Raw genomic sequence first — 53,762 nt, 5'->3', positions numbered from 1 at the left:
ATGCCGTGCTCGGCGTTGTAGGCGAGCTGCTTCTGGCGGCGGCGCTCGGTCTCGGCCATCGCCCGCTCCATCGAGCCGGTGACGCGGTCGGCGTAGAGGATGCAGCGGGCATCCGCGTTGCGCGCCGCGCGTCCGATGGTCTGCACCAGCGACGTTTCCGAGCGCAGGAAGCCCTCCTTGTCGGCGTCGAGGATGGCGACGAGCGCGCATTCCGGGATGTCGAGGCCTTCCCGCAGAAGGTTGATGCCGATCAGGACGTCGAAGGCACCCAAACGCAGATCGCGAATAATCTCGATGCGCTCCAGGGTGTCGATGTCGGAGTGCATGTAGCGCACGCGGATGCTGTTCTCGTGCAGGTACTCGGTGAGGTCCTCGGCCATGCGCTTGGTCAGCGTCGTCACCAGCGTCCGGTAGCCGGCCAACGCCACCGCGCGGACCTCGCCGAGCAGGTCGTCGACCTGCGCGCGGGCCGGGCGGATCTCGATCACCGGATCGACGAGGCCGGTGGGGCGGATCACCTGCTCGGCGAAGACGCCGCCGGTCTGCTCCATCTCCCACTTGCCGGGCGTCGCCGAGACATTGACCGTCTGCGGGCGCATCGCGTCCCACTCCTCGAAGCGGAGCGGGCGGTTGTCGAGGCAGGAGGGCAGGCGGAAGCCGTACTCGGCCAGCGTCGCCTTGCGCCGGAAGTCGCCCCGGTACATCCCGCCGATCTGCGGCACGGTGACGTGGCTCTCGTCGGTGAAGACCAGCGCGTTGTCGGGCAGGTACTCGAACAGCGTCGGTGGCGGCTCGCCGGGCTTGCGCCCGGTGAGGTAGCGCGAATAGTTCTCGATGCCGTTGCAGGCGCCGGTCGCCTCGATCATCTCGATGTCGAAGGTGCAGCGCTGCTCGATCCGCTGCGCCTCGATCAGCCGGCCCATCTTCGTCAACTCCTCGACGCGGCCGTTGAGCTCGTTCTTGATGCCGCGGATCGCCTGCTGGAGGGTCGGACGCGGCGTGACGTAGTGCGAGTTGGCGTAGACTTTCACGAACTTCAGTTCGTTGATCTTCTTGCCGGTGAGCGGATCGAACTCGACGATGGATTCGACCTCGTCGCCGAACAGGCCGATGCGCCAGCCGCGGTCTTCCAGGTGGGCCGGCCACAGCTCGATCACGTCGCCGCGCACCCGGAAGGTGCCCCGGGCGAAGTCCGACTGGATGCGCTTGTACTGAAGCGCCACGAGGTCGGCGACGAGCTGGCGCTGCTCGATGCGCTCGCTGAGCGTCACGGTGAACGACATCGCCGTGTAGGTCTCGACCGAGCCGATGCCGTAGATGCACGACACCGAGGCGACGATGATCACGTCGTCCCGCTCCAGCAGGGAGCGGGTGGCCGCGTGGCGCATCCGGTCGATCTGCTCGTTGATCGAGGATTCCTTCTCGATGAAGGTGTCGGAGCGCGGGACGTAGGCCTCAGGCTGATAGTAGTCGTAGTACGAGACGAAGTACTCGACCGCGTTGTCGGGAAAGAAGCTCTTGAACTCGCCGTAGAGCTGGGCGGCCAAGGTCTTGTTCGGCGCCAGGATCAGGGCGGGGCGCTGCGTCTCCTCGATGATCTTGGCCATCGTGAAGGTCTTGCCGGAGCCGGTGACGCCGAGCAGCACCTGGTCGCGCTCCGCGGCGCGCACGCCCTTCACGAGTTCGGCGATGGCGGTCGGCTGGTCGCCGGCCGGCGTGAACTCCGATTCGAGGCGGAACGGTACGCCGCCCTCGGACTTCGCTGGCCGCTCCGGCCGGTGCGGCACCCAGGTCTGCCCGTCCTTGAACAGCGGGTTGCCCTCGGTGAGCAGGCGCTGCAGGGCATCGACAGTGGCGGAGACGCCGTCGGCGGCGAGCGAGGCCTGATCCGCCTCGCCCTCCGGCGCCGGCCCATCCTCGGGTGGGATCAGCCCGAGCGCCTGGGCGAGGCGCGGGTCGACCTCGGCGCCGGGCGCGTGGGTGAAGCCGCGCTGCGGCGCCTCGCCGAAGCCGGACGCGTCGTGCCCTTCCGGAGGTCTGGCCTTGTTGCCAAGGTTCTCGGCAGGTTTCCTGCCCGGCTTGCGCTGCCCGGGCCGCGGCAGTTCCGCGGGCCGCTCGACCTGGACCGGCCGGGCGCGCGCGAGCGCCGGACTCAGGAGTTGCGCGAGGAATGGATCGAGGGGCTGTACGTCGGGCCGGTCGGCCTTTCCGGATGCGGGCCGGGGCTTCTTGGGTGTCGCCATGCCTGGATTATGGCGCCTGCGCCTGTCCGGCGGAAGGGCCATCCGGGCGGCGCAGCGTCCCTGCGGGACGTACGAAGAGGACCGTCCCGAGAAAAGCGTCTCAGCCGGCGTCGCCCTGCAGCCCGGCGGCGATGTTGTGGTTGATCGCGATCAGCGCGTCGAGCTTCTCGGGCGTCGGCGCGATCATCGTGTCGATGCAGGCGCGCAGGACGAACACGCCCAGGCGGCCGACGTTCTGCTTGACCGTCTCCGGCAACGGGCTCGTCTCGGCGGTGGCCTCGGTGGAGAGCAGCGACCAGACCTTCTGGTTGAAGCTGAGCGCCTCGTTCAGGCCTCGGATCTGTTCCGGCCACGCGCTGCGCGCGCTACGCAGGCGGTTGGCCGCCTTGATCAGGACCGCCGCCTCCGCCTCCCGCGGCGACAGCGCCGTGTGGGACGCACGGGCGTAAGCACTGGCACCATAACTCATCGCGACGCACTTCCCGGCAACGCGTTCGCCTTCGGCAGCGAACTCCGGCGCACGGTCTCGCACGCGGGCATTAAGATGCGGTGAGCGGGCCATCCGCCCCAATGCCGCCGGGTTGAACGGCGACATGCACGGCACGGTCCCTGCTCCGCGGCCGGTCCGCTGGAACGCTTGAGGATGATGAACTTCGTTCTGGGGACGGTGGCCGGCGGGTTGATCGCCGGCATCGCGACGATCGCGGCGGCCCGTCATCCCGAGGTGCAGAGCCGGCTAGGTCTGGTTCCCGCGGTCCCGTCGACCCTGATGGCCGCGTCGCCGCGTCCGGAGCCGCCCTGCCCGCCGCCAGTGGCGTCGGCGCCGAGCGTGGGCACCCAGGAGATGCTGTTCTCGAAGCGGCGCTTCTGGTCGGTGGCGCCTTAGAGCGACTTCGGTTCGCTCATGGTCCAGACCTTCGTCAACTCGCAGGGTCTTCCGTCTACTCGCAGGGTCTTCACCCGGACCGCGGGCACGCTGCTTGAAACGGCTCGCGCTGCCGGAGCAGATATCCGTTCATCCGCGTCCGAGACGCGATGGAAGACCGAGGGTCTTGGTCAGACGCTGCTCAGCAGGAACATCAGCATGGTGGTGGCCACCGTCGTGCTGAGGAAGCCGCACAGGGCCGCGGCGAAGGACGGACCGGTCGGTGCGGCGGCGATGGTCTGGGACTCGGAGGTCATGGCGATGGGCCCTGTCGGCGATCATGCGTCGCGTCGGTGATGGAACGTGCCGGAGAAGCGGGAATGTGCCTGTGCGGAGCCGCACCCGAAGGGATCGATAGGCCCCGTGAAGTGGACTTGGTCAGTCGCAGCGGTTGACGCGCTTGGCGATGCGGAGGTTCCGAAGTTGACTGCGCAGATCGATCGCGATGACGCCGGCCGCGCAATCCTCGAACGCGTCGCGGGCATCGCCGTACCGGTCGCCGACTTCATCGAGGATGTCGCAGACGCGGTCGTGGTTGCCGAGACGAAGCTCCTGCCTGGCCTGGTCGCGCAGCGCGGTTGCCTCATCGACCTTGCTCTGCGCCTCGAGGCAGGATGGCGCCGCGGATGCGGAACCGGTGGAAAGGAACAGCCCGAGCAGCGCCAACGTCGTCGGATGCGTCTTGGTCATGGGACACCGGGAAGACGATCACGCACGCACTAGGGGTGAAGAGAACAAGTATTCGATGGACGTCCATCGTCACCCGTCCATACCCCAGGAACGGCCGAGCTACGCCGATGGTTCCGCCGGCGCCTTCGCCTTCCGCCCCTTACGCGACGCGAGGAGTGCGGAGAGCGTCACCGGCGCGAAGCCCTGCGCGTCGACCCCGACATCGTACTGCCTGGGCGCCGGACGCAATTGACCGTGCGAGTGTCCGTGCAGGTTGAGCGCACCACGGCCGATGCCGTTCCAGGTGCGGAAGGCGTAGTGGCAGAGCACCAGCGCGCGATCCTCGACCCTGATCTCCGCGTAATGGGCGATCGAGGCCCAGTCCGGCGCATCCAGCGTGCCGGGTCCGTCGTTGTTGCCGACGATGAGGTGCTTGGTGCCGTGGAGCGCGGCGAGGATGGCATGGACCCGCGCCCGGTCCGGGCCGAGGGCGAAGTCGCCCAGATGCCAGACCACGTCCCCGGATCGGACGATGCCGTTCCAGTTCGCGATCAGGGCCGCATCGTGGGCTGCGAGATCGCGGAACGGTCGCCGGTCGAGGCGCAGGATGCGCGGATCGCCGAAATGCGTATCGCTGATGAAGTAGACCGTCATCGGCCGTCCCGGGGGCGCCAACATCCGCCGCGGCCGCTTCTCTCCGATCGAGCAGCCGAACGGCAAGGAGATTCCGTTCCGGCCGCTCTCCACCGGCGCGGTCACACTGCGCCGGCCTCTCGTCCGGGGCGAGGGCGCCCGGCCTCCAGCCACGCGCGCAGCTTGGACCAGCGGCGCTTCTGCCGACCGCTCCGCACCGCCATGCCGAGCGCCCTGCGCTCTCCGATCAGCACGACGAGCTGCTTGCCGCGGGTGACGCCGGTGTAGAGCAGGTTGCGCGCCAGCATGGCGACGTGCTGCGTCGTGATCGGAATGACGACGGCGGGATACTCGGAGCCTTGGGCTTTGTGGATCGTCGTCGCGAAGGCGGGCACCAGCGTGTCGAGTTCGCCGTAGGGGTAGACCACCGCGCGCCCGTCGAAAACGACGGTCACCGCCTCGTCCTCAGCGTCGATGCGGGTCACCATGCCGAGGTCGCCGTTGAAGACGTCGCGGTCGTAGTCGTTGCGCGTCTCCATCACCCGGTCGCCCGGCGCGAAGCGCCAGCCGAAGCGCTCGACCTGCGCGGGTGGATTCGGGTTCAGCACCCGCTGAAGCTCGTGGTTGAGGTTCCGGCTGCCGAGCGAGCCGCGCAGCATCGGGGTCAGCACCTGTACGTCCTTGATCGGGTCGAGGCCGAACGAGCGCGGGATGCGCCGCGTCACGACCTCGATCAGCTTGGCGACGCCGATATCCGGATCGTCGATCTCGACGAGGTAGAAGTCGGCCCTCTCGCCCGGCCTCGATCGCTCCGGCATCTGCCCGGCGTTGATGCGGTGCGCGTTGACGACGATCCGGCTCGCCGCCGCCTGCCGGAACACCTCGGTCAGCCGCGCCACCGGCACCGCGCCGGACGCGATCACGTCGGTAAGCACCTGCCCCGGCCCGACGGAGGGAAGCTGGTCCACGTCGCCGACCAGCAGCAGGCCGGCGCGCTCCGGCACGGCCTTCAGCAGCGCGTGCATCAGCGGCACGTCGATCATCGACGCTTCATCGAGCACGAGCAGGTCGCAATCGAGCGGAGTGTCCGCGTTGCGCGCGAAGCCGCCGTGGCGCGGATCGATCTCCAGCAGGCGGTGGATGGTCCTCGCCGCAACCCCGGTCTGCTCGGTCATGCGCTTGGCCGCCCGCCCCGTCGGGGCCGCGAGCAGGACGCGCACACCCTTGGCGGTGAGGATGCGCAGGAGCGCGTCGAGCGTGCTGGTCTTGCCGACGCCGGGGCCGCCGGTGACGACGGACAGCTTCGAGGCCAGCACCAGGCGGATGGCCGATCCCTGCGAGGGCGAGAGCGTCCTCTCCGTCCTGCCCTCGACCCAGGACAACGCCTTGTCGAGGTCGATCACGGGCCAGGGCGGCGCGCCAGCCGCCCGCTCGATCAGGCACGCGGCGATGGTGCGCTCGGCCCCGTGCAGCCCCTTGAGGAAGATGCAGGTCTCAGGCCCCACCGTGTCGGCGACCACGTCCTCGCCGCGCAGCTCCAGGGCGACGGCGACGCGGATCAGGTCGGCCTCGACCTCGAGCAGCTTGCCCGCGAGCGCCACGAGGCGCTCGGTCGGCAGGCCGCAATGGCCCTCGTCCATCGCCGCCTGGAGGGCGAACGACACGCCGGCGCGGAGCCGCTGCGGCGCCTGCCTGTCCAGCCCCAGCCGCATCGCGATGGCGTCGGCCGTGCGGAAGCCGATGCCGCGGACGTCGCGCGCCAGCCGGTAGGGGTCCTCGGTCATCACTCCGATCGCGTCGTGGCCGTAGGTCCTGAAGATGCGCACGGCGCGCGCCGTGCCGACGCCGTGGGCGTGCAGGAAGATCATGATCTCCCGCACGGCCTTCTGCTCGGCCCAGCCGCGCACGATGCGCGCGGCCCGCCCGGGCCCGATGCCCGCGACGTGCTCGAGCCGGTCAGGGTCCGCTTCGATGATCTCGAAGGTGGCCTCGCCGAACCGGGCGACGATGCGCTTGGCCATCGCCGGCCCGATGCCGCGCATGGCGCCGGACGCGAGGTAGCGCTCGATGCCCGCGCGGCCCGTCGGCGGCGTCACCTTGAGGGTGTCGGCCTTGAACTGAAGGCCGTGCCGGCGGTCGCTGAACCAGGTCCCCGTCGCCGTGATCCACTCGCCGGCACCGATCGCGGGCGCGTGCCCGATCACCGTGACGAGGTCGCGCCGACCGCGTGCGTGGACCTTGAGCACGCCGAAGCCGGTCTCGGCGTTGTGGAACGTCACCCGCTCGATCGTGCCGGCAAGCGTCTCCGTCGTCGGGGCACCGACGTCGCCGGGTCGCACCATCCGGTTCATCGGCGCGGCCCGGGCGCCCGCGTCAGGCCGCGCGTCGGCCGGCCTTCTTCGGAGGCCAGCCGAGCGCGACGAGGCGGGCCTTGGCGTAGTCGCGCACCTCGTCGCGCGTCCCGGGGGGCATCTGGCCCAGGGTCCGCTGGGTCTCGGTGTCGAGCATCAGGTCGGTGACCGCGTTGATGCTGCCCAGCGCGTCGATGCGGCGCTTCAGGTCGGCCTCGGCCTCCGTCACCGCGTCGAAGGTCTCGGGATCGCCGAAGTCGTCGTCGACCGCGTGCACGGCGGCCGGATGTCCCTGGCGGAACTCGTCCGCCTCCTCCTCGGAATAGACCAGGCCGTGCAGCTCGATCAGCTTGAGGATCACTCGGTCCTTGGCCCGCTTCTCGGCCATGGCGTAGACGTAGGCCGCCTGCTTGCCGGAGACGCGGTAGTTCACGTTGACCAGCGCCTCGCCGATCGACCACTCGACGCGCTCCGTCCCCGGCTTGGCGCCGGGCAGGCGTCCCGTTACGAGGATCACCGCCTCGTCCCGCTCCGAGCGGACGAGGGTCGGCGCATCGAAGTGGATGCCGGCCTGCGCGGCGATGCGCTCCAGCGTCCTGTGGAAGATGACGGCCGTTCCCTGAACCCGCCAGACGTTGCCCCCGAAGGGCTCGCCGTAGCGGACCAGGATGTCGGCGATCTGCTTGTCGGCTGTTCGCATGGCGGCCCCGGCGCCGCACACGGAATGGCGGCGATGTTCCTGATTCGTTCCGTTCAACGATAGATGGTTTCAGGGGCGCAGTGGTACAAGGGATCAGCGGCCTGCGCAGCCCTCAGTGTCGCGCAAGCCGGCCAAGGTCACGGGAGCCGAGCGCGACGCCGATCATGCGCGGCAGGCCGCCGCCACGATCCTGACGGGGCCGATCAAGCCCGTCCTCAGCGATCGCAGCCGATGCAGATGTCGCCGATCGCGCGATTTCTCGTCGATCCGGTGTGCTGGTTCGGCAAGGTGCCGGCGAGCGAGCGATCCGGAGGCCGTGCGGGAGGCGCCGGCCATCGCCGGAGCGAGGGGTCCGGCGCGGGTGCGATGGCCGGCGCGCCGGGACGGGTCAGGGCCATGTACTGGGCCCGGCACGGGTCGGAGGCACCGATCAGCCAGGGCAGGCAAACGGCGATCAGGATCGGTGTGCGCATCGAGACCTCCCTCGTCGAGGCAACGCGAGAGACTTTGTCGCGGGAACAACCGCCGGAGAGCAGAACAGCTCCCACGTTCGACATCGATCGTCGGGTCGCACGGCCACGCCGTCGAGTTGTTCCAACCCCATCGCAGCTCAGGTCGCCTCTGTCGTGCGCCGCAGCCACCTCGCAGACCGAACGGAAGGATCGGCCGGAGCCGCACAGGTCCATCGGAACAACACCGATTCGGGGCGCCGAGGAGCGTGCGGGAGAAATTGGAGACTTGCCTCGTCACCGTTCTCAAAAATGCCGGATAGCTCCGTCATGGGCCTTCTCTCCGGGTGACGCTGGCGTCGCTTACGCAGGCCCTGTCGCGACTGGCACGGACACGATGCTCAGACGATCCCTCCTCGCCCTTCTCGGCGGTGCCGCCGCCGTGCCCGTCGTGCCTGCCGCGGCCGCACCCTCGCAGGGCGCGTCACCAGCGCAACGCTGGTTCATTCAGGTTTGGTTCGAAGGCGAGTTCCCGATCGAGGCCGACCCCTCCAACGATCCGGGCCGGGTCGAGGTCTCGATGGCGGGAGACTTCGTCGCCTGTGCCTGGGCTCCGGTGTACCGCTCCCGGCAGAGGCAGTTCTTCCTGGTTCCGCTGACCGTCGGCGCGACGGCCAGCGGGCGGAAGGAGGACATCAAGGTCGAGGTCTACGGCGAGTTGAAGCGCCTGACGCGGCCGGCCATCAAGATTTCGGCGATGACCGCCTGACCGGCCGCCGACGCCGAGCCGGCGCCGTTCCGCCGACGGCCCTGTCGATCCTCGAAGCGCCCTGGTCTCGGACGCGGTCCGCCGCGCCGCGGTCGGCTCGGACAGGAAGGCCCGTATCCCACGTCGGGGATCAGCGCCGTCCGCCCCGCACCCGGCGGGGCGGGTTCCCTCGCATCATCGGCCGGCTACGTCTCACCCGATGACGAAATGAACCAGGACCAGTGCCACGGAGGCGCCCGCGAGCGCCAAGCAAAGCAGAACGATGCTGCTGACCTGATCGACGCCGTCGATGTCCTGGCCGATCCGATGCTCGACGCTGTTGGCGCCTTCGCCGGGTTCGCTCGGGTAGATGCGTGGTGCCATGATCGTCTCCTCAAGCGTCAGGGATGAACGCCGTACCGGCTCGTTCCGCGCGCGCAGTCCTCTGAACGCCGCGCTCGATCCAGACCATCGTGTTGATGCGCCGGGCCGGAAAGCCGCACCGTGCGTCCCCGCGTCGTCCGCGGGGACCCGGATCGGATCGATCAGCTATCCGCCTTCGCGCCGGCGGTCGCACGCTGGATGTAGGTCTTCGTCACGGTCTCGATGATGTCGGACAGGGCCTTGGCGCCCGCCTCCTCCTCCGCAATCGTCGTCTTGAAGTCCGGAACCTGGGCCGACTGCCCGGCAGCCTCAGCGATCACGACGAGGGAGCGGTACGCTGCGATCTGATCGTGCTGGTAGGCGTAGGCTGCGTAGAGGTTCTTCAGGGTCTCATCGCCGGCAACGGCGTGCGCGGCGCCGGCGACCAAGCCGACGGTGCTCGTCACGGCGTCCTTGATCGTCGACGACGTCTCGCCGATCGCCTTCAGCGCGGCGTCCAGGCGCACGATCTGCCCGTGGGTCGTATCGAGGTGCTGGCGCGTCACGCGCTCGTACGCAGGGTAGTTCTCCAGCCCCTTCAGGACCGTCGTCATGGTGTGTACGCCCTGAAGCTCGGCGCCGCGCGTGTTGCGCAACGCGGTCGCGTAGATGTCCTTGATGCTGGTGCTCATCGGGTGATCCCATGTCACGGTGCCGTGCAGGTTCCGGCGCCCTCGATGCGTTAAACAGGCCGCCGTTGAGGACGTTTCCGCGTCCGATTCGCACAGAGCATCAGGCGTCACGGGCGAGCCCGCAAGCGCTTGAACCTGGAAAGCCCCGGGCGCTTCGCCGACGCTAACGTCCGCGCACGCGAGGAGGCTCACGCATCGATCCATCGATGTTCAGGACGCTCCGCAGCCGGCGGCGTCCGGTGGGCCGCCGCGAGGGACCTCGCCGCGGCGAGGCCGTACGGAACCGCGGGACCACCCGCGCGCGAACGGCGCGAACGCGGGTTCCTTCGGATCAGTCCGGTGCCACGGGCGCCAGCAGACGGGCTGCGTAGTGCTTGGCCGCCGCCTCGATCGCTGACGAGAAGGGGCCGATCATCCACGGCAGCGTTGCCTCGAGCGACACGCTGTCCTCGGCAACGGTGACGCCGCCCTGTACGTCCTGGCCGAGCGCCCGCGCGGTGAACCTGCGCTCGTTCTGCGACCAGTCCGAGATGGCGACTTGAATGTTTCCCTGCTCCAGCCGCCGCTTGGCCCAGTCCGTCTGCATGTCGAGCCGGCGGCACACCTCGTCGGCTCCGAGGTCGTGGGGGATCGCGATCGTGAGATGCTTCGACATGGCCTGCCTCGAGCCGGGAAAGCAGCGAGGCTAAGGCGCGTATGCTTAACGGACGTTGACCAAGATCGGAGGATCTCGATCGACCCGGGCGGCCGAACGCGGGCAGCGGTCGGCGGCTCACCTTCGAACGATCGGAGGCGGCCCGATCGTTCGCCGCGGGTCCCCGTCAGGGGGCGTTCCCGGTACGCTCGTCTTCCGTGGCGCGGGATCATGCGCTCAGGGGGAGCGCCGGTTTCAGGTCTTGCAAGGCCGAGCCGACATCGGCATTCGCGCAGCCTGTCCCCCGCGTGCCGGCGCGATGACGCTTGGCGCCGCCGCCGCCGGACAGAGCGACCCGTGCCGGACCGCCCGCCGCCCCGCGGCAGGTCCACCGACATCGCGCGGCGTCGTGCGCATGCGCGGCGCGTGAACCGGGGGGCAGCGCTCGACCGAGGGGCGACGCCTGACCAGGAGGATGACGGCTGGGCCATCGCTGCGCGTTCGGCACACCATCGTGAACGGAAACGCCTTACGGAATTTAGTCCTGCATCATCAAGCAGGATACTGACACCGGCCGCGCAATGTCGCTCTGGTATATTGCATGCCTGACGAAACGATGCATGATGCAGCGCGTGGCCAGAGAGTCGCCGAGCAGAGGATACAGGGATGGAACGCGGGGACGGGTCGTCGGCGAAGTGGTGGCAGCTCGGCTTCGGCGTGCTGTGCATGGCAATGATCGCCAACCTGCAGTACGGCTGGACATTGTTCGTCGATCCGATCGACGCGCAGAATCACTGGGGCCGGGCGGCGATCCAACTGGCGTTCACGGTGTTCGTCGCCACGGAGACGTGGCTGGTTCCCGTCGAGGCGTGGTTCGTCGACCGCTACGGTCCGCGGGTTGTGGTCTGCTTCGGCGGCGTCATGATCGCGCTGGCCTGGGTGACGAACGCTTATGCCGGCTCCCTGACGATGCTCTACCTCGGGGCGGTGATCGGCGGGATCGGGGCCGGCTCGATCTACGGCACCTGCGTGGGCAACGCGCTGAAGTGGTTTCCCGACCGGCGCGGACTCGCCGCCGGCGCGACGGCGGCGGGCTTCGGGGCGGGCGCTGCGATCACGGTGGTTCCGATCGCCAAGATGATCGCGGCCAGCGGCTACCAGACCGCGTTCCTGACCTTCGGACTGATCCAGGGCGGCGTGGTGGTGGTGCTGTCGTTCTTCCTGCGCAAGCCGACGATCGCCGTCCCGGTTCAGCGCAAGCGCCTAAACCTGCCCCAGACCAGCATCGACCGGACTCCGGGCGAAGCCGTGCGCACGCCGGTGTTCTGGACGATGTACGCGATGTTCGTGATGGTGGCGGCCGGCGGCCTGATGGCGGCCGCCCAGATCGCGCCGATCGCCCGTGACTTCCGCGTCGCCGACGTGCCGGTGAGCCTGCTCGGGCTGAGCATGGCCACGCTCACCCTCGCGATCTCGCTCGACCGGATCTTCGACGGCTTCGGGCGCCCGTTCTTCGGCTGGATCTCGGACCAGATCGGACGCGAGACGACGATGTTCATCGCGTTCACCACCGCCGCGGTCGCGGTGCTGCTGCTGCTGAACTACGGCACCACGCCGTGGGTGTTCGTGCTCGCCACGGCCTTGTACTTCGGGGTGTTCGGCGAGATCTACTCGCTGTTCCCCGCCACCTGCGGCGACACGTTCGGTGCGAAGTTCGCCGCCAGCAACGCCGGCCTGCTCTACACCGCCAAGGGTACCGCCTCGCTGCTGGTGCCCCTGGGCAGCTTGGTCGCGGCCGCCTACGGCTGGTACGCCGTCTTCAGCCTGATCATCGCCCTCAACCTCACCGCCGCGATCCTGGCGCTGTTCCTTCTCAGGCCCATGCGTGCACGCTACCTCGCCGACGAGGACACGCAGCCCGCGCTCCAGGCGAAGCCCATGAGCACCTCGTGACCGGCGGCAGCGAGGACTTGGAGCATTGTCCATGATCCCCGGATCAGGAAAAATGCTCTCTCTCCTTGCATGGACGCATTGTCTTCACGCGAGCCGGCAATCCCCTCGCTTGAGACATGCTCCGGTCGCCTGATCAAGACCATCGAACCCTAGGCAAGATTCATCGGGAGGAGGACGGCATGTCCGCACTAGCGCAGATCATCGATAGCTACACGGGCGACGTGAACACGGCCGAGGCCGACGCGCCGCAGGAAATGACCGACGGATTTCATCTCGTCATCGACGCGCTCAAGCTCAACGGCCTGACCACGATCTACGGCGTGCCCGGCATCCCGATCACCGATCTCGGTCGCATCGCCCAGGCCGAAGGGATGCGCGTGATCTCGTTCCGGCACGAGCAGCACGCGGGTAACGCGGCCGCGATCGCCGGCTTCCTGACGAAGAAGCCCGGCATCTGCCTCACCGTGTCGGCTCCGGGCTTCCTCAACGGCCTCACGGCGCTGGCCAACGCCACCACCAACTGCTTCCCGATGATCCTGATCAGCGGATCGTCCGAGCGCGAGATCGTCGACCTGCAGCAGGGCGACTACGAGGAGATGGACCAGCTCGCCATCGCCAAGCCGCTGTGCAAGGCGGCCTTCCGCGTGCTGCACGCCGCCGACATTGGCATCGGCGTCGCGCGCGCGATCCGCGCGGCCGTGTCCGGCCGTCCGGGCGGCGTCTACCTCGACCTGCCGGCCAAGCTGTTCTCGCAGGTCATCGACGCCGGCCTCGGAGCCAAGTCGCTCGTCAAGGTCATCGATGCGGCCCCGGCCCAGCTCCCCGCGCCGGCCGCCGTCAAGCGCGCCCTCGACGTCCTGCGGAGCGCCAAGCGCCCGCTGATCATCCTCGGCAAGGGCGCGGCCTACGCGCAGGCCGACGACGCGATCCGCGATCTCGTCGAGACGAGCGGCATCCCCTACGTACCGATGAGCATGGCCAAGGGGCTCCTGCCGGACACGCATCCGCAATCGGCCGGCGCCGCGCGCTCGACCGTGCTGAAGGAGGCCGACGTGGTGCTGCTGGTCGGCGCCCGCCTCAACTGGCTGCTGTCGCACGGCAAGGGCAAGACCTGGGGTGCGCCGGGATCGAAGAAGTTCATCCAGATCGACATCGAGCCGCGTGAGATGGATTCGAACGTCGAGATCGTCGCGCCGGTGGTGGGCGACATCGGCTCCTGCGTCGCGGCGCTCCTCGACGGCATGGGCGGCGCGTGGCCGGCCCCGCCGGCCGCGTGGACCGAGACGATCAAGGCGAAGAAGGAGGCCAACATCGCCAAGATGGGCCAGCGGCTCCTCAAGAACTCGACGCCGATGGACTTCCACGGCGCGCTCGGTGCCCTGCGCACCATCATCAAGGAGCGGCCCGACGCCATCCTCGTCAACGAGGGCGCCAACACCCTCGATCTCGCCCGCGGCGTCATCGACATGTACAAGCCGCGCAAGCGCCTCGACGTCGGCACCTGGGGCATCATGGGCATCGGCATGGGCTTTGCCGTCGCGGCGGCGGTCGAGACCGGCCACCCCGTGCTCGCGGTGGAGGGCGACAGCGCCTTCGGCTTCTCGGGGATGGAGGTGGAGACGATCTGCCGCTACGACCTGCCGGTCTGCATCGTCGTCTTCAACAACAACGGCATCTATCGCGGGACCGACGTCAATCCCACGGGCGAATCCGACGTCGCGCCGACCGTCTTCGTCAAGGATGCGCGCTACGACAAGATGATGGAGGCCTTCGGTGGCGTCGGCGTCAACGTCACCACCCCCGACGCGCTGAGCCGTGCCGTGAACGAGGCCATGGATTCCGGCAGGCCGACCCTCATCAACGCGGTGATCGACCCGGCGGCCGGCACGGAGAGCGGCAACATCGGCAGCCTCAACCCGCAGAGTTCCGTTCGGAAGAAGTAGCGCCGTCCCGACGCGCCATCCCGCCGCCGACGGGATGGCGCGTCGGTGAGGAGAATACTCAATCCTGGAGGTGTGGGTCCGGCGGCAAAGAAGCTCGCCGGGACCGCACTTTCGTTCGTCGTAGCCGTCGCGGTTCCGGCAATCGCTTCGACAGCGCTCGCCGTGCTTGAGACGATCATGAGGGTGCTGCCATGATCGACCCCCGCCTCGCGGGCCGGCTGAGCTTCGCGCATCGGTTGCCGACCAAGGCGCCCCTGCCCATGGGTCGGAACGCGCTCGGGCTCTTCGCGGAGCGCGACCCGATCCTCTTCGTTCCGGACGGCCTCGACGCGCGCAGGCCGACGCCGCTGATGGTGCTGTTCCACGGCGGCGGCGGCAGTGCGGCGAGGATTCTGCCGATGTTCGAGGCGCACGCGGCGGCGAACGGCTTCCTGCTGCTGGCGCCGCAATCCCTGTTCCCGACCTGGGACATCGTCATCGCCGGCCATGGCCCGGATCGCGAGCGGCTCGACGCCGCGCTCGCCGAGGTCGCCTCGCGCTTCCTGCTCGATCCCGGCCACCTCGCCCTTGCCGGACATTCCGACGGCGGCAGCTACGCCCTGTCGCTCGGCCTCACCAACGGCTGCGTCGTCACGCACCTGATCGTCTCGTCGGCCGGCTTCATGTCCGTGCTCGTGCAAGCGGGCGCGCCGCGCATCTTCCTCTCGCACGGCACCCGGGACGAGCAGATCCCGATCGATCGCAGCGCCCGCGCCCATGCCGCCCGGCTGCGGGATGCGGGCTACGACGTGACCTACGTCGAGTACGACGGTCCCCACGCCTACGAGCCCGGCGTCGTGGCGCGCGCCGTGACGTTCTTCCTGGCGGACCCCTCGACGCTCGCGCCCTGACGGGCCGTTTCAGAGCGCTCTCCGACGAAATGGACGCCTGTTCTTCGTCGGAAGAGCGCGACACAACAAGGACTAAGAGACGTGATCCGATCCAATGTGATCGGGCACTGCTGCGCGACGCGCTCGCTCCGGATCGCGCGTCGGAATGGCGACGCTCGTGCCCGCGTGCCCCTCGCGGCCAGCGGGCGGCGGGCAAACGCAAGCGGCGCGCCGGAGGGCGCGCCGCTTCGTCGTCAACGCGAACGCTTCGGGCTCAGACGGCCTTTTCCTGATGCAGCATCTCGATCTGCTGCTCGCTGTAGCCGAGGCTGGCCAGCACCTCGTCGGTATGCTCGCCCAGCAGCGGGGAGGACTTGATGTCGACCTTCATGTCCGAGAACTTGATCGGGCTGCCGACCGTCAGGTACGTGCCGAGCTTCGGGTGCTGCACCTCGACGACGGTGCCGCTCGCCCGCAGCGACGGGTCGGCGGCGATCTCCTTCATGGAGAGCACCGGCGAGCACGGGATGTCGAACTTCCGCAGGATGTCGACCGCCTCGAACTTGGTCTTGTCCGCCAGCCACACCTCGATCGTGCCGAAGATGTCCATGATCTTGTCCTGGCGCGCCCGGGCGGTGTTGTAGGCCGGATCGTTGATCCACGCCTCCTTGCCGATCGCCTTGCAGATCGGGGCCCAGGCATGACCCTGGATCGTGAAGTAGATGTAGGCGTTCGGGTCGGTCTCCCAGCCCTTGCACTTCAGCACCCAGCCCGGCTGGCCGCCGCCGCCGGCATTGCCGCCGCGGGGCACGACATCGCTGAACTCGCCGTGCGGATATTGCGGGTACTCTTCGAGGTAGCCCAGGGCATCGAGGCGCTGCTGGTCGCGCAGCTTCACGCGGCAGAGGTTGAGCACCGAATCCTGCATGGAGACGGCGACCTTCTGGCCCTTGCCGGTCTTGTTGCGCTGGTGCAGGGCGGTCAGGATGCCGATCGCGAGGTGCATGCCGGTGTTGGAGTCACCGAGCGCGGCGGCGCTGACGGTCGGGGGACCGTCCCAGAAGCCGGTCGTCGAGGCAGCCCCGCCCGCGCACTGCGCGACGTTCTCGTAGACCTTCAGGTCCTCGTAGTGGTGGCCGTCGCTGAACCCCTTCACCGAGGCGACGATCATGCCGGGGTTGAGTTCGTTGATCCGCGGCCAGGAGAAGCCCATGCGGTCGAGGGCGCCGGGGCCGAAGTTCTCGACCAGCACGTCGGAGTCCTTGATGAGCTTCTCGAGGACTTCCTTGCCCTGCGCGGTCTTCGTGTCCAGCGTCAGCGAGCGCTTGTTGCTGTTGAGCATGGTGAAGTACAGGGCATCGGCATCCTCGACGTGGCGAAGCTGCGAGCGCGTAACGTCGCCGGATCCCGGGCGTTCGACCTTGATCACGTCGGCGCCGAACCACGCCAGCAACTGGGTGCAGGCGGGACCGGCCTGAACGTGGGTGAAATCGATGATCTTGATGCCTTCAAGTGGTTGGCTCATCCTGGCTTTTCCTCTCACGTGTTCTGATCATAGGTGGCTGAAAACCGATCAGCCGTCGTCCGACACTCGAAAGCCCGGTCTTCTTCCGAACCTTCACCCCTGGCGCGTATCCCGCAGAGCTTCCAGTTCCCTGAGCCGCGCGCGCAGTTGCCGTTCCTCGTTCCACCGGCTCGTCTCGTCGCGGATCACCGCCGTGATGCCGGTCACGGTCCGCGCATCGTCGAAGAGGAGCCCGACCGTGAACGCGATCGACAAGGTGTGGCCGTCCTTGTGCACCGCCGGAACCCGCAGCACGTCGCTGCCGTAGCGCGTGACGCCGGTCTGCACGGTCGTGTGGTAGCCGTCCCAGTGGCGCCGACGGTGACGATCCGGCGTAATCAGGTCCAGCGTTCGACCGAGAGCCTCTTCCTCCGTAAACCCGAAGATCCGCTCGGCGGCCGAATTCCAAACCACGATTGATCCGTGCGCATCCGAGACCACGACGGCGTCGCCGACGTTGGACACGAGTTGCTCGAAATCGACGACTTGCGACATGACAACGCGAATCCGTGCCCCGAAGCTTGCATGTCCAACCGGCCGGAAACTCAATCCGGTTTGGCCCCACGCGCGTTCGGAAAGGTCCTGACTTTTCTCGATGTATCCTCGGAGATGAGACGCGAAGCGTCGGCGATGACGATGTCCGCACGGCCATGAGCGATGTCGCGCTGATCTCCTTCCCGCATCAGGCCCGGCCTTCAGTCCGCACGCGCGACGCGCGATCGGACCGTTCCGACGCATTTTTCATGGTATCTGGTATGCCAAGCGCGCTCGCGCGTCAACAGTTCGGGTCCGGGATCGCCGCGGATTCGGGCCGCGCGGTCGTTTCGGTTCCGTGAGGTCCGGCGTCTTGCGGCGCGCGGATCGGAGCAGCAATCTTCGGCCTGGAACGGCGAGGATTATCGGGCGATGACGCCGGGGGAAGGTAGCGCGATGACGTCCGGACCGACGATCAGGATCAAGCAGGTTGAAAATTACGTGTTCACGGTCGATTTCGGCGGGAGCCTTCCCGATCTCGTCACGGACGAGGCGGAACCGATCGGCGGCGGACACGGTCCGTTTCCCGAACAACTGATCGCGGCCGGCGTCGCCAACTGCCTGTGCGCCAGCTTGGTCTTCGCGCTCGGGAAGTTCCGGCAGGACGGGCAGGGCGTCGAGGCCGAGGCCACCTGCCGGGTGGAGCGCAACGGAGAGGGGCGGCTCAGGATCTTCGGCATCGACGTGCAGATCAAGCTAGGCGCGGGAATGGCCGAACTGCCGCGCATCGACCGGGTGCTCGCCCAGTTCGAGCGGTTCTGCACGGTCTCCGAGAGCGTCAAGCTCGGCATACCCGTCGCCGTCGCGGTTCGGGACGGCAACGGCACGCTGTTGACGTAGATCGTTCCAGGTCCGGTTCGCGCGCACGAACGACACGGTTTCGAAGAGCAGCCTCACGAGGGGATTTCGATGCAGAAGGACGACGGTGAACGGGCAATGGCCCCCGAGGCGCTCGCCCACCTGTTTAATCGGCGGGCGAACGCGGGCGATGTCGAGGGCCTCGTCGCCCTCTACGAGCCGGATGCGGTGCTCGCCGCCGGCAGGATTGTGGCCACGGGCCATGCCGAGATCCGGTCCTTCTACGCCGACCTCCTGGCGCGGCGGTCCGAATTCCCGATGGCGGACGAACTCCCGGCGATTCGCAACGGCGGGCTCGCCATGACCTTCGCTCGGCTGCCGAACGGCACCATCTCGGTGGAGACCGCCCGCGAGCAGGCGGACGGATCGTGGCTGTGGATCATCGATCAGTTGAAGATCAAGCCGGCAGCGGAGCGCGCGTAGACGGAAAGCTCGCACCGCGCCTCTCCACCGCCCGAGGGTTTCACCGCGGATCGACGGCCTCCGTCAGGCCCGATAATAGTCCCGGTACCAGCGCACGAAGCGCGCGACGCCGGCCTCGATCGATGTCGCAGGCGCGAAGCCGACGGCGGCCGCGAGGGCGTCGACATCGGCGTAGGTCGCGGGCACGTCGCCGGCCTGCATCGGCAGCATCTCCTTGATCGCCTTCCGCCCGAGGCTTTCCTCCAGCACCGCGATCAGCCGCAGAAGTTGCACGGGCTGATTGTTGCCGATGTTGTAGAGGCGGTAGGGCGCCGTGCTGGTGCCGGGGTCGGGATGCGCTCCGCTCCAGGCCGGGTTCGGCTCGGGGTGATGATCGCCGATGCGGACGACGCCGTCGGCGACGTCGTCGATGTAGGTGAAGTCGCGCTGCATCAGCCCGTGGTTGAACACCTTGATCGGCTCGCCCGCGAGGATCGCCTTCGTGAACAGGAACAGCGCCATGTCCGGCCGGTACCACGGGCCGTAGACCGTGAAGAAGCGCAGGCCCGTGGTCGGCAACCCGTAGAGGTGGCTGTAGGAATGGGCGAACAGCTCGTTCGACTTCTTGGTGGCCGCGTAGAGGCTGACGGGATGGTCGACGTTGTCGTGGACCGAGAACGGCATCTTGGTGAGCGCGCCGTAGACCGAGCTCGACGAGGCGTAGACGAGGTGCTCGCAGCCGCCGTGGCGGCAACCTTCCAGGACGTTGAGGAACCCGTCGACGTTGCTGCGGGCGTAGGCCCGTGGGTTCGTGAGCGAGTAGCGCACGCCGGCCTGCGCGGCGAGGTGGATCACGAGCCGGAACCGGTGCTCCGCGAAGAGCGCGGCCACCGCTGCGTCGTCGGCGATGTCCATCCGCACGAAGCGGAAGCCCGGATGCGCCGTGAGGCGGTCGAGGCGCGCCTGCTTGAGCGCGACGTCGTAGTAGTCGTTCAGGTTGTCGATGCCGATCACCGTCCGCCCGGCCGCGAGGTACCGCTCGGCGACGTGCAGGCCGATGAACCCGGCGGCCCCCGTGATCAGTACCGGATCCATCCTCGTCCGCCCCTCTCGCGGCGCCCCCGCCGGGTGCCGGCCCCGCGCTCCCTGCGGGCTCGATGCACGGATGTTCGCACCCCCGCCACCGGCGCAGGGCCGGATCGAGCCGGTCCGCCGCTGGCGCGTACCTGACCACAGGCGACGGCATCGTCAACGGAAGCGCGAGCCCGCGCCGCTCCTTGCCGCCGATCGGCCGGAGCACACCCCGACAAGGGGAGCCCGGTTCGCCGACCCATCGGCACGCGCCTCATGATCCTCACGGCAAAGCGATCGTTCAACGTCGGCTAATTAAGGATCGGGTAACCACGGCGAACGAAAACGGGCCTCGGCGGGAGGCGGCGCTTGCCTCACGTTCGATCGTTCGCACGCGGTGAAACCGAGATGGCCCCCGGTTACCTGATCGCCCTCTGCCTCGACGCCGCCGGCGTGCTCGGACTCGGGCTCGGCCTCACGGTGCTCCGCGCCGAGCGCCGGGCAAGGGCGGGCGAACTGGCACGCTTCCTCCGGTCAGGCCAAGCTAGCGATGCGGTGCCGTTCCGCGTCGCGCCGCCACCGCGCACCCGCGCCATGCCGTCGGTGCGCATGCGCACGGCGGCGGCGACCAGCGCGTCCGCGGTCGACGCCTCCGACGCGCTCGCGGCCCTTCGAAGCGCGTACGCGGCACCGGCCCGTTAGGACTACCTTAATGTTTGATCCTGGGTTTTGATGGTGCCGTGCAGCGTTATCAAACGTCGCGCGTGGGCAGGCATCACAGTAAAGCGTGATAGGGATGATACCGAAGCGTATCACCCTCGACGATCTCAGCTTGGTCTTCGTGAAGCTCGGCCAAGCCATCGCTCTCGGTCAGCGACGTCAGCATCGCGGCTCCATCGCGAGGAAATTTTCGTGCCTCCCGGGTGCCATCCGATGCTAGACCGAGGCTGACCCGAACAAACTCGCGACGACCCAGGCGCTTCCGATGCCTGAAGGCTGCCGTGACGTATTCGCCCTGCGAAGGTTCGTACACCTCGCCGCCGAGCCGTGCGAGCAGGGGACGCACGACGAACAGCAGCGTCACGTAGACGGCAACGGGATTCCCGGGAAGCCCGAGGAACGGCTTTCCCCCGATCAGCCCCATCGCGACCGGCCGTCCGGGCTTGATCGCCAAGCGCCAGACCACCAAGCGGCCAACCGCTTCGACCGCGGCCTTCACGTGATCTTCGTCGCCCGTCGAGACCCCGCCGGACGTCAGGATCAGATCGTGATCGGCTGCGGCTGCGGCGAGCCGTTCGGCGAGCAGGCTGCGCTCGTCCGGGATGATGCCGAGATCGCTGACCTCGGCACCCAGCCGGTTCAAGAGGGCCGCCAGGAGCACGCGATTGGAGTCGTAGATCGCGCCGGACCGCAAAGGTTTGCCGGGCTCGATCAGTTCGTTCCCCGTCGAGAACAATGCGATGCGGAGCCTGCGCCTCACACGCAGGCTTCGAACGCCGACGGCTGCCGCCAAGGCGAGGTCCTGCGGACGAAGACGGCGTCCGCCCTTGATGACGACCATCCCTTCGCCGGCATCCTCGCCGGCCTGTCGGCTGTTTGCTCCGCGCTTCAGTCCCGGCGGCAGCGAGACCTGCCCGTCGCCCAGCTCCCGAACATCCTCCTGCATGAAGACCGTGTCGGCGCCCACCGGCATCGGCGCACCGGTGAAGATCCGCGCCGCGGTGCGCGCCGTGACGGCACCGAGGGCCGAATCCCCGGCGGCGATGCGGTCCGTGACGGGAAGGACCGTGGCTTCGTCCGGGGTGAGATCGGCGAAGCGGACCGCGTAGCCGTCCACGGCAGAGTTTGAGAACGGCGGCAGGTTGATCCGCGCCGTGCAGTCCTCGGCGAGCACCCTGCCGTCCGCAGCAACCAGGGACACGGTCTCGGCATCGGCGATGACGGGCACGCGCTCCCTCAGGAGCGCGACGGCCTCTTCAATCGCCATCGAGCGACCGCCGAACGCGAAGCAGTCGTCGCTAAGCTGCACCATACGTCTCAAGCTCTGTCAGGGTGGACGCGATCGGCCCGGCCTTAGCGACCATGACGCCGGCAACGGCTTCGAGGTTGTCCAGACCTATCACCGGAACGCCCGCCATCGGAAACGGTCGCCGGCGACGACCATGATCAAGGGGGCGTCGGGGTGCAGCGGAGGCCGCGCGATCGCTCTCAAGCTTCCGGATCGTCCTCCGCCTGAGTGATCCTTCCCTGATCGCCGAGTTGCCCGGCCCGGGACGTCGGGTCGAGCCGATGCATCGCGGCAGGATCACGCGGGCGGACGCGGCGGCGTGATCGCATCGCGGGGGTCGTCGGAAACGGGAGAAACCATGCTGCCTCGATGCCTTGCAGCATGGTTCCGCCCCCGGCTCTCAAGTCCCGTGGACAGCGTCGACGCTGGGCCTGAGTGCGCCGGTGCGCGCGTGGAAGTCCGGCCCGTTGGTCGTCCGGGCCACGTGTCCGGCGCGCACCAGGAAATCCCCGAAATGCTCACCCGGCGTCCGTCCCGCGGCATAATCCGCAAACAGAGGATCCAGGACGCCGCAAATCTCGGACGCGGCAACATCTTCCCGATAGAGCTTGCCCAGCCGCGAGCCGTCGAAGGCCGCGCCGAGATAGAGGTGGTAGCGCTCGGGGCCGCGGCCGACGAGACCGATCTCGGCGATGAAGGGCCGGGCGCAGCCGTTCGGGCAACCGGTCGAGCGGATCGTGATCTCGTCGTTCTCAAGACCGTGGCGGGCTAGGCTTCCTTCCAACTCGGTCATCAGGTCGGGCAGGTAGCGCTCGCTCTCGGCCAGCGCGAGGCCGCAGGTCGGCAGCGCGACGCAGGCCATGGAGTTGCGCCGCAGCGCGCCGGCGCCCTTGGTCAGGCCGTACGCGTCGACCAGCGTCTCGATCTCGGCCCGCTTGCCGTCCGGCACGTTGGCGATAATGACGTTCTGGTTGCCGGTGAGCCGGAAGTCGCCCTCGTGTACCGCCGCGATGCGGCGGAGCCCCGAGAGGAACTGCGCGCCGCCCTCGATGTCCTTGATCCGGCCGGACGGGACGTAGAGGGTGAGGTGGTGGCGTCCGTCATCCCCCGACGCCCAGCCGTAGCGGTCGCCGTTGCCGGTGAACGCGAAAGGCTTCGGCTCGGCGAACGTCTTGCCGATCCGGGCTTCGACCTCGGCCCGGAACGCCTTCAGGCCGTAGCGCTCGATCGTGTACTTGAGCCGCGCGTTCTTGCGGTTCTTGCGGTTGCCCCAGTCGCGCTGCACCGTCATCACGGCCTCCGCCACCTTCACGGCGTCGCCCGGCTTGCAGAACAGCATCAGGTCGGCGGTGCGCGGGAAGGTGTCGGGCTCGCCGTGGCTCATGCCCATGCCGCCGCCGACGGTGACGTTCCAACCGGTGAGCCGCTGCTTCTTGTCGAGGATGGCGATGAAGCCGAGGTCATGCGCGAACACGTCGACCTCGTTCGAGGGCGGCACGGCGACGACGACCTTGAACTTCCGCGGCAGGTAGGTGCGGCCGTAGACCGGCTCGAACTCCTCCTCGCCGCCGACGACCCGCTCGCCGTCGAGCCAGATCTCGCGCCACGCGTTGGTCTTCGGCAGGAGCGAATCCGAGATCTCCTTGGCGAGACCGTAGGCCGCGGCGTGCGCGTGGACCTGCGCCGGGTTGGTCGCGGCCATGACGTTGCGGTTGACGTCGCCGCAGGCGGCGATGGTGTCGAGCAGCGCGGCGTCGATCGCGGCCATGGTCCGCTTGAGGTTCGACTTGATCACGCCGTGATACTGGAAGGTCTGGCGCGTCGTCGCGCGGATGGCGTCGCCCGCATAGGTCGTGGCGATCTCGTCGAGGATCAGCCACTGCTTCGGGGTGACCACACCGCCCGCGATCCGCAGGCGGATCATGAAGGCGTAGGCCTTGTCGAGCTTCTTCTTCGCGCGCTCGGGCCGCAGGTCGCGGTCGTCCTGCAGGTACATCCCGTGGAACTTCACGAGCTGCCCGTCATCCTCGGAGATCGCGCCGGTGGCGTGCTTCAGGAGCCCGTCGGCGAGCCCGCCGCGCAGGTAGCCGCTGGCGATCTTGATGTGCTCGTTGTGGGCCAGACCCGCGGCGTGCGCGGCCTCGGCCTCGTCGATGGGCCGCGTGGTCGGCGGGGTCTCGTAGACGCGCTCGAGGGAAGGCTTGAGGTCGTCCATGGTGAGTGTCCGTCTTAATCAATTACTTCGGGTCCCACCGCCCCCTCTCCCCTCTGCGGGAGAGGGTGGCCTGCGCAACGGGTCGGGAGAGGGGAGCGCCGTATCCAGAAAGGGCGCACCCCTCTCCCGACCCTCGCTCACGCGAGGGCCACCCTCCCCCGCAGAGGGGGGAGGGGATGCACGGCGGCGCTAGTACACGTCCTGCTGATAACGCCCGGCGCGCTCAAGTGCCGACACCGTTGCTGCGGCATCGTCGGCACTCAGGCCCTTCACCTCGGCATAGGCCCGCGTGACGGCGATGCGCACGTCCTTGGCCATCGCCTTGGCGTCGCCGCAGACGTAGAGGTGGGCGCCGCCGTCGAGCCACGCCACCAACTCCTTGCGGTGCTGGTCGATCCGATCCTGGACGTAGAGCTTCTCGGGCTGGTCGCGGGAGAAGGCCACGTCGATCCGTGTCAGCGACCCGTCCTCCAGGGCCTCCTGCCACTCGAGCTGGTAGAGGAAGTCGTGGGTGAAGCGCCGGTCGCCGAAGAACAGCCAGGATCGACCCACCGTGCGGCCGGCGGCCGCGACGGCGCGGCGCTCCTGGACAAAGGCGCGAAACGGCGCGACGCCGGTGCCGGGGCCGACCATGACGATGTCGGTGGCCGGGTCCGCCGGCAGGCGGAAGTGGCGGTTGGGCTTCAACCGCACCCGCAGCTTCGCGCCGTCCTTCATCCGGTCCGCAACGTGGGTCGAGGCGACGCCGCCGCGCGCCCGGCCGTGGCTCTCGTAGCGCACCGCGGCGATGGCGAGGTGGACCTCGTCGCCGACCTCGCGGCGCGACGAGGCGATCGAGTAGGCCCGCGGGGGCAGCGGCCGAGTAATCGCCGCGACGTGGTCGGCGGTCAGCGCCGCCGGATAGGTCTCGATCAGATCGATGAGGTGGCGGCCCTCGATCCAGGCGCGCGCCTGCCCGCTCTCGATCAGCCGCCGCGCATCCGCGTGGCCGGTCGCCGTCACGAAGCGCTCGACGGTGGCCGTCGACAGGGTGGTGATGTCGCGCTCCGACAGCAGCGCACGGCGCAGGGCGTCGTCGCCGGACAGCCCCGTCGCCGTCAGGATCTCCTCGACCAGCGCGGGATCGTTCTCGGGGTAGAGCTCCAGCGAATCGCCGGGCTCGTAGGCCGGCGCGCCGTCCTCGAATGCCAGCGCGAGGTGGATCGTCTCCTTGTCGGAGCGCGACGAATTCAGGTTCACGTGCTCGACCACCTCGACGACGACCGGATCGCGGCTCGGCTCGGCATCCGCGTCGTCGGCCGCGGCTGCGCGGGCGAAATCGACGGCCACGACGTTGTCGGCGGGCGCCGGCGCCAGGGCCTTCAGCGTCGCCTTGATCCAGTCGGCGGCGGGCGTCTCGAAATCGAGGTCGAGGTCGGCCCGCGCCGCCGCGCGCCTGCCGCCCAGCGCCTCGAACCGGGCGTCCAGCGCCTTCCCGGTCGCGCAGAACTCGGCGTAGGACGTGTCGCCGAGCGCCAGCACTGCGAATTCCATCCCGTCGAGGCGCGGGGCCGCATCCCCCATGAGGTCGCCGTAGGCCCGGATGGCCCGGGCCGGCGGCTCGCCCTCGCCCCAGGTCGCGGCGATGGCGACGAGCTTGCCCGCACGCGGAAGGGTCGCGACGTCGAGGTCGGCAAAATCCACGACCTTCGGCTTGAAGCCTTGTTTCCGCGCGAGCTTGGCGACATCGGAGGCCAAGCGCTCGGAATTGCCCGACTCGCTGGCGTAGATGACGGTCAGCGGCTCGGACGCCTTCGGCTGGGCCGCCGGCGCCGCGGCCGGCTGGCCGCCGGCGGCGTCCATGCCAGCGAGGAAGCCCGCGAGCCACGCCCGCTGAACCGCGGTGGCGCCCGCGAGCACCGCGTCGAGGCTTGCGCGCTCGCTGTCGCCGAACGGTGCGCTGCGCGGGAGAAGGTTGAAGCGTGACATCGGAGATCCATGTCGGGAGCCGCAGGGCGCCTGTCAACGAAAAAACGTCCGCTTTACAGAACGCCCGAATTGGAGAAGAAGCCGTTCGCTATTGCGGTGCGAGAAAGAATATCATTCTCCCACCACCGAGAGGTTCGGCGGCGGCGCCGCGATCGGGCGCGGTCGCGCGGGCGGCGGCGGCAGCGGCAGCGCCGTGGTGGACTTCACCTTTTCCATGGCGAAGCGCGAGGTCACGTTCTTCAGGGGCAGGGTCGCGATCAGGCGCTTGTAGAAGCCGTCGTAGGCGCTCATGTCGGCGACGACCACGCGCAGCATGTAGTCGACATCGCCCGCCATGCGGTAGAATTCCAGCACCTCCGGCATCGCCGACACCGTGTCGGCGAAGCGCTCCAGCCACTCCCGCGAGTGGTCGGCGGTCTCGATCGAGACGAAGACGGTGAGCCCCAGTCCGAGCTTGGCCGGATCAAGCACCGCCACGCGCCGCTCGATCACCCCGTCGGCTTCCAGGCGCTGGATGCGCTTCCAGCACGGCGTCTGCGACAGGCCGACCCGGTCGCCGATCGCGGCGATCGACAGGGTCGCATCCGTCTGCAGCAGCGCCAAGATCTTCAGATCGATCGCGTCCAAGGCTCAACCTCGTGTTTCCGGCCGTCATGCCGTGCGGTCCATGCCGTGCGGTCACGGTACGTCCCTCGCAAGCTCGGCAGCGCGCCTGCGAGAAGGAACTTCTCGTCATCGTGCAACCGATCCGACCCGCGTCCGGTTGCCTGATCTGCGTGCTCCCGCAGTGCGGGACGCCGCAGCAGCCCGACTGGACGCCTTGACAGCGTTCGTTATAGCGAACATCTCGGATGTCAAATACCTCGATGACCGTGCCGTCGTCGACGCTGAACCCCTCGCGCAGTAACCATGACGTCTCCCACCTCCAGGCTCGCCGCCGACCTCGCCGCCGCCATGCGCGCGCGCGACCTTGCCGGCCGGATCGCCGTCATCGACGGCGCGCTGCCCGGCCGGATCGTCTTCACCACGAGCCTCGGCATCGAGGATCAGGCGCTGACCCACGCGCTCGCCAAGGCGCGGAGCCGCGCGGAGATCGTCACCCTCGACACCGGCAGGCTCTATCCCGAGACCTACGACGTCTGGACGGAAACCGAGGCGGCCTACGGCATCCGCATCCGCGCCTACGCGCCCGAGCGGACGGCGGAGGAGGCGTTCGTGCGCACGCGGGGCATCAACGGGTTCCGGCACTCGGTCGCCGCGCGGCAGGCCTGCTGCGGCTTCCGGAAGGTCGAGCCGCTGGGCCGAGCGCTGGACGGGGCGGCGGGCTGGCTCACGGGCCTGCGCGCCGGGCAATCGTCCGAGCGCGCCGCGACGCCGCTCGCCGCCTTCGACGAGGCCCGCGGCCTGATCAAGCTCAACCCGCTCGCGGACTGGACGCGGGACGATGTCGCGCGCTTCGTGCACGAGAACGGCGTGCCCTACAACGTCCTGCACGACCGCGGCTTCCCCTCGATCGGCTGCGCCCCCTGTACTCGGGCGGTGCGCGTCGGCGAGCCCGAGCGCGCCGGACGCTGGTGGTGGGAGCAGGAAGCCAAGAAGGAATGCGGCTTGCACCTCCCCACGTCCGACGCGCCCGCGTCGGACGCCGACGTGCGGCCGGGCCGGGAAGCGGCCGCGTTCGAGACCACGAGGACGGACATGCCGGAGATGGCCCGATGAGCGCCGCCCGCGCGAAGGATGACGGCATGATCCCGCGCCTGACCCACCTCCAGCGGCTGGAGGCCGAGAGCATCCACATCTTCCGGGAGACGGTCGCCGAGACCGAGAATTCGGTGATGCTCTACTCGATCGGCAAGGATTCCTCGGTGCTGCTGCACCTCGCGCTGAAGGCGTTCGCGCCCGGGCGGCTTCCGTTCCCCTTGATGCACATCGACACGACCTGGAAGTTCCGCGAGATGATCGCGTTCCGCGACGCGCGCGCGCGCGACCTCGGCCTGGAACTCATCGTCCACACCAATGCGGAGGGCTTGGCCCGCGGCGTCGGCCCGATCAGCCACGGCTCGGACGTCCACACCGACGTGATGAAGACGCAAGCCCTGCGGCAGGCGCTCGACACGCACCGGTTCGACGCGGCCTTCGGCGGCGCGCGGCGCGACGAGGAGGCGTCCCGCGCCAAGGAGCGGATCGTCTCGTTGCGCACCGCGCAGCACCGCTGGGACCCCAAGCGCCAGCGCGCCGAGCCCTGGCACCTCTACAACCTCAGGAAGAAGCGCGGGGAATCCCTGCGGGTCTTCCCCCTGTCGAACTGGACCGAACTCGACATCTGGCTCTACATCGAGCAGGAGCGCATCCCGATCGTGCCGCTCTACTTCGCCAAGCCGCGGCCCGTCGTCGAGCGCGACGGCCAATGGATCATGGTCGACGACGACCGCCTGCCGCTGAACCCGGGCGAGCGCCCGCAAGACCTCAGCGTCCGCTTCCGCACGCTCGGCGACTATCCGCTGACCGGCGCCGTCGAGAGCGAAGCCGACACGCTGCCCGCGATCATCGGCGAGACGCTCGCCGCCCGAACCTCGGAGCGGCAGGGCCGCGTGATCGACAAGGACGGCGCCGGCGCCATGGAGCGCAAGAAGCAGGAAGGCTACTTCTGATGACGATCCACCAGGCGCCGGAGGCGTTCGGCTACGAATCGTTCCTGGCCGCGCACCAGCGCAAGGAGGTGCTGCGCTTCATCGCCTGCGGCTCCGTCGACGACGGCAAGTCGACCCTGATCGGACGCCTGCTGCACGACACCAAGCAGATCTTCGACGACCAGATCACGGCGCTGCGGCGCGATTCGCGCCGGCACGGCACGCAAGGGGCGGAGATCGACCTGGCGCTGCTGGTCGACGGCCTCCAGGCCGAGCGCGAGCAGGGCATCACTATCGACGTCGCCTACCGGTTCTTCTCCACCGACAAGCGCTCGTTCATCGTCGCCGACACCCCCGGCCACGAGCAGTACACCCGCAACATGGCCACCGGCGCCTCGACGGCGGACGTGGCCGTGATCCTGGTCGACGCCCGCCAGGGCCTGACGCGGCAGACGCGCCGCCATGCGCTGCTGGTCGCGATGCTCGGCATCCGCCGCGTCGTGCTCGCGATCAACAAGATGGACCTCGTCGGCTGGTCGGAGGCCAAGTTCGACGCGATCGTGTCGGGATTTTCGGCCTTCACCGAGACCTTCGGTTTCGCCGAAATCCGGCCGATCCCGCTCTCGGCCAAGAACGGCGACAACGTCGTCCTGCCGGGCATCTCCGCGCCCTGGTACGGTGGCACGCCGCTGCTCGACTACCTCGAATCCGTACCCGTGCACGAGGAGGCGCTCACGGCGCCGTTCCGCATGGCGGTGCAGTGGGTCAACCGGCCGAACTCCGAGTTTCGCGGGTTCTCGGGGTTGATCGCCAGCGGCCGGTGCGCGGTGGGCGATGCGGTCACGGTGGCACCCTCCGGGCGCGGCACGACGATCGGCCGCATCGTCGGTCCCGACGGCGACCTCGCCTCGGCCCAGGAGGGACAGTCGGTCACCCTGGTGCTCGCCGACGAGGTCGACGCCTCGCGTGGGAGCGTCCTCGCCGCGGCGGCTCACCCGATGCAGGTCTCGGACACCCTGGCCGTCCGCCTGTTCTGGGCCGCCGAGACCGAGCTGGTCCCCGGCGCGACGCTGCTCGCCAAGATCGGTACGGTCACGGTCAGCGCCGTCGTCGCCCAGATCCGCAGCCGGATCGATCCGGAGACCGGCAAGCCGGGACAGGCAGACAAGCTCGTCGCCAACGACATCGCCGACGTGACGCTCAAGCTCGACCGCGCCGTGGCCTTCGACCCCTACGCCGAGACCCGCGACACCGGCGGCCTGATCCTGATCGACCGGGAGAGCACCGACACGGCGGCGCTGGGCCTGATCCAGGCACGGGCACGCGAGGCGGGCCCGGAGGGCGCGGGGCCCACGCGCGGCCTGCTTGCCGCCCTGAAGCGCCTGCTCCGCGGCTAGGCTGGCCCCGTGCGAGAGGATGCGATCCTGCAATCCTCGAAGGATCGCAGGATCGATCCGGCGAGGTCCGCGTGCGCGGCCGCCGCTTACGCCAGCGTGACGTGCAGCTCGCCGAGCCCCTCCAGGCTGGAGACGATCGCGTCGCCGGGCTTGAGCCACGCCCGCTCGGCCCGCGGGATCTTCTCGCCGAAGATGACGCCTTGCGGCGTGCCGGTGTAGAAGATGTCGCCGGGCTTGATGGTCATCACCTTCGAGGCGAAGCTGATGAGCTGGCGGCAGTTGAAGATCATGTCGCTGGTGGTCCAGTCCTGGCGTACTACGCCGTTCACCTTGGTGACGAGGCGCAGGTTATTTGGATCGGGCACCCGGTCGCTGGTGACGAGGTAGGGGCCGAGCGGCGCGAAGCCGTCCGAGGTCTTGCCGATCATGAACTGCGAGGTCAGCGTCTGGAGGTCGCGGGCGCTGAAGTCGTTGCCGGTCGCGTAGCCCGCCACGTAGTCCAGCGCCTCGGCCTCCGAGATGTCGCGGCATTCGCGGCCGAACACCATCACCAGTTCGGTCTCGTAGTCGAACTCGCGGGCGGCGTGCGTTGGCAGGGTGATCGTCCCGCCGTGATGGTTGAGGGTGTTGTTGTACTTGTTGAACAGCGGCGGGTCCTTCGGGACCGGCGTGCCGGTCTCCTCGGCGTGCTTGCGGTAGTTGAAGCCCATCATGATGATCTTCTCCGGCCGGGTGACGAGGGGGCCGTAGGCGATCGTCGCCTCCTCGATCATGAGGCGCGGATCCGGCGCCGCGTCCACCGCGTCGATCAGGGCGCGCAGCATCGGCCCCTTCCCGGCCTGGAGCAGGTCGTCCATGTCGGTCGGCACCGGCATGCCGAGCGCCTTCCCGGCAGCGGCGACGTCGAGCACGCCGTCCTTGTTCTTGACCCCGAGGGTGAAGCCGCCGCCGCGGCGCATGTTGATGAGCGTCATGTCGCGCGGCATGCCGAACGGCGCCGGGGCGCCCGAAGCCTTCTCGGCCGCGGCGGCCGGCGACGCCACCGCCGCGGCGGCGAGAGCCGCGGTCGCCTTCAGGAAATCGCGTCGGTCGCTCATCCTCGTCTCCCTGGATCGCCGGCATCCGGCGTGAGCCTCATTCGGGGCGTTCGGTGCCCGACGCGCTGCCGCGCCGGGACCGTCAGCATGCGCCGATCCGCTGCCGGTGTCAGGCGGCGGAGGATCGGCCGGGCGACATCGCCGCGCGGTTGTCCGGAGGTCAGGCGGCGCGGACGCTTGCCATGCTCCAAGCCTGCGCGAGGAGCGCGTAGGAACGCCGGCGCGCGCCCTGGTCGGGGATGGCGCAGACGACCATGAGTTCGTCTGCGCGCGTCGCCTCGGCGAGCGCGCCGAGGGTGGCGCGGAGCGTTTCCGGCGACCCGACATGGAGCCGGTCGCGACCGCGCGCGATCCGCGCACGCTCGGCCTCGCTGTAGGGATAGGCTTCGGCCTCGGCGAGCGTCGGGATCGGCGCGTATTCGCCGCGCTCCCTGCGAAGCGTGGCGAGCTGGGTGCTCAGCGCGAGGCGCTCGGCCTCCCCATCCGTCCCGGCGCAGATCGCGGCCACCGCGAGGATCGCGTGCGGTCCCTCGCCCCAGCGCGACGGCCGGAATAGGCGGCGGTAGTCCAGCATGGGCCCATGCGCATCGAAGGCGGAGAAATGCTGCGCGAAGGCGAAGCCCATGCCGAGGCGGCCGGCGAGGTTCGCGCTGTAGTCGGACGAGCCGAGCAGGAAGATCGGCGGCAGCGGCACGCCCGCGGGCATCACCGCGACGGCGTTGAACGGATGGCCCTCGGGAAACCCGTCGGTCTCCCACAGCATCAGCTCCTGCAGACGGTCGAGGAAGTCGTCGCCGCCGCGGGGCGCCTCGCGGCGGCGCAGCGCCTGCGCGGTGATCCCGTCGGTGCCCGGAGCCCGCCCGAGTCCGAGGTCGATCCGGCCCGGAAACAGCGCCTCCAGCACCTTGAAGCGCTCGGCTACCATCAGCGGCGCGTGGTTCGACAGCATGATCCCGCCCGAGCCGACGCGGAGCCTGCGCGTCGCCGCCGCGATCTGGCCGACCATGATGTCGGGGGCCGGGCTCGCCACCGAGGGCAGGGCATGGTGCTCGGCGAGCCAGTAGCGCGCGTAGCCGAGCCCGTCGACGTGGCGGGCGAGGTCGAGGGAATCACGCAAGGCCTGGGCGGGCGTCGAGCCGGAACTCACGAAGGACAGGTCGAGGACGGAGAGCTGCGTCATGGACGGCAGATGGGGTCGCACGAACCGACCGTCGAGGCGACCGGCGGATGGGAGCGTTGCACGCGACGCGTGACGATCCGCCCCGGGCCCCGGACCGGCGCCTTGCCCACCTTCCGGCCCGCGACTAGGGTCCGCGCCGCCGCTAACCGGCCGCGAAACACCAGGAACCGGAGCACCGCCCCATGGGCTTTCTCGCCGACGCCCTCTCGCGCGTAAAACCCTCCGCGACGATCGCGATGACGCAGAAGGCGCGCGACCTGAAAGCCGGCGGCATGGACGTGATCAGCCTGTCCGTCGGCGAGCCGGACTTCGACACGCCCGAGCACATCAAGCAGGCGGCGGTCGAGGCAATCACCCGCGGCGAGACCAAGTACCCGCCGGTCTCCGGCATCGTGCCCCTGCGCGAAGCCATCGTGAAGAAGTTCAGGCGCGAGAACGGCCTCGACTACAAGGTCTCGCAGACCATCGTCGGCACCGGCGGCAAGCACGTGATCTACAACGCGCTCCTCGCGACGCTGAACCCCGGCGACGAGGTGGTGGTGCCGCGCCCCTACTGGGTGTCCTACCCGGAGATGGTGGTGCTGTGCGGCGGCACGCCGGTCTTCGCCGACACCGACATGGCGCACGACTTCAAGCTCCAGCCCGAGGAGCTGGAGCGGGTGCTCACGCCGAGGACCAAGTGGATCATCCTCAATTCGCCGTCGAACCCGTCGGGGGCCGCCTACGCGCACGACGAGCTCAAGGCGATCACCGACGTGCTGATGCGCTACCCCCACGTCTGGGTGCTCACCGACGACATGTACGAGCACCTGACCTACGGCGACTTCGAATTCGTGACGCCGGCGCAGATCGAGCCGGGCCTGTACGAGCGCACGCTCACAATGAACGGCGTCTCGAAGGCCTACGCGATGACCGGCTGGCGCATCGGCTACGCCGCCGGCCCGGAGACGCTGATCAAGGCGATGGACTTCGTGCAGGGCCAGCAGACATCCGGCGCGTGCTCGATCTCGCAATGGGCCGCGGTTGCGGCGCTCGACGGCACGCAGGCGCATCTGGCGACGTTCAAGGCGGCGTTCCAGGAGCGGCGCGACCTCGTCGTCTCGATGCTGAACCAGACCCAAGGCCTGCGATGCCCGACGCCGGAGGGCGCGTTCTACGTCTATCCGTCCTGCGCCGAGACGATCGGGCGCACGGCGCCTTCGGGCAGGACCATCGCGACCGACGCGGACTTCGTCACCGAACTGCTCCAGGCGCAGGGGGTCGCCGCCGTCCACGGCTCGGCCTTCGGCCTCGGTCCGAACCTGCGCATCTCCTACGCCACCTCGACCAAGGCGCTGGAGGAGGCATGCCACCGCATCCAGCGCTTCTGCGGATCGCTGCGGTAGGTCACGCGCTATCCCTTGGCCGGGGGGCGGTCCGGTGCGGTGCGGGCTCATCGGTCGACGCGAGGCAAGTTCATGCAGACCATCGCCGTGATCGCTCCGGGTGCCATGGGCAGTGCGGTCGCCGCGCGGCTGACCGGGCACGGCGCCCGCGTCCTGACCTCGCTCGCCGGGCGCAGCGCGACGACCCGCGCCCGGGCGCAGGCTGCCGGGATGGTCCACGCCGAGGACGCGGATCTCGTCCAGGCCGAGATCATCCTGTCGATCGTGCCGCCGGCGGACGCGACCGCGCTCGCCCGGCGCCTCGCACCCGCGCTCGCGGCAGCGGCGCGCAAGCCGGTCTACGTCGATGCGAACGCCGTCTCGCCGGAGACCCTGCGCGGCATCAGTGGCATCGTCGCCGAGGCTGGCGCGCCCTTCCTCGACGGGGCGATCCTCGGCCATCCGCCGAGGCCCGGCGCGGTCGGCCCGCGCATCTACGTGGCCGGGCCGGACACCGCCCCGGGACTGGCGCTGCGCGACCTCGGCCTCGACGTGCGCACCTGCGCGGGCGGGATCGGTGCCGCGTCCGCCCTCAAGATGAGCTACGCCGGCCTCAACAAGGGTCTGACGGCGCTCGCCGCCCTGATCGTGCTGGGAGCCGAGCGCGCGGGCGCGGGCGAGGCGCTCCGCGCCGAACTGGCCGAGAGCGAGCCGGAACTGCTCGCCCGCTTCGGTCGCGGCCTGCCCGACATGGTGCCGAAGGCCCACCGCTGGGTCGCGGAGATGGGCGAGATCGCCGGCTTCCTCGCGCCGGACGCGGCGGGCGGGCAGGTCTTCGCGGGCGCGGCCGACCTCTACGCCCGCCTGTCGCTGCCGGAGGCGGACGGGGAGGTCGCGACGCTGCGCGCCTTCGCCGAGGCCGCAGGCCGATCGTCGCGGAAGGCCTCGTAACCTGACGCTTCGGTTGCCGGCTCAAGCCTCTTCACCTACATCGGCGATCCCTGCAACCGATGCGCCTGAAGGTTTCGCGAGCCCGCTCGGGCCGGCATGGAAGCGGGGTCGGCAGTGACGGGGCGGCCCGGACCAGTTCTCTGGACCGTTCCCATGAATCCTGGTGGGCCGGGGTGCTGCAGGCGTGTCGGAGGCGCGGGGAACAGGAACCGCGGACCCGGCGCATGGCCCACGTTATTTCTCCCGATCTTCTGCTCCGTTCCGGGACGGCCCACGCCACGGCCGTTGCGGTTTGATTCACGCTCAACGGCGAGGGTGGTGACGGGTCGGGGAACCGATCCAGTATCACTTGCGTTCAGTCGAGCTTGACCATCATGCGGGGTCTCCTCACGGGCGGCGTCAAGGCGATCCTGGCGATCGCCGCGCTGTCCACCGCCGCCCACTGGGCCCTCCGCGTCCAGCGCGAGCCCACCTCGAGCACCCGGGCGCTCGCGAGCCTGCCGGACCCGGTCACCACGGGTTCGATCGAGCCGAGGCGGATGGAGCGCGGCCTGCCGCCGCAAGCTCCGAAAGCGTCCCTCGGCCTCGACCAGGACCACCTCGCGGCCCTGATCGCGACCACCACGGGGGCCAAACCGAAGCCGCAGAAGGTCGTCGCCAAGCGCTGAGCCGGGTCGACGCGCCCGCCGTCCGCAACAAGGGTTTCGTTTCCGGGACGCGGAGGCTTGCTCCGTCCCTGCGGAACCCGGGTGCCGGGCGGCCCGTTTCCCGTTCACACCCAAGATTGAACAGGAGGCATCGCATGGCCAATCCCGGCCTGCCGACACCCGACCCCGTGCCCGGCGATCTGCCGGCGCCGCCCCTGCCCGACGAGTTTCCCGATATCGGACCGACCGGCCCGCGCACGCCCTACCCCGTCAACGATCCCGGCATCGGCGAGCCGGGCGGACCGGGCTCGGAGCCCGACGTGTTCCCGGGTAGCCCGACCGATCCGGGCGTGCGGATGTAGCGCCGGCGCGCCTTGGGTCGTGCCCGATCACGTTGGATCGGGCACGACCCTACGTCCTTGTGCGGTCGCGCTCTCCGACGACGAACCGGTGTCCACTTCGTCGGAGAGCCCGCTAATGCCCGCCGTGCGAGGCGCGCACGTCGCGCGGGGCGTTGAGGATTTCCGAGAGGCTCGTCGCCACGTGGCGGGCCTCTTCGTCCGTCAGGCGGAGCTGGAACGGCGGTAGCGCGCCGGCCTGAAGGGCGACCACCGCCTGTCCTTGATCGTCGGTGCCGACTTCGATCGCCGACGAGGTGACGTCGAGCATCGCGATCTCCTCGTCGCCTATCTCTGCGGCCATGTCGGGCTCCTCGGGCTCGTCGATGGCGGTGAGGAGCTGACCCACCGCGCGGACGAGCGCGCGCGCCGCGCGGGCATCCATCACCACCGCGGTGGCCTGATCGTCCTTCTGGAACGAGAGCTGGATGTTCGCGCCCTCCAACGAAACCGAGATACCTGCCATGGATCGCCTGAAAGCCTAAAAGCGCACCCTTATATGCACCGCGGGAGACGGAAATCCCAGCGCCGGCATCCGAGCTTTATCGCGTCGTCCGGACGAGACTCAACGCGCTCCGCCTTGTTGCAGCCCCACGGAGCGCATAAGTCCTGTGGCGGGGCGGCACGATCCGGAGACGGACGCTGCAACGGGGCATGCGCCTCGACGCCCCGACATCCACACCAGACTTTGAAGACGTCGCTGCGCCCGCACCGATCCGTGCGGGCGCAGCGGCTCATCGACGATACGAGGTTCTCCGACGTGAATACCGGCACCGTGAAGTGGTTCAACGAGACCAAGGGCTACGGCTTCATCCAGCCTGACGACGGCGGCAAGGATGTGTTCGTTCACATCTCGGCCGTCGAGCGGGCGGGCATGCGCAACCTGATCGAGGGTCAGAAGGTCTCCTACGAGATCCTCACCGACAAGCGCAGCGGCAAGGACGCCGCGGGCAACCTTCAGGCGGCCTGAAGCCTCCGCTCTCTCACCCACGCGGCCGTGCAGACGGCCGAAACCATCCGACGCCGCCGTCCCTTCCGGAGCGGTCGCGCCGGACGGCGAAACCGAAGTCTTCAGAAACGGAGCCGGGCCCGCAGCGTGCGGGACAACGCCGGCCTTCTCATGGAAATTATAAGAAAAACATGTTGTTCGAGTACACTCGGCACCGCGGTGCCCTGTCGCCCGTCACCGATGCGGCGACCTTCAAGGTCGGACGCATCCGGCAGAGCGCGACGTCGGAAACCCCGACCGTCGATTTCAGCCACCTCATCGATCGATCCTACAACTACCACTCGCCCCGCGAACTGCGCTGGCACCTCGCCGAGCGCCTCGGCCTCGCTCCGACGGCGCTCGCCCTGCGCGAGGCCTGTCACGCGTGAGGGCTCACGCCCCGCGGCTCCAGGCGCCGACGACCGCGTCGCGAAATCCGTGCGACACCGCGACGAGCTCCCCGTGGATCGGCTCCGGCCGATTGTAGGTCGTCGGCACGCCGTGAAGGTCGCAGACCGCGCCGCCGGCCTCGCGCAGGATCAGGTCGGCCGCGGCCAAGTCCCAGTCGCGCGCACTGGACGAGACCAATCCGACATCGATGCCGCCGTCCGCGACGCGGGCAACCCGCAGGGCGAGCGACGGCACGCGATCGACGCGCACGAAGGCGGACGCGATGCCGGTTTGCGCCGCGCCGCGCCCGAGCCGATCGAACATCGGCTTCGGGCCGGTCACCCGCGCCGTTCCCAGATCCTCCCGCCCGGAAACCTGAATCGGCTGGCCGTTGCGGGTCGCCCCCCGGCCCCGGACGGCCTCGTAATCGTGTCCGCCCGCGGGTGCGTGCACGAACCCGACCACCGGCTCGCCGGCCTTGAGTAGGGCGACCGCGATCGACCAGTCGGGATGACCCGACAGGAAGGCGCGGGTGCCGTCGATCGGATCGACGATCCAGACGAGATCGCGACCGAGCCGTACCGGATCATCGCGCGTTTCCTCCGACAGCCACGCCGCCTCCGGCACGAGTTGGCTGAGACGGATCTTGAGGAAGGTGTCGACGGCGACGTCCGCCTCGGTCACCGGCGAGCCGCCGGCCTTCGACCAGACCCGGGCGGCGGTGTGCCCGCCTTCCCGGAAGAAGGGCATGGCCAGCGTGGCGGCCTCGCGCAGCGCGTCGCGCAGATCCGGCATCAGGTCGAGCACGAAGTCCGCGGCGGTTGGGTCGGGCATGTCGGTCCGTGTCCGGCGAGGGATTGGATCGCACCCGGCCACCGCGCGGAAGCGACGTGCGGACCGGTCCTTCGCGAAGGGGGTGTTGCGGCGCAAGAACGCCGTCCATGCGTTGTAGGGGGCGGCCGCGAACGCCACAAGGATCGCAAGGCCGCAGCCGGATGGCGGCGGTTTTGACGGGTCCGCGCAAGGAAGCATTGAGCATTTCGCGAGGCTCAGGCTCGTCCACGATCGCTTAACGCTCACTCTTAAGCGCATGGGGGGAGTTCAACCGCAATTCTGCTTGTCAGAACGGGCGATCCACTAAGCTCGCCACTTGCAGATGGACGGCGGACCGATGAACACGTTCCACACCCTGGATCGGCACGGCGGACATCTTGGGAGCGACGGTGCGACCATGGCGGTCTTCTCCTTCGCGGCGTCGAGACTGCCGGTGATCGGCACGCAGGTTCATGCGGCGAAGGCTGCGGGCATCGCGTTGGCCTTCGCCACGGAGGCCGCGGAGACCTGCGGCGAGGATCGCTTCGCCCTGCTGCTGGTCGATGTCGACGGCGCGGTCCTGTCCCGCCTCGGACCGTTCAGCGAGGAGGACGTGGTGGCGACGTGGCGCGACCTCGCGGCGAGGACCGGATTGCCCCGGATGATCGTGCGCGAGGACGGCCTCCTCGCCACGGTGGCGGCCCAGGTCGGCCGGCTGATGCTCGGCAAGACCCGCATCCGGCGCCGCCACGGCTCGCTCGGCGCGCGTCGTCCCCGCTTCCTCGTGCGCCGCAAGACCGGCCGCCTTCCGGCCCGCCCGCAGATCCACCGGGGCGAGAACGAGATCATCGCCCGCTCCTGAGCGACCGAAACCTAGCTCGCCCAGCCCTGCTGGATGGTGTCGGCGGCAAGCCCGAGGAACAGGACCAGTCCGGCGCCGCGGTTCGAACGGAACAGCGTGAGCGCACCGTGGCCGTCGCGCGCCTGGACGCGCAGGACCTGCCATCCGAGGTGGCCGGCGAAGGCCGCGAGCCCGAGATAGCCGAGCCAGCCCGCACCGGCCGCGTGGGCGGCCGCACCGATCAGGATCACCGCGGCGCCGTAGCAGAGGGCGACGGCCGGCTTCAGGCGGGGGCCGAACAGGCGGGCCGAGGAGCGAATCCCGGCGATCTCGTCGTCCTCGATGTCCTGGACCGCGTAGATCGTGTCGTAGCCGACGACCCAGGCGATCGTGCCGGCGTAGAGCAGGAGGGCCGGGCTCGCGAGTTGGTCGAGGAGCGCCGCCCAGCCCATCAGCGCACCCCAGGCGAAGGCGAGGCCGAGCACGAGTTGCGGCATCGCCATCACCCGCTTCATGAACGGGTAGATCGCCACCGGCACCAGGGAGCACAGCCCGACCAGGATCGCGAATCCGTCGAACTGCACCAGGACGAGGAAGCCGACGAGCGCCTGCGCCGCGAGGAAGGCCGCCGCCGCCCGCGCGGTGATCTGGCCCGAGGGGAGGGGGCGCAGCCGCGTCCGCTCGACCCGCGCGTCGAGGTCGCGGTCGGCGATGTCGTTGTAGGTCGAGCCGGCGCCGCGCATCGCGACCGCGCCGACGAGGAACAGGATCAGGTGGCGCGGGTCGGGCCAGGGCATGCCCGCGTGGGTCGCGGCGAGCGCCGCCGACCACCAGCACGGCAGCAGCAGCAGCCACCAGCCGATCGGCCGGTCGATGCGCGCGAGCCTCAGGTAGGGCCGCGCGGCCCGGGGCGCCAGCCGGTCGACCCAGTGCCCGGCGACGGCATCGGCGACGCGGGATTGTGCGGCCTCGCCGGCACTCACACCGGGGGCCGCGCGGGCACCCACGCGGGTTCGGACGCGCGCGCCATGCCGCTCAGAGGGCGCCCTGCGGCAGCTTGAACGAACCGGTCAGGCCGGGCCCGCCGAGCAGGCCGCCCCCGCCGCCGTTCTCGGCCTGGACGCGGGCCTGAGCCTGCATCTTCGCGGCCTGGGCCGCGATGCCGCAGATCTTGGTGCGGATGCCGATGACCTTGGTGTGATCGGCCTTGAAACCCTGGGCGAACGAATCGGGGATGGAGCACCACTCCTTGTTGGCGGTGATCCACTTGATGCCCTCGGCGCCGTTGCTCTGGAGCCTGCCGAACAGCGCGCACGCCTCTTGCGGCGTCATCTTCTTCTTGGAATTCGACGCCGAATTCGCCTTTGCGACGAGATCCTTGCGGGCCTGAAGCGTGGTCTGGATCGCGCCGCACTCGGCGGCCTGGGCGAAGGCGCCGGTGCTGGCGACGACGCTGCCGGCAAGGAGCGCGGCGGCAAATCCGTAGGTCCTGTAGCGCATGGTCTCGACTCCCTCATCCGCCCCCGCCGCGTTGCCGCGGCGACGTCCCTCAGCAACGACCGGCGCCTCCGCGTCGCGGGACGCGCGCGGCGGATCGGGCTGCCCGGTCTTCCTGACCCCGCTTCGCCACAGGAATGTGGCGTCAATCGAGCCGCAAACGGGCCCGTGCGGTCTCGGGCGGGGAACGACCGGAAAAGTCCCATCCGTGTCATTTCCGCAACGGCACCGCGGTGGGGTCCGGCATCCGCGTTGACAGCGCCGCCCCCGGGCGCGACGGAACCCGCATGGCGGCCTACGACTTCACCGCGCCCCGGCTTCACGTCGCGGACGACCTTCGTGCCGGCGCGCGGCTTGCCCTGGACCGGGCGCAGGCGAACTACCTGCTCAACGTCCTGCGCCGCCAGCCCGACGATCCGGTCCTGCTGTTCAACGGCCGCGACGGCGAGTGGCGGGCGCAGCTCGTTCCGTCCGGGCGCAAGAGCGCCGACCTCGTGGTCGCGGCGCAGACCCGGCCGCAGACCGCGCGCCCCGACCTGCACTACCTGTTCGCGCCGCTGAAGACGGCCCGGCTCGACTACCTCGCCCAGAAGGCGGTGGAGATGGGCGCGGGCACGATCCGCCCGGTGCTCACGCGCCACACCCAGTCCGAGCGGCTGAATGCGAATCGCCTGCGCGCCAACATGATCGAGGCCGCCGAGCAGTGCGGCATCCTCGCGGTCCCGGACCTGACGGAGCCGGTGCGCCTGCCGGCCGCGCTCGCCGAACTCGCCCCCGGGCGCCTGCTGGTCTTCTGCGACGAGGCGGCGGCCGTGGCCGATCCGGTGGCCGCCCTCAGTCGAGCGGCCGACCGCAGCGATCCGCCGCCGCTCGCCGTGCTCGTCGGCCCGGAGGGGGGCTTCGCGCCCGAGGAAGGGGCGATGATCAGGGCCCGGCCGAACACCGTGGCGCTCTCGCTCGGTCCCCGCATCCTGCGGGCGGACACGGCCATGGTCGCCGTGCTCGCCCTGGTCCAGGCGGTTCTCGGGGACGCGCGCTGACGGCGCCCGCGCACATCAGGCGCGACCGCCGCACCGGCGCACGCTTGGTCTCCGTTGCACCGCGGCGACGCCGTCGTCCCGTGCGCGTTGTCGAGTCTTGCGCCCTAGATTAAGGACACGACTTCCCGGCGACGGGGCCCGCTCGTATCGATCTCTGACAAGAACGGCCGACGCGCTTCCCACTCCCGCTCCTGTTCCCATGGCGAGGCAGCGCATGGCGCGCGATACGTCCGACACGACTCCGCTCACCACGCGTGCCGCGTTGATCGACTGGTTCGCGGCCGGCGAGAAGCCCCGCGCGCGCTTCGCGATCGGCACGGAGCACGAGAAGATCCCGTTCCACACCGCGACTTGCGAACCGGTGCCCTACGCGGGCGACCGGGGCATCCGGGCGCTCCTCGACGGCTTGGCGCGCGAGACCGGGTGGGAGCCGATCTGGGACGTCGGCAACGTCATCGGCCTGACGGCGCCCGAGGGCGGTGCGATCTCGATCGAGCCGGGCGGTCAGTTCGAGCTCTCGGGGGCACCGCTGCCCGACGTCCACGCGACGGCGCGCGAACTGGCCGAGCACCTCGCGGCGACGCGGCGCGTCGCGGACGGTCTCGGCATCGGCTTCCTCGACCTCGGCATGAGCCCGAAATGGACTCAGGGTGAGACGCCCGTGATGCCCAAGAGCCGCTACAGGATCATGGCGGGCTACATGCCGAAGGTCGGATCGCTCGGCCTCGACATGATGCTGCGCACCGCCACCGTGCAGGTCAACCTCGACTTCAGCTCGGAGGCCGACATGGCGCGCAAGATGCGCGCCTCGCTCGCGCTCCAGCCGGTGGCGACCGCTCTGTTCGCCAACTCGCCCTTCACCGACGGGCGGCCGAACGGCTTCCTGTCGCGCCGCTCCGAGATCTGGCGCGACACCGACGCCGACCGCACCGGCATGCTGCCCGGCGCCTTCGAGCCCGGGTTCGGCTACGAAGCCTACGTCGACTGGCTGCTCGACGTGCCGATGTACTTCGTCAAGCGCGGGGACACCTACCACGACGTTTCCGGAGCCTCGTTCCGCGACCTCATGGCGGGCAAGCTCGCGCAGATGCCGGGCGCGTACGCCACCGTCTCCGACTGGGCGAACCACGCCTCGACCGTGTTCCCGGAGGTGCGGCTCAAGCGGTTTCTGGAGATGCGCGGCGCCGACGTGGGCGATGCCGGCATGATCGCGGCGCAGGCCGCGTTCTGGGTCGGACTGCTCTACGACGACGCCGCCCTCGACGCGGCGCTGGACCTCGTCTCCGGCTGGGGCGGGACCGAGCGCGAGGCCCTGCGCGCGACCGTCCCGCGCCTCGGGCTCGCGGCCTCCGTCGCGGGACGCAACCTCGGGGGCGTCGCCGCCGAAGCCCTCGCGATCGCCCGTTCCGGCTTGGTCGCGCGCGCGCGCCGCGACGAGCACGGGCGCGACGAGACGCTCCACCTGCAGCCGCTGGAGGCGATCGTCGCCGCCGGCCGCACGCACGCGGAGGACCGCTTGGCGGACTACGACGGTCCCTGGCGCCGTTCCGTCGATCCGGCCTTCACGGATTGCACGTTCCGATAGCGTCCATCGATCCCGGTGGGAGGCCCGGTCCATCGCCGGGATGTGTGCATGCGCGACGCGCCACCGACCGACCTCGCCGAACTCGATCTCGCCGGGCTCAAGTGCCCCCTGCCGGTCCTGCGCACGCGCAGGGCGCTTCGCGCCATGGCGGCAGGCTCGCGGTTGCGGGTGACCTGCACGGACCCGCTCGCGGCCATCGACATCCCCAACCTGGTTCGCGAGGGGGGCGACATCCTCGAAGCGATCGAGCGGGCGGGCGACGCCACCCGCTTCACCATCCGCCGCGGCGACGCCTGCCGCGGAGACTCCGCGAAGCCGCCTCATTCCTGAACGATCGCGCCACTAGATCTGTTGGTGACAGCCGCACGCGCAGGAAGATCCACAGGCATGGCACCCATCATCCGCGGGACGCGCCTCGTTCATGACGGCTGGGCCCGGTACCTCATCGCCGAGGTGACGATGCCGGACGGAACGCGGCTGACGCGCGAGATCGAGGATCACGGGCGCGCGGTCTCGGTCCTGCCCTACGATCCCGAGCGCCGCGTCGCCCTCCTCGTGTCGCAGTTCCGGGCCCCCGTCTTCTTCGCCGGCGGCCCGCCGGAGGTCGTGGAGACGCCGGCCGGGCTCCTCGACGAGGGAGACCCGGAGGAGGGCGCGCGCCGCGAAGCCTACGAGGAGACCGGCGTGGCGCTCGGTCGGCTCGAGCCGGTGGTCAGCGCGTGGACCGCGCCCGGCGTGTCGACGGAGCGGATGGACATGTTCCTGGCACCCTTCACGGCGACCGACAGGTCCGGGGCCGGCGGCGGGCTCGCGGAGGAGAACGAGGCGATCACGGTGCACGAGGTCGCCCTCGACGCGCTCGCGCTCCAGAGCGACCGGGGCGAGATCACCGACATGAAGACGCTGCTCCTCGTCCTCGCCCTGCGGCTGCGACGCCCGGACCTCTTCGGGCCGGCGTAGCCGCCTCAGCCGCTCACGGCATCCGCGACGATCCGTCGGACACCTCGCGCGCCGCGAGGCCGAGGAAGCGCCACGATCGAACGAAGTAGCGCCGGAACAGCCGGCGCGGCGCGTGCGCGAAGCGGAACGCCCACTCGAGGCCCGCCCGCTGCAGCAGGACCGGCGCCCGCGGAACCAGTCCGGCGGCGACGCCGAGCGCATCCCCGACGGCGAGCACGACCGGCGCGCCGAGCGCGGCACCCTGCCGGTCGACCCAGATCTCCGAGCGCGGCGCGCCGACCCCCATCACCAGAAGCGTCGTGCCGTGCGCGAGGATGCGGGCGGCCAGCGCCTGCCCATACGCGGCGTCGCGATCGAACCCGTAGGGCGGGACGCACGTCGCGATCGAACCGGGGCCGACGCCGGACTGGACGAGACGATGCCGCATCGCCTGCGCGACGTTCTCCCTGGCGCAGACGAGGAAGATGCGCTGGCCGGCGGCCGGCCGCTCGAAGCAGGCGCTGGCGAGGAGATCGTGCCCGGTCACCCGGACGGCCGGATGGCCGCGCAGGCGGGCGAGCCAGACCAGCGGCGTGCCGTCGAGGGTCCGGGCCGCGGCTCCGGCATAGGCGGCCCGGAAGGCCGCGTCCTGCGACAGCAGCACAATGTGGTCGACGTTGGCCGTGACGACGAGGCGCGGCCCGGTCTTGGGTCGGGCGGCGGCGGCCGCGAGGATACGGAAGGCGGGCCCGGCGGCGAAGGCTTGGCCGAACATCCGCACGGGCCGGGCGGAGCCGGTCCCGCGGGCGCCGTCCGATCGCCCGGGAGGCGTGCGCCCGACGGGCCGGAGGAACGCCGCGTCGCCGGAGTCTCCGAGGAGGCCCCGTTCCGTCTCCGGAATCTGACGCGGGTGGGCTGCCGCGGAGCGCTGCGCCGGACACGGCTCGCGCAGCGGCTCCCGTCCGGTGCCGTCCGGACGCAGCGGTCCCGGCGTCTCAAGCATCGGCCGCCCGGAAGCTGCGCGAGCCCGACAGGGCGGGGCGGCCGCCGGATCGTCCGTTCCGGCGGTCCCGGGCGGCCCCGAGGCACAGGGCGATCACGCCGCCCAGCGCGATCCCGACCAGCAGCGCGATCGGCAGCACCACCTTCGGCGAGGGTGGCCACGTCCGGACGCGCGCGGGGATGGCTGGAGAGATGATCCGGACGTTGATGCTGTTCAGGCGCTCCTGCTCGCTCGCCTCGCGCGACCGGCGCAGGTAGACCTCGTAGACCCCGCGGCGCGATTCCAGTGTCCGCTCCAGTTCGCGCAGGCCCACGTTGGCCCGGTCGCTCGTGACGGTCTCGGACTTGGCGCGGTCGAGGCTCTTGCGGATCGCGGCCTCGCTCGCGGCCGCGCGGTCGTGGTCCTTCTGCGTCGTCTCGATGATCCGCTCCTTCTCGCGCTGGATCAGCCGCTGAAGGTCGCGCTGCTGCGCGTACTGCTCGGCCATCGCCGGGTGGCGCTCGCCCAGCCGCGTGGCGAGCTCGGCGGTGTTGCGCGACAGCGTCGCGTACTGCTGCCGGAGCGCCTGCATCTCGAGGGATTGCAGCATCTCGGGCAGCGCCGTGCTGGCATCACCCGCCTTCATCTTCCGCGCCTGATCGAGCCGCGAGCGGGCTTCCGCCGTCTTGATCTGCGCGGTGACGAGCTGCTGGTTCAGGTCGCCGAGCTGCTGGTCGGTGAGGAGCCGGCCGCTCGCGGCCACGAGGTTGTTGTCCTCGCGGTACTTGACCACCTTGCCCTCGGCCTGCTCGACGTCGCGGCGCAGGCTCGACAGGCGGCCGTTCAGGGCGTCGGAGGCGCGGCGCGCGGCCTCCGTGCGGGCCCCGGCCTCCTCCGCGAAGTAGGCGTCGCCGATGGCGTTGGCGATCCGCGCCGCCTTCTCGGGATCGCGCGACTGCATCAGCACGTCGATGACGAAGGTCCGCTCGGCCCGGCGCACGGTCAGCTTGGTCTGCAGGGTGTCGAGGGCGACGTTGACCGGGTCGCGGCTGGCGGCGGGCGGGAGCATGCCCAGCGCCGTCCTGAGCCAGACCACGGTCGGGTTGTCGGAATCGGGCTTGGCGAACTCGTCGTCGCGGTCGAGGCGGAGCTTCTCCACGACGCGGCGCAGGACGTTGTCGGACTGGATCACCTTGGTCTGGCTCTCGGCGAGCGACACGCCGCTGTCGGCCTGCGGCGTGCGGGCGCTGACGTCGTTGTCGACCACCCTGAGGTCGGAAGGATCGATCAGGACCTGGATGCCGGAGGTGTAGACCGGCGTCAGCAGGCCGAGCCCGGCGATGGCGGCCGCGACCATGAACAGGGCGCCGAGGACGAGGAAGCCGGCCCCGTGCCAGAGGCGGCGCAGGACGGTTCGGGGATCGGCCCGCTCGGACGCGGCGCGCGGCAGCGTCACGTCCACCGGTTCACCGCGCACGGGTGTCGAGAAATCGAACATCGGCCTCTGTCCCCTCGCCCTGCCCACCGCTTCGCCGGACCTGTCCCGTTGCGGAGCGGGTCCGTCCCGTTCCGATACGGAAACGGGGTGCGACGACGGTGCACGATCGAGATTGCGCAATCCTCGCACCGAAGAATTAAGCCTGTCGCCCGAGGTTCGTCTTCCGTAACAGATCAGAAACCAGTGCAAAGACGAAGACACCGCCCGGTGATGTCGAGCATGATTAACGGGCTGATCGCTCGCAACTCAATACGTAGTCTGCATCACGACTTATACCAACGGCCCGAACGCTTGACCCTTCCTTCCGTTGGCCGTTGGCGAGCGCGAAGGCGCGTCGCCGCTCGTGCGGCGGGTCGCCCTTGAGGCGTCAGCATCAAGGGCTGCTGGTCTTGGAAGCGAGGGACGGCACCGGGATGAGATGCTCCGGACCGTAGGCCGAGGGGCCGTGATCGAGGTAGGCCCGGAAGTATTCGGCATCGCGTTCGGCAAGGCCGTTCCAGCGCGCGACGTTTCCCCGGGCGGCGGCCGCGCTTGCGCCGTACCGGCCCGATCGAAGCCAGTCCGCCACGTCCGCGGCGGCGCGGGCGGGATCGTCCGGCCGGATGAGGAGCCCGCTCTCGCCCAGCACCTCGCGGAACACCGCGCCCTGCGGCGCGACGACCGGCAGGCCGCCGTGCTGGATCTCCAGCAGCGGCAGGCCGAGCCCTTCCGCTCGCGACGTCGAGAGCAGCAGGTGCGAGCGGGCGGCGAGGGAGCGCAGGGCCGCGTCGTCGACGTAGCCGTGGCAGGTGAGGAACGGCGGCGGGTCGTCGAGGAAGGCGTGCCGGCCCCAGCCGACGCGCCCGACGATGTGCAACTCGGCCGGCACGCCGGCCCGGATCAGGGCGGCGGCGAGTTCGACGGAGGCCGCGTAGCCCTTGCGCGGCTCGATCGTGCCGATCGCCAGCATCCGCAGCGGCTCGCCCGGCCGGCAGGCGGCAGGGCCGGGCAGGCCTGCCAGGCCGAACACGTCCCGCACCGCGGGCCGGAGCAGGGCGACCATCGCGTCCGCGGCGCAGACCCGGCGCAGCGCCTCGCCGGTGGTGCGGGAGATCGCCAGGAAGCGCCGGCCCCAGCGCATCGCGAGGCGGAAGCCCGGCACCATGTAGAGCCGGCTCTTCCAGTTGAGGTCCTGCGGCCGGGTCAGCAGGAAGGTGTCATAGACGTAGAGGGTGCAGCGCGCCCGCATCGGCGCGAACAGCGGGCCCGGCGGGAAGCCGGGCATGAGGAACTGCGCGTCCCGGTCCCGAACGGCCCGCCACGGCAATCCGACCTGCTGCGCGACGATCATCCCCGCGATGCCGGCGCTGCGCACGGCGCGCACGTCCCGGTCGCCGAGAACGTCCGGCGAGAACAGGTCGAGGGCGACCCGCTCGATGCCGGTGACGTGGCCGCGGACGTGGGTCTGATCGAGGTAGATCCGCCGGGCCGTCACCGCGCCCGCCCGATCGAGCGCGCCCGGGATGCGAGGTACAGCCCGCGCCGCACCCAGAGCGGGAGCCTGCGACCGAGCAGGCGCTGCTTGGCACGCCGCAAGCCCCGGACGAGCCCGCCGCCCGGCGCCTCGACGAGGCCGGCGGCACCGGGCAGCGGAGCCTCGGCGAAGGGGAAGTGGCCGAGCATCGACGGGGCGAAGGCGAGGCGTTCCGCGCCGTCCGGCACGAGGCCGCGGGCGCGCAGGATCGCGTGCATCGACATCGCGGACGCGGCCGGGCTGAAGCGGCTCTCCAGGGCGATCCGGGCGAAGGCGCCGAGGCGGACGAGCGCCGCCCGGTCGGCAACGAGGCCTTCGAGCGCGGCTGCGAGCGCCCCGGGCTCGACCGGGACGAGGCGTCCGGAGACGCCGTCGATGACCGAGGTGGTGAGCCCCGCGGTGCGGTAGGCGAGCGTCGGCGTGCCGCACAGGCCCGCCTCGATCGGGGTCTGGCCGAGCGTCTCCAGGCGGCTCGCGGTGACGTGGAGGTCGCAGGTGCCGTACCACGCGGCGAGCCGGGCCTCGTCCGCCACGAGGCCCGGCGCGAACAGGTTCGGCAGGGCGAGCCGGCCGGGATCGTCCAGGCGCCCGACCGCCACGAAGCCGACGCCCGGCCCCGCGACGCGCCGCAGGGCCCCTGCGAGGTCGCCCACGTTCTTGTCCGGGCCGTCGATCACCACCGCCGAGACGAGGATGAGCAGGTCGTCCTCCGGCAGCCCGAGGTCCCGGCGCAGCGCCCGGCGGTCGCCCGGCCGGAACACGCCCGTGGGGAAGGCGAGGGCGATGCGGGCGACGCTCGCGCCCGGCGGCGCGAGCGCGCCGGCCCGCGCGGCGGTCCATTCCGAGTTCGCGAGCAGGAGGGGTCCCCGCTCCGCCCCGAGGACCGTACGCTTGCCGGCCCGCGTGCCGGCGATTCGCGCGGGCGCCAGTTGCGGATACTCGTCGGGGGTCGGGCAGGCGGCGTCGCACCCGGCGTCGGCGATGCGGGGGCAGTCGCGCGGATGAGCGCAGCGCCCGGTCAGCGGGAACAGGTCGTGGAGCACCAGGGCCACCGGCAGGCGCCCCGCGAGGCGTCCGACGAGATCGAGGCTGCGCGTCGCTCCGTGCAGGTTGCCCGCGAGCACGAGGTCGTGTCCGCCCGCCAGGATCGCCGCCTCCGTCGCCGGGAAGGCGTCGGTCCACTCGGCGGCGGCCGGGGGTGACTCATCCGACAGCCGGAGGTCGGTGACGCGGTGGCCGGACAGCGCCAGCGCCTCGCCGAGGCGACGATGGGCGATGCCCGCTCCGCCGGCATGGCCGGTGCCGGTGAGGGAGGCGACGGAGAGGCGCGGCGCCGGGGCGTCGATGCTGGCGGCGGCGTGCTGGAGCAGCACCGGCCGGCCGATGCGCGAGACGCCGGCCCCGGTCTCCGCCAGGGCCGCCCAGGCGCGGGCGGGGCCGCGCGGATCGGCGGGATCGAGGCGGCCGAGCGCCGCGAGCGGCCCCCGCGCCCAGAGTATCTCGCCGCCGGTGAACGGGATGCCGGTCTCGGGCTCGACGCCGCGCGCCGCCGGCACGTCGAGGCCGGCCACCGCGTCGCCGAACAGGACGCGCAGGCCCGCGACCGCGGCGGCGCCCGTGAGCACGGCGTCGAGGCACAGGGCGGTCAGCGCCCCGGGTGCCAGGAGGTCGCCGGCCCGGAGCACGAGGAGGTAATCGACGGACGCGTCCGCGAGGATCGCCGTCAGCGCGGCGTCGCACCCTGCGCCCGGCGCCACGACATCGTGGCGGCACTGCACGAAGCCCTGGCGGGCGACGGACGCGATGCCGGCGGCCAGCCGCGGCTCGTCGCCGGAGGCCGCCGTCAGCACGCGCAGGCGCGGCCAGGCGCGTCCGTCCGGCAGCAGGGCAGGGCGGGCGGGGCCCGGCGCGGCGCGGCCGAAGGGCCATCCCGCGAGGCCGTGCGCAAGCGCCGGGTCGGGATCGAGGGCGTCGTTCAAGGGCATCCCGGGCGGCTTCGCGCGACGCATCGCGGCGGCGCACCGTCGCAGGCCGTGATGAAGAACGCGTTCCTCAGCCGTCCACGCGGATTCCGGCAGCCCCCGCCTCCACCCGCCCGACGATCGCGGCAGCCGGGTACCCGGCCGCGCGGATGCGGTCGCGGATCGCCTCCGCACGCGGGGCGGCGCAGGCGACGAGGAGGCCGCCGGAGGTCTGCGGGTCGGTCAGCAGGTGGCGGGACCAATCGGGAAAGCCCTCCCTGAGCACGACCTCGGCCCCGAACGCGGTCCAGTTGCGGTGCGAGGCGCCGGTGACGAAGCCGTCCCTGGCAAGCGGCTCCGCGCTCGGCAGCAGCGGCACGGCGGGCCAGTCGATGACGAGGCGGCAGCCCGCGCCGCGGGCGAATTCCAGGCCGTGCCCGAGCAGGCCGAAGCCGGTGACGTCGGTGAGCGCGTGCACCGCCGGATCGGCGGCCAACTCCGGGCCGATCCGGTTCAGCAGGGTGGTGGTGGCGAGGAAGGCGTCGTAGCCGCCCGGCGGCAGCGCCGCGCGCTTGATCGCGGCGGCGTAGACCCCGACGCCGAGGGGCTTCGTTAGGATCAGGGCGTCGCCGACCCGGGCGTCGGCGTTGCGGCGCACGTCCTCGCGGCGGCAGGTGCCGATGACAGCGAGCCCGTAGATCGGCTCCGGGGTGTCGATGGAGTGGCCCCCCGCAATCGGGATGCCGGCCTCGGCGCAGGTGGCGGCCCCGCCCTTCAGGATCTGCGCCACCACCTCGGGAGCGATTTTCCCGACCGGCATGCCGAGGATGGCGAGCGCCATGATCGGCCGCCCGCCCATGGCGTAGACGTCGGAGATCGCGTTGGTGGCCGCGATCCGGCCGAAATCGTGCGGATCGTCCACCATCGGCGTGAAGAAGTCGGTGGTGGCGATGACGCAGGTGCCGTCGTCGAGCGCCCAGACCGCGGCATCGTCCGCGGTCTCGTTGCCGACGAGCAGCCGCTCGAACGGGCCGGCAACCGGCTGGTCGGCGAGCAGCGTCCGCAGGGTCGCCGGATCGAGCTTGCAGCCGCAGCCGCCGCCGTGGGCGAGGCTGGTCAGGCGGACGGGACGATCATCCATGCGGCACCACGCTTCGTCGACCGGAGGCCGGATCACGTCCGTTCGGTATAGCAGATCGGCGTCGGCCTGCCTGCCGGGGCGCGGGACATCACCTCCGGCCCGACCCATATGCCCCGGGACAGAGGAGGCAGACCCATGTCCGAAGGCCAGACCGCCCGCAGCTTCGTACCCCTCTCGATCGCGGTGCTGACCGTCTCGGACACGCGCCGGCCCGGGGACGACCGCTCCGGCGACACCCTCGCGGAGCGGCTCACGGGGGCCGGCCACCGGCTGGCCGCCCGCACCATCGTTCCGGACGAGGCCGCGCTGATCCGCGGGCAGGTCGAGACCTGGACGCGCGATCCGGGGATCGACGTGGTCGTCACCACCGGCGGCACCGGCTTCACCGGCCGCGACGTGACGCCGGAGGCGCTGGAGCCGCTGTTCGAGAAGCGCATGGACGGGTTCTCCGCGGTCTTCCACCGCATCTCCTACGACAAGATCGGCACCTCGACGCTGCAGTCGCGCGCGACCGCGGGCGTGGCGCACGCGACCTACATCTTCGTGCTGCCGGGATCGCCCAGCGCCTGCCGCGACGCCTGGGACGGCATCCTGGCGCAGCAGCTCGACTACCGGCACCGCCCCTGCAACTTCGTGGAGATCATGCCGCGGCTGGACGAGCACCTGCGGCGCGGCGCCTTCGCCACGGCGTGAGCGTCACGCCCGGTCGATGCGGGCGATGAGCCGGCGCGGCCGCAGCCGGGGCGAGAAGACGCCGTCGGCCGTCAGCCGGTCGCAGCGCACCAGATCGCCCGCCCGCGCGCGCCGGGCGCCGATCACCGCCTCGCAGCGGACGAGGATGCGGAGCGCCAGCCCGGCGTGGGGCCGGCGCAGGCGCCCGAGCCGCGTCTCCGCGCGCGCGGTGCCGACGAAGCGGTCGAGGGTGCGGACCCAACCCTCGCCGGGAACGTCGCCCGCCTCCAGGCACAGCACCCAGTCGCGGCGCGCCGCCGCCGCGCCCGCGGCCCACGGGTTCGCGCCGCGCCGCAGGACGACGAGGGCCGCGCCGGTCGCGTCGGCGATGGTCTCGACGGCATCGCTCGGACCGCCGGCGACGATCACGGCGTCGCCGACGAGCCCGGCCGCGACGCCCGCGACGAGGGTGCCGAGGGAATCGGCGAGACAGTCGATCGCGTCGGCATCGCGCGGGTCGGCGATGAAGACCAGGGCGGAGATCATGGCCGCGCATAACGTATTTTTGCGGGGCGAAAACACTGCGCCGCAACGGAGACGGCGGGACGTTGCCGCCCGGCCACAACGAAGCCGGGCCTGCCTAAAATCGAGGCGTATCACGCTGCGTTTGTTCCTGATATGTTCCACGTGAAAACCCTCGACGCTTGGCGCCGCCGACGCAATGCCGAAGTCCCGCATCCTTCGCGATCCCGAATCGATGCCGTCCCGGCGGCTTGCCGCGAGCACGGCCGCTCCGGGTTCCGTGCGCGGTCGCGGCGCCACCGCCAATCCGGACGGGCGCTTCGAGGCCACCCGCCGCGAGATCCTCGACGACGGCTGGCCGCGGGACGAGCCGGCTCCGGTGCAGCGGACCGAGGTGACGGTGGAGCGGGCCCGCAGCATCATCACCCGCAATACCTCGCCCGACATCCCGTTCGACCGCTCGATCAACCCGTACCGCGGGTGCGAGCACGGCTGCGTCTACTGCTTCGCGCGGCCCAACCACGCCTATGCCGGCCTCTCGCCGGGCCTCGACTTCGAGACGAAGCTATCTGCCAAGCCCGACGCCGCGCGCCTCCTCGAACGCGAGCTGGCGGCGCCCGGCTACGCGGCGCGGACCATCGCGCTCGGCACCGCCACCGACCCGTACCAGCCGATCGAGCGCGAACACCGCATCACCCGCGCGGTGCTGAAGGTCCTGGCGCGCCATCGCCATCCCGTCGGGATCGTGACGAAATCGAACCTCGTGACCCGCGACCTCGACATCCTGGCGCCGATGGCGGCGCGCAACCTCGTCAAGGTCGCGGTCTCGGTGACGACGCTGGACCCGGTCCTGGCCCGCCGCATGGAGCCCCGGGCGCCGCATCCGCAGAAGCGCCTGGAGGCGATCCGGCAGCTCAGCGCGGCCGGCGTGCCGGTGATGGTGATCGTGGCGCCGATCATCCCGTCGCTGAACGACCACGAGATCGAGGCGATCCTCGGCGAGGCTCGCGCCTGCGGCGCGGGGGAGGCGGGCCACGTGCTGCTGCGCCTGCCGCACGAGGTGAAGGATCTGGTGGCCGACTGGTTCGCGGCGCACTACCCGGGCCGGCAGCGCCACGTCTTCTCCCTCGTCGCGCAGGCGCGCGGCGGCCGGGAGTACGACGCGGCCTTCGGCCGGCGCATGACCGGCACGGGCGCCTACGCCGAGCTGATCGCGACGCGCATGCGGCTGGCCAAGGCCCGCCTCGGCTACGCCCGCGCGCGGGTGACGCTCGACGCGTCCGCCTTCACCAAGCCGGGCGGGCAGCTCGCCCTGCTGTGAGGCCGCCTACTCAGCCACCGGATAGGCGCGGGTGAAGCTCAGGCGGTGGTGCGGGCTGCGGCCGCGGGCGGCGAGGCCGGCCACGTGCACGGCCGTGCCGTAGCCGACGTTGTGCTCCCAGCCGTAACCCGGATGGCGCAGCGCCAGCACCCGCATCAGCCGGTCGCGGAACGTCTTGGCGACGATGGAGGCGGCGGCGATCTGCGGCACCAGCCGGTCGCCGCCGATCACGGCGCGGCACGGCTGCGACAGCCCTGGCACGGCATCGCGCCCGTCGACGAGCACGGTCGCGTCCAAGGCCAGCCGCAGCACCGCTCGGCGCATGGCGTCCAGCGTCGCGACGCGGACGTTGACCCGGTCGATCAGCGCCCGCGCCCCCGCCGCCACCGCGACGTGGGCATGGGTGCGGATCAGCGGCGTCAGCGCCTCGCGCAGCGGCGGCCTGAGGCGCTTGCTGTCGTCGAGGCGACCGAGCAGGTCCGGGGGCAGCGTCGCCGGATCGAACCAGACCGCGGCGACGACGACCGGCCCGCAGAGCGCGCCGCGCCCGACCTCGTCGCAGCCGATGAGGGCGGGATAATCGGCGGCACGGGTCGGGTCGAA

At 70.4% G+C, this 53,762-nt stretch carries 56 protein-coding genes (1 of these 56 running past the window's edge); 25 read left to right on the top strand and 31 right to left on the bottom strand.

The features are described from left to right. Nucleotides 1-2,243, bottom strand: the 5' portion of a protein-coding gene (uvrB, locus tag ACFE8Y_RS05795; RefSeq protein ID WP_375463446.1) for an excinuclease ABC subunit UvrB. It extends 490 nt beyond the left edge of the window; the window shows 2,243 of its 2,733 coding nt (coding positions 1-2,243); the start codon lies at nucleotides 2,241-2,243; the stop codon falls past the left edge of the window. Nucleotides 2,244-2,343: 100 nt separating this feature from the next. After that, a complete protein-coding gene (flaF, locus tag ACFE8Y_RS05790; protein ID WP_375463445.1) occupies nucleotides 2,344-2,838 on the bottom strand; it encodes a flagellar biosynthesis regulator FlaF in 495 nt (164 codons plus the stop codon). Between the two features lie 48 nt (nucleotides 2,839-2,886). On the opposite strand from flaF, the gene ACFE8Y_RS05785 reads away from it, so the two are divergent. Continuing rightward, complete coding sequence (locus ACFE8Y_RS05785) at nucleotides 2,887-3,129, top strand: hypothetical protein (protein WP_375463444.1); 243 nt, start codon at nucleotides 2,887-2,889, stop codon at nucleotides 3,127-3,129. Nucleotides 3,130-3,299: 170 nt separating this feature from the next. Here the strand turns inward: ACFE8Y_RS05785 and ACFE8Y_RS05780 are convergent, their stop codons facing one another. The 6 genes from ACFE8Y_RS05780 to ACFE8Y_RS05755 form a co-directional block, all read right to left on the bottom strand. After that, nucleotides 3,300-3,425 carry a hypothetical protein gene (locus tag ACFE8Y_RS05780; protein ID WP_375463443.1) on the bottom strand — a complete coding sequence of 42 codons (126 nt, stop codon included), beginning with the start codon at nucleotides 3,423-3,425 and terminating at the stop codon, nucleotides 3,300-3,302. Nucleotides 3,426-3,546: 121 nt separating this feature from the next. After that, on the bottom strand, nucleotides 3,547-3,858 hold the full coding sequence (locus ACFE8Y_RS05775) for a hypothetical protein (RefSeq protein WP_375463442.1): 312 nt from the start codon (nucleotides 3,856-3,858) through the stop codon (nucleotides 3,547-3,549). Nucleotides 3,859-3,957: 99 nt separating this feature from the next. Then, nucleotides 3,958-4,491: a metallophosphoesterase family protein gene (locus tag ACFE8Y_RS05770; RefSeq protein WP_375463441.1), complete on the bottom strand. Its 534-nt coding sequence runs from the start codon at nucleotides 4,489-4,491 to the stop codon at nucleotides 3,958-3,960. A 101-nt stretch (nucleotides 4,492-4,592) separates the two neighbouring features. Beyond that, a complete protein-coding gene (locus ACFE8Y_RS05765; protein ID WP_375463440.1) occupies nucleotides 4,593-6,821 on the bottom strand; it encodes an ATP-dependent RecD-like DNA helicase in 2,229 nt (742 codons plus the stop codon). A 22-nt stretch (nucleotides 6,822-6,843) separates the two neighbouring features. Beyond that, nucleotides 6,844-7,521 (bottom strand): trna delta -isopentenylpyrophosphate transferase, encoded by a 678-nt coding sequence (locus tag ACFE8Y_RS05760; RefSeq protein ID WP_375463439.1) that lies wholly within the window; start codon nucleotides 7,519-7,521, stop codon nucleotides 6,844-6,846. Between the two features lie 215 nt (nucleotides 7,522-7,736). After that, complete coding sequence (locus ACFE8Y_RS05755) at nucleotides 7,737-8,078, bottom strand: hypothetical protein (protein WP_375463438.1); 342 nt, start codon at nucleotides 8,076-8,078, stop codon at nucleotides 7,737-7,739. Nucleotides 8,079-8,367: 289 nt separating this feature from the next. On the opposite strand from ACFE8Y_RS05755, the gene ACFE8Y_RS05750 reads away from it, so the two are divergent. Next, nucleotides 8,368-8,739: a hypothetical protein gene (locus ACFE8Y_RS05750; protein ID WP_375463437.1), complete on the top strand. Its 372-nt coding sequence runs from the start codon at nucleotides 8,368-8,370 to the stop codon at nucleotides 8,737-8,739. Between the two features lie 192 nt (nucleotides 8,740-8,931). Here the strand turns inward: ACFE8Y_RS05750 and ACFE8Y_RS05745 are convergent, their stop codons facing one another. The 3 genes from ACFE8Y_RS05745 to ACFE8Y_RS05735 form a co-directional block, all read right to left on the bottom strand. After that, complete coding sequence (locus ACFE8Y_RS05745) at nucleotides 8,932-9,102, bottom strand: hypothetical protein (RefSeq protein ID WP_375463436.1); 171 nt, start codon at nucleotides 9,100-9,102, stop codon at nucleotides 8,932-8,934. A 161-nt stretch (nucleotides 9,103-9,263) separates the two neighbouring features. Further along, nucleotides 9,264-9,773, bottom strand: coding sequence for a DUF892 family protein (locus tag ACFE8Y_RS05740; RefSeq protein WP_375463435.1), 510 nt, complete (start codon nucleotides 9,771-9,773; stop codon nucleotides 9,264-9,266). A 331-nt stretch (nucleotides 9,774-10,104) separates the two neighbouring features. After that, nucleotides 10,105-10,428 carry a polyhydroxyalkanoic acid system family protein gene (locus ACFE8Y_RS05735; RefSeq protein WP_375463434.1) on the bottom strand — a complete coding sequence of 108 codons (324 nt, stop codon included), beginning with the start codon at nucleotides 10,426-10,428 and terminating at the stop codon, nucleotides 10,105-10,107. A gap of 645 nt (nucleotides 10,429-11,073) precedes the next feature. On the opposite strand from ACFE8Y_RS05735, the gene oxlT reads away from it, so the two are divergent. From oxlT to ACFE8Y_RS05720, 3 genes are all read left to right on the top strand, one after another. Continuing rightward, nucleotides 11,074-12,360 carry an oxalate/formate MFS antiporter gene (oxlT, locus tag ACFE8Y_RS05730; RefSeq protein ID WP_375463433.1) on the top strand — a complete coding sequence of 429 codons (1,287 nt, stop codon included), beginning with the start codon at nucleotides 11,074-11,076 and terminating at the stop codon, nucleotides 12,358-12,360. 179 nt (nucleotides 12,361-12,539) lie between these two features. Next, complete coding sequence (oxc, locus tag ACFE8Y_RS05725; protein ID WP_375463432.1) at nucleotides 12,540-14,303, top strand: oxalyl-CoA decarboxylase; 1,764 nt, start codon at nucleotides 12,540-12,542, stop codon at nucleotides 14,301-14,303. A 191-nt stretch (nucleotides 14,304-14,494) separates the two neighbouring features. Next, nucleotides 14,495-15,193 (top strand): alpha/beta hydrolase, encoded by a 699-nt coding sequence (locus ACFE8Y_RS05720; RefSeq protein ID WP_375463431.1) that lies wholly within the window; start codon nucleotides 14,495-14,497, stop codon nucleotides 15,191-15,193. A gap of 253 nt (nucleotides 15,194-15,446) precedes the next feature. Here ACFE8Y_RS05720 and frc read toward each other — a convergent pair whose 3' ends face one another. After that, nucleotides 15,447-16,697: a formyl-CoA transferase gene (gene frc / locus ACFE8Y_RS05715; RefSeq protein ID WP_375463430.1), complete on the bottom strand. Its 1,251-nt coding sequence runs from the start codon at nucleotides 16,695-16,697 to the stop codon at nucleotides 15,447-15,449. A gap of 93 nt (nucleotides 16,698-16,790) precedes the next feature. Beyond that, nucleotides 16,791-17,231, bottom strand: coding sequence for a PAS domain-containing protein (locus ACFE8Y_RS05710; protein ID WP_375463429.1), 441 nt, complete (start codon nucleotides 17,229-17,231; stop codon nucleotides 16,791-16,793). Between the two features lie 155 nt (nucleotides 17,232-17,386). Here ACFE8Y_RS05710 and ACFE8Y_RS05705 point away from each other — a divergent pair, with 155 nt between their 5' ends. The 3 genes from ACFE8Y_RS05705 to ACFE8Y_RS05695 all read left to right on the top strand — a co-directional run bounded on the left by ACFE8Y_RS05705 (nucleotide 17,387) and on the right by ACFE8Y_RS05695 (nucleotide 18,551). Continuing rightward, nucleotides 17,387-17,572, top strand: coding sequence for a hypothetical protein (locus ACFE8Y_RS05705; RefSeq protein ID WP_375463428.1), 186 nt, complete (start codon nucleotides 17,387-17,389; stop codon nucleotides 17,570-17,572). A 94-nt stretch (nucleotides 17,573-17,666) separates the two neighbouring features. Next, nucleotides 17,667-18,110 carry an OsmC family protein gene (locus ACFE8Y_RS05700; protein WP_375463427.1) on the top strand — a complete coding sequence of 148 codons (444 nt, stop codon included), beginning with the start codon at nucleotides 17,667-17,669 and terminating at the stop codon, nucleotides 18,108-18,110. A 69-nt stretch (nucleotides 18,111-18,179) separates the two neighbouring features. After that, entirely contained in the window at nucleotides 18,180-18,551 is a 372-nt protein-coding gene (locus ACFE8Y_RS05695; RefSeq protein WP_375463426.1) for a YybH family protein, read from the top strand. A 63-nt stretch (nucleotides 18,552-18,614) separates the two neighbouring features. Here ACFE8Y_RS05695 and ACFE8Y_RS05690 read toward each other — a convergent pair whose 3' ends face one another. Beyond that, complete coding sequence (locus ACFE8Y_RS05690) at nucleotides 18,615-19,625, bottom strand: NAD-dependent epimerase (RefSeq protein ID WP_375463425.1); 1,011 nt, start codon at nucleotides 19,623-19,625, stop codon at nucleotides 18,615-18,617. Between the two features lie 384 nt (nucleotides 19,626-20,009). Between ACFE8Y_RS05690 and ACFE8Y_RS05685 the strand changes: the two genes are divergently transcribed. Beyond that, nucleotides 20,010-20,303, top strand: a complete 294-nt coding sequence (locus ACFE8Y_RS05685; protein WP_375463424.1) for a hypothetical protein — start codon at nucleotides 20,010-20,012, stop codon at nucleotides 20,301-20,303. 73 nt (nucleotides 20,304-20,376) lie between these two features. On the opposite strand, the gene glp is transcribed toward ACFE8Y_RS05685, so the two are convergent. From glp to ACFE8Y_RS05665, 4 genes are all read right to left on the bottom strand, one after another. Beyond that, the gene (glp, locus tag ACFE8Y_RS05680) at nucleotides 20,377-21,633 is read right to left on the bottom strand and encodes a gephyrin-like molybdotransferase Glp (protein ID WP_375463423.1); all 1,257 of its coding nucleotides are present in this window, start codon (nucleotides 21,631-21,633) and stop codon (nucleotides 20,377-20,379) included. A gap of 376 nt (nucleotides 21,634-22,009) precedes the next feature. Beyond that, complete coding sequence (locus ACFE8Y_RS05675) at nucleotides 22,010-23,824, bottom strand: NADPH-dependent assimilatory sulfite reductase hemoprotein subunit (protein ID WP_375463422.1); 1,815 nt, start codon at nucleotides 23,822-23,824, stop codon at nucleotides 22,010-22,012. A gap of 189 nt (nucleotides 23,825-24,013) precedes the next feature. Further along, nucleotides 24,014-25,792 (bottom strand): sulfite reductase flavoprotein subunit alpha, encoded by a 1,779-nt coding sequence (locus ACFE8Y_RS05670; protein WP_375463421.1) that lies wholly within the window; start codon nucleotides 25,790-25,792, stop codon nucleotides 24,014-24,016. Nucleotides 25,793-25,903: 111 nt separating this feature from the next. Beyond that, entirely contained in the window at nucleotides 25,904-26,419 is a 516-nt protein-coding gene (locus ACFE8Y_RS05665) for an Lrp/AsnC family transcriptional regulator (protein WP_375463420.1), read from the bottom strand. A gap of 282 nt (nucleotides 26,420-26,701) precedes the next feature. Here ACFE8Y_RS05665 and ACFE8Y_RS05660 point away from each other — a divergent pair, with 282 nt between their 5' ends. The 3 genes from ACFE8Y_RS05660 to ACFE8Y_RS05650 are packed head-to-tail and all read left to right on the top strand — an operon-like array spanning nucleotide 26,702 to nucleotide 29,819. Further along, complete coding sequence (locus ACFE8Y_RS05660; RefSeq protein ID WP_375463419.1) at nucleotides 26,702-27,511, top strand: phosphoadenylyl-sulfate reductase; 810 nt, start codon at nucleotides 26,702-26,704, stop codon at nucleotides 27,509-27,511. Beyond that, a complete protein-coding gene (cysD, locus tag ACFE8Y_RS05655) occupies nucleotides 27,508-28,443 on the top strand; it encodes a sulfate adenylyltransferase subunit CysD (RefSeq protein WP_375463418.1) in 936 nt (311 codons plus the stop codon). Before ACFE8Y_RS05660 ends, cysD begins: the two co-directional genes overlap by 4 nt. Beyond that, nucleotides 28,443-29,819 (top strand): sulfate adenylyltransferase subunit 1, encoded by a 1,377-nt coding sequence (locus tag ACFE8Y_RS05650; RefSeq protein WP_375463417.1) that lies wholly within the window; start codon nucleotides 28,443-28,445, stop codon nucleotides 29,817-29,819. Before cysD ends, ACFE8Y_RS05650 begins: the two co-directional genes overlap by 1 nt. Nucleotides 29,820-29,905: 86 nt before the next feature. Here ACFE8Y_RS05650 and ACFE8Y_RS05645 read toward each other — a convergent pair whose 3' ends face one another. Continuing rightward, a complete protein-coding gene (locus ACFE8Y_RS05645) occupies nucleotides 29,906-30,916 on the bottom strand; it encodes a fumarylacetoacetate hydrolase family protein (protein WP_375463416.1) in 1,011 nt (336 codons plus the stop codon). Between the two features lie 160 nt (nucleotides 30,917-31,076). Beyond that, on the bottom strand, nucleotides 31,077-32,096 hold the full coding sequence (locus ACFE8Y_RS05640) for an LLM class flavin-dependent oxidoreductase (protein WP_375463415.1): 1,020 nt from the start codon (nucleotides 32,094-32,096) through the stop codon (nucleotides 31,077-31,079). A gap of 182 nt (nucleotides 32,097-32,278) precedes the next feature. On the opposite strand from ACFE8Y_RS05640, the gene ACFE8Y_RS05635 reads away from it, so the two are divergent. From ACFE8Y_RS05635 to ACFE8Y_RS05620, 4 genes are all read left to right on the top strand, one after another. After that, nucleotides 32,279-33,481, top strand: coding sequence for a pyridoxal phosphate-dependent aminotransferase (locus ACFE8Y_RS05635; protein ID WP_375463414.1), 1,203 nt, complete (start codon nucleotides 32,279-32,281; stop codon nucleotides 33,479-33,481). 72 nt (nucleotides 33,482-33,553) lie between these two features. Next, entirely contained in the window at nucleotides 33,554-34,411 is an 858-nt protein-coding gene (locus tag ACFE8Y_RS05630; protein ID WP_375463413.1) for a DUF1932 domain-containing protein, read from the top strand. Between the two features lie 374 nt (nucleotides 34,412-34,785). Next, nucleotides 34,786-35,079, top strand: coding sequence for a hypothetical protein (locus tag ACFE8Y_RS05625; RefSeq protein WP_375463412.1), 294 nt, complete (start codon nucleotides 34,786-34,788; stop codon nucleotides 35,077-35,079). Between the two features lie 134 nt (nucleotides 35,080-35,213). Then, nucleotides 35,214-35,420: a hypothetical protein gene (locus tag ACFE8Y_RS05620; protein WP_375463411.1), complete on the top strand. Its 207-nt coding sequence runs from the start codon at nucleotides 35,214-35,216 to the stop codon at nucleotides 35,418-35,420. Nucleotides 35,421-35,532: 112 nt separating this feature from the next. Here ACFE8Y_RS05620 and ACFE8Y_RS05615 read toward each other — a convergent pair whose 3' ends face one another. Then, nucleotides 35,533-35,922 (bottom strand): hypothetical protein, encoded by a 390-nt coding sequence (locus tag ACFE8Y_RS05615; RefSeq protein WP_375463410.1) that lies wholly within the window; start codon nucleotides 35,920-35,922, stop codon nucleotides 35,533-35,535. Between the two features lie 294 nt (nucleotides 35,923-36,216). Between ACFE8Y_RS05615 and ACFE8Y_RS05610 the strand changes: the two genes are divergently transcribed. After that, nucleotides 36,217-36,426: a cold-shock protein gene (locus ACFE8Y_RS05610; protein WP_147725959.1), complete on the top strand. Its 210-nt coding sequence runs from the start codon at nucleotides 36,217-36,219 to the stop codon at nucleotides 36,424-36,426. Nucleotides 36,427-36,596: 170 nt separating this feature from the next. Continuing rightward, a complete protein-coding gene (locus tag ACFE8Y_RS05605; RefSeq protein WP_375463409.1) occupies nucleotides 36,597-36,833 on the top strand; it encodes an AsnC family transcriptional regulator in 237 nt (78 codons plus the stop codon). Between the two features lie 4 nt (nucleotides 36,834-36,837). Here the strand turns inward: ACFE8Y_RS05605 and ACFE8Y_RS05600 are convergent, their stop codons facing one another. Continuing rightward, nucleotides 36,838-37,668: an inositol monophosphatase family protein gene (locus ACFE8Y_RS05600; RefSeq protein WP_375463408.1), complete on the bottom strand. Its 831-nt coding sequence runs from the start codon at nucleotides 37,666-37,668 to the stop codon at nucleotides 36,838-36,840. Between the two features lie 337 nt (nucleotides 37,669-38,005). Between ACFE8Y_RS05600 and ACFE8Y_RS05595 the strand changes: the two genes are divergently transcribed. Beyond that, complete coding sequence (locus ACFE8Y_RS05595) at nucleotides 38,006-38,509, top strand: DUF6101 family protein (RefSeq protein WP_375463407.1); 504 nt, start codon at nucleotides 38,006-38,008, stop codon at nucleotides 38,507-38,509. A gap of 11 nt (nucleotides 38,510-38,520) precedes the next feature. Here ACFE8Y_RS05595 and ubiA read toward each other — a convergent pair whose 3' ends face one another. Then, complete coding sequence (gene ubiA / locus ACFE8Y_RS05590) at nucleotides 38,521-39,495, bottom strand: 4-hydroxybenzoate octaprenyltransferase (RefSeq protein ID WP_375463406.1); 975 nt, start codon at nucleotides 39,493-39,495, stop codon at nucleotides 38,521-38,523. A 28-nt stretch (nucleotides 39,496-39,523) separates the two neighbouring features. After that, nucleotides 39,524-39,988: a hypothetical protein gene (locus ACFE8Y_RS05585; RefSeq protein WP_375463405.1), complete on the bottom strand. Its 465-nt coding sequence runs from the start codon at nucleotides 39,986-39,988 to the stop codon at nucleotides 39,524-39,526. Nucleotides 39,989-40,272: 284 nt separating this feature from the next. On the opposite strand from ACFE8Y_RS05585, the gene ACFE8Y_RS05580 reads away from it, so the two are divergent. The 4 genes from ACFE8Y_RS05580 (at nucleotide 40,273) to ACFE8Y_RS05565 (ending at nucleotide 43,570) form a co-directional block, all read left to right on the top strand. Then, nucleotides 40,273-41,025, top strand: coding sequence for a 16S rRNA (uracil(1498)-N(3))-methyltransferase (locus ACFE8Y_RS05580; RefSeq protein ID WP_375463404.1), 753 nt, complete (start codon nucleotides 40,273-40,275; stop codon nucleotides 41,023-41,025). A 214-nt stretch (nucleotides 41,026-41,239) separates the two neighbouring features. Then, nucleotides 41,240-42,610 carry a glutamate--cysteine ligase gene (locus ACFE8Y_RS05575; protein WP_375463403.1) on the top strand — a complete coding sequence of 457 codons (1,371 nt, stop codon included), beginning with the start codon at nucleotides 41,240-41,242 and terminating at the stop codon, nucleotides 42,608-42,610. A 48-nt stretch (nucleotides 42,611-42,658) separates the two neighbouring features. Beyond that, nucleotides 42,659-42,940 (top strand): sulfurtransferase TusA family protein, encoded by a 282-nt coding sequence (locus tag ACFE8Y_RS05570; RefSeq protein WP_375463402.1) that lies wholly within the window; start codon nucleotides 42,659-42,661, stop codon nucleotides 42,938-42,940. 57 nt (nucleotides 42,941-42,997) lie between these two features. Next, nucleotides 42,998-43,570 (top strand): NUDIX domain-containing protein, encoded by a 573-nt coding sequence (locus ACFE8Y_RS05565; RefSeq protein ID WP_375463401.1) that lies wholly within the window; start codon nucleotides 42,998-43,000, stop codon nucleotides 43,568-43,570. 13 nt (nucleotides 43,571-43,583) lie between these two features. Here ACFE8Y_RS05565 and ACFE8Y_RS05560 read toward each other — a convergent pair whose 3' ends face one another. The 5 genes from ACFE8Y_RS05560 to selD form a co-directional block, all read right to left on the bottom strand. Further along, a complete protein-coding gene (locus ACFE8Y_RS05560; protein WP_375463400.1) occupies nucleotides 43,584-44,552 on the bottom strand; it encodes a WecB/TagA/CpsF family glycosyltransferase in 969 nt (322 codons plus the stop codon). After that, nucleotides 44,545-46,029 (bottom strand): GumC family protein, encoded by a 1,485-nt coding sequence (locus tag ACFE8Y_RS05555; RefSeq protein WP_375463399.1) that lies wholly within the window; start codon nucleotides 46,027-46,029, stop codon nucleotides 44,545-44,547. Before ACFE8Y_RS05555 ends, ACFE8Y_RS05560 begins: the two co-directional genes overlap by 8 nt. 373 nt (nucleotides 46,030-46,402) lie before the next feature. Continuing rightward, nucleotides 46,403-47,503, bottom strand: a complete 1,101-nt coding sequence (locus tag ACFE8Y_RS05550) for a glycosyltransferase (protein ID WP_375463398.1) — start codon at nucleotides 47,501-47,503, stop codon at nucleotides 46,403-46,405. Further along, nucleotides 47,500-49,527 carry a glycosyltransferase gene (locus ACFE8Y_RS05545; RefSeq protein WP_375463397.1) on the bottom strand — a complete coding sequence of 676 codons (2,028 nt, stop codon included), beginning with the start codon at nucleotides 49,525-49,527 and terminating at the stop codon, nucleotides 47,500-47,502. Before ACFE8Y_RS05545 ends, ACFE8Y_RS05550 begins: the two co-directional genes overlap by 4 nt. A 67-nt stretch (nucleotides 49,528-49,594) precedes the next feature. Next, nucleotides 49,595-50,644 (bottom strand): selenide, water dikinase SelD, encoded by a 1,050-nt coding sequence (gene selD / locus ACFE8Y_RS05540; protein ID WP_375463396.1) that lies wholly within the window; start codon nucleotides 50,642-50,644, stop codon nucleotides 49,595-49,597. A gap of 135 nt (nucleotides 50,645-50,779) precedes the next feature. Between selD and moaB the strand changes: the two genes are divergently transcribed. Continuing rightward, entirely contained in the window at nucleotides 50,780-51,337 is a 558-nt protein-coding gene (gene moaB, locus ACFE8Y_RS05535) for a molybdenum cofactor biosynthesis protein B (RefSeq protein ID WP_375463395.1), read from the top strand. 3 nt (nucleotides 51,338-51,340) lie between these two features. Here the strand turns inward: moaB and ACFE8Y_RS05530 are convergent, their stop codons facing one another. After that, nucleotides 51,341-51,862, bottom strand: coding sequence for a hypothetical protein (locus ACFE8Y_RS05530; protein ID WP_375463394.1), 522 nt, complete (start codon nucleotides 51,860-51,862; stop codon nucleotides 51,341-51,343). A 211-nt stretch (nucleotides 51,863-52,073) separates the two neighbouring features. Here ACFE8Y_RS05530 and ACFE8Y_RS05525 point away from each other — a divergent pair, with 211 nt between their 5' ends. After that, on the top strand, nucleotides 52,074-53,159 hold the full coding sequence (locus ACFE8Y_RS05525) for a PA0069 family radical SAM protein (protein ID WP_375463393.1): 1,086 nt from the start codon (nucleotides 52,074-52,076) through the stop codon (nucleotides 53,157-53,159). Nucleotides 53,160-53,165: 6 nt separating this feature from the next. Here the strand turns inward: ACFE8Y_RS05525 and ACFE8Y_RS05520 are convergent. After that, nucleotides 53,166-53,762 (bottom strand): ribonuclease HII (locus ACFE8Y_RS05520; RefSeq protein WP_375463392.1); only part of this gene is annotated, 597 nt, incomplete at its 5' end.

The organism is uncultured Methylobacterium sp. (assembly GCF_964242245.1).
In the GTDB taxonomy this organism is placed as follows: Bacteria; Pseudomonadota; Alphaproteobacteria; order Rhizobiales; family Beijerinckiaceae; genus Methylobacterium.
This window is presented reverse-complemented; position numbering and strand designations above follow the sequence as displayed.

Excerpts from the sequence above, each read along its gene's own strand:
- ACFE8Y_RS05650 (WP_375463417.1), top strand. The coding sequence starts at position 28,443 with ATGACGATCCACCAGGCGCCGGAGGCGTTCGGCTACGAATCGTTCCTG.
- ACFE8Y_RS05690 (WP_375463425.1), bottom strand. The coding sequence starts at position 19,625 with ATGGATCCGGTACTGATCACGGGGGCCGCCGGGTTCATCGGCCTGCAC.
- ACFE8Y_RS05785 (WP_375463444.1), top strand. The coding sequence starts at position 2,887 with ATGATGAACTTCGTTCTGGGGACGGTGGCCGGCGGGTTGATCGCCGGC.
- ACFE8Y_RS05615 (WP_375463410.1), bottom strand. The coding sequence starts at position 35,922 with ATGGCAGGTATCTCGGTTTCGTTGGAGGGCGCGAACATCCAGCTCTCG.
- glp (WP_375463423.1), bottom strand. The coding sequence starts at position 21,633 with ATGGTGCAGCTTAGCGACGACTGCTTCGCGTTCGGCGGTCGCTCGATG.
- ACFE8Y_RS05545 (WP_375463397.1), bottom strand. The coding sequence starts at position 49,527 with ATGCCCTTGAACGACGCCCTCGATCCCGACCCGGCGCTTGCGCACGGC.
- ACFE8Y_RS05525 (WP_375463393.1), top strand. The coding sequence starts at position 52,074 with ATGCCGTCCCGGCGGCTTGCCGCGAGCACGGCCGCTCCGGGTTCCGTG.
- ACFE8Y_RS05640 (WP_375463415.1), bottom strand. The coding sequence starts at position 32,096 with ATGACGCAGCTCTCCGTCCTCGACCTGTCCTTCGTGAGTTCCGGCTCG.
- ACFE8Y_RS05760 (WP_375463439.1), bottom strand. The coding sequence starts at position 7,521 with ATGCGAACAGCCGACAAGCAGATCGCCGACATCCTGGTCCGCTACGGC.
- ACFE8Y_RS05735 (WP_375463434.1), bottom strand. The coding sequence starts at position 10,428 with ATGTCGAAGCATCTCACGATCGCGATCCCCCACGACCTCGGAGCCGAC.
- frc (WP_375463430.1), bottom strand. The coding sequence starts at position 16,697 with ATGAGCCAACCACTTGAAGGCATCAAGATCATCGATTTCACCCACGTT.
- flaF (WP_375463445.1), bottom strand. The coding sequence starts at position 2,838 with ATGTCGCCGTTCAACCCGGCGGCATTGGGGCGGATGGCCCGCTCACCG.
- ACFE8Y_RS05645 (WP_375463416.1), bottom strand. The coding sequence starts at position 30,916 with ATGAGCGACCGACGCGATTTCCTGAAGGCGACCGCGGCTCTCGCCGCC.
- ACFE8Y_RS05570 (WP_375463402.1), top strand. The coding sequence starts at position 42,659 with ATGCGCGACGCGCCACCGACCGACCTCGCCGAACTCGATCTCGCCGGG.
- ACFE8Y_RS05705 (WP_375463428.1), top strand. The coding sequence starts at position 17,387 with ATGAGCGATGTCGCGCTGATCTCCTTCCCGCATCAGGCCCGGCCTTCA.
- ACFE8Y_RS05585 (WP_375463405.1), bottom strand. The coding sequence starts at position 39,988 with ATGCGCTACAGGACCTACGGATTTGCCGCCGCGCTCCTTGCCGGCAGC.
- ACFE8Y_RS05685 (WP_375463424.1), top strand. The coding sequence starts at position 20,010 with ATGGCCCCCGGTTACCTGATCGCCCTCTGCCTCGACGCCGCCGGCGTG.
- ACFE8Y_RS05765 (WP_375463440.1), bottom strand. The coding sequence starts at position 6,821 with ATGAACCGGATGGTGCGACCCGGCGACGTCGGTGCCCCGACGACGGAG.
- ACFE8Y_RS05700 (WP_375463427.1), top strand. The coding sequence starts at position 17,667 with ATGACGTCCGGACCGACGATCAGGATCAAGCAGGTTGAAAATTACGTG.
- ACFE8Y_RS05605 (WP_375463409.1), top strand. The coding sequence starts at position 36,597 with ATGTTGTTCGAGTACACTCGGCACCGCGGTGCCCTGTCGCCCGTCACC.
- ACFE8Y_RS05720 (WP_375463431.1), top strand. The coding sequence starts at position 14,495 with ATGATCGACCCCCGCCTCGCGGGCCGGCTGAGCTTCGCGCATCGGTTG.
- cysD (WP_375463418.1), top strand. The coding sequence starts at position 27,508 with ATGAGCGCCGCCCGCGCGAAGGATGACGGCATGATCCCGCGCCTGACC.
- ACFE8Y_RS05625 (WP_375463412.1), top strand. The coding sequence starts at position 34,786 with ATGCGGGGTCTCCTCACGGGCGGCGTCAAGGCGATCCTGGCGATCGCC.
- ACFE8Y_RS05775 (WP_375463442.1), bottom strand. The coding sequence starts at position 3,858 with ATGACCAAGACGCATCCGACGACGTTGGCGCTGCTCGGGCTGTTCCTT.
- ACFE8Y_RS05660 (WP_375463419.1), top strand. The coding sequence starts at position 26,702 with ATGACGTCTCCCACCTCCAGGCTCGCCGCCGACCTCGCCGCCGCCATG.
- ACFE8Y_RS05565 (WP_375463401.1), top strand. The coding sequence starts at position 42,998 with ATGGCACCCATCATCCGCGGGACGCGCCTCGTTCATGACGGCTGGGCC.
- ACFE8Y_RS05555 (WP_375463399.1), bottom strand. The coding sequence starts at position 46,029 with ATGTTCGATTTCTCGACACCCGTGCGCGGTGAACCGGTGGACGTGACG.
- moaB (WP_375463395.1), top strand. The coding sequence starts at position 50,780 with ATGTCCGAAGGCCAGACCGCCCGCAGCTTCGTACCCCTCTCGATCGCG.
- ACFE8Y_RS05695 (WP_375463426.1), top strand. The coding sequence starts at position 18,180 with ATGCAGAAGGACGACGGTGAACGGGCAATGGCCCCCGAGGCGCTCGCC.
- oxlT (WP_375463433.1), top strand. The coding sequence starts at position 11,074 with ATGGAACGCGGGGACGGGTCGTCGGCGAAGTGGTGGCAGCTCGGCTTC.
- ACFE8Y_RS05595 (WP_375463407.1), top strand. The coding sequence starts at position 38,006 with ATGAACACGTTCCACACCCTGGATCGGCACGGCGGACATCTTGGGAGC.
- ACFE8Y_RS05740 (WP_375463435.1), bottom strand. The coding sequence starts at position 9,773 with ATGAGCACCAGCATCAAGGACATCTACGCGACCGCGTTGCGCAACACG.
- ACFE8Y_RS05755 (WP_375463438.1), bottom strand. The coding sequence starts at position 8,078 with ATGTCGAACGTGGGAGCTGTTCTGCTCTCCGGCGGTTGTTCCCGCGAC.
- ACFE8Y_RS05560 (WP_375463400.1), bottom strand. The coding sequence starts at position 44,552 with ATGCTTGAGACGCCGGGACCGCTGCGTCCGGACGGCACCGGACGGGAG.
- ACFE8Y_RS05600 (WP_375463408.1), bottom strand. The coding sequence starts at position 37,668 with ATGCCCGACCCAACCGCCGCGGACTTCGTGCTCGACCTGATGCCGGAT.
- ACFE8Y_RS05770 (WP_375463441.1), bottom strand. The coding sequence starts at position 4,491 with ATGACGGTCTACTTCATCAGCGATACGCATTTCGGCGATCCGCGCATC.
- oxc (WP_375463432.1), top strand. The coding sequence starts at position 12,540 with ATGTCCGCACTAGCGCAGATCATCGATAGCTACACGGGCGACGTGAAC.
- ACFE8Y_RS05710 (WP_375463429.1), bottom strand. The coding sequence starts at position 17,231 with ATGTCGCAAGTCGTCGATTTCGAGCAACTCGTGTCCAACGTCGGCGAC.
- ACFE8Y_RS05780 (WP_375463443.1), bottom strand. The coding sequence starts at position 3,425 with ATGACCTCCGAGTCCCAGACCATCGCCGCCGCACCGACCGGTCCGTCC.
- ACFE8Y_RS05620 (WP_375463411.1), top strand. The coding sequence starts at position 35,214 with ATGGCCAATCCCGGCCTGCCGACACCCGACCCCGTGCCCGGCGATCTG.
- ACFE8Y_RS05675 (WP_375463422.1), bottom strand. The coding sequence starts at position 23,824 with ATGGACGACCTCAAGCCTTCCCTCGAGCGCGTCTACGAGACCCCGCCG.
- ACFE8Y_RS05530 (WP_375463394.1), bottom strand. The coding sequence starts at position 51,862 with ATGATCTCCGCCCTGGTCTTCATCGCCGACCCGCGCGATGCCGACGCG.
- ACFE8Y_RS05745 (WP_375463436.1), bottom strand. The coding sequence starts at position 9,102 with ATGGCACCACGCATCTACCCGAGCGAACCCGGCGAAGGCGCCAACAGC.
- ACFE8Y_RS05635 (WP_375463414.1), top strand. The coding sequence starts at position 32,279 with ATGGGCTTTCTCGCCGACGCCCTCTCGCGCGTAAAACCCTCCGCGACG.
- ACFE8Y_RS05670 (WP_375463421.1), bottom strand. The coding sequence starts at position 25,792 with ATGTCACGCTTCAACCTTCTCCCGCGCAGCGCACCGTTCGGCGACAGC.
- selD (WP_375463396.1), bottom strand. The coding sequence starts at position 50,644 with ATGGATGATCGTCCCGTCCGCCTGACCAGCCTCGCCCACGGCGGCGGC.
- ACFE8Y_RS05630 (WP_375463413.1), top strand. The coding sequence starts at position 33,554 with ATGCAGACCATCGCCGTGATCGCTCCGGGTGCCATGGGCAGTGCGGTC.
- ACFE8Y_RS05750 (WP_375463437.1), top strand. The coding sequence starts at position 8,368 with ATGCTCAGACGATCCCTCCTCGCCCTTCTCGGCGGTGCCGCCGCCGTG.
- ACFE8Y_RS05575 (WP_375463403.1), top strand. The coding sequence starts at position 41,240 with ATGGCGCGCGATACGTCCGACACGACTCCGCTCACCACGCGTGCCGCG.
- ACFE8Y_RS05580 (WP_375463404.1), top strand. The coding sequence starts at position 40,273 with ATGGCGGCCTACGACTTCACCGCGCCCCGGCTTCACGTCGCGGACGAC.